At 58.9% G+C, this 57,509-nt stretch carries 54 protein-coding genes, 1 tRNA gene and 1 pseudogene (1 of these 56 running past the window's edge); 52 read left to right on the top strand and 4 right to left on the bottom strand.

From position 1 onward, the window contains the following. From ACYCZ5_RS12190 to ACYCZ5_RS12145, 10 genes are all read left to right on the top strand, one after another. Positions 1-11: the end of an ArsR/SmtB family transcription factor gene (locus ACYCZ5_RS12190; RefSeq protein WP_461545070.1), read on the top strand. It extends 292 nt beyond the left edge of the window; only the last 11 of its 303 coding nucleotides appear in the window; its start codon lies beyond the left edge, outside the window; its stop codon occupies positions 9-11. A gap of 88 nt (positions 12-99) precedes the next feature. Continuing rightward, entirely contained in the window at positions 100-1,137 is a 1,038-nt protein-coding gene (locus ACYCZ5_RS12185; protein ID WP_461545069.1) for an efflux RND transporter periplasmic adaptor subunit, read from the top strand. Continuing rightward, positions 1,134-4,340 carry an efflux RND transporter permease subunit gene (locus ACYCZ5_RS12180; protein ID WP_461545068.1) on the top strand — a complete coding sequence of 1,069 codons (3,207 nt, stop codon included), beginning with the start codon at positions 1,134-1,136 and terminating at the stop codon, positions 4,338-4,340. Before ACYCZ5_RS12185 ends, ACYCZ5_RS12180 begins: the two co-directional genes overlap by 4 nt. Positions 4,341-4,363: 23 nt before the next feature. Next, the gene (locus ACYCZ5_RS12175; RefSeq protein WP_461545067.1) at positions 4,364-4,573 is read left to right on the top strand and encodes a YgaP family membrane protein; all 210 of its coding nucleotides are present in this window, start codon (positions 4,364-4,366) and stop codon (positions 4,571-4,573) included. After that, the gene (locus ACYCZ5_RS12170; RefSeq protein ID WP_461545066.1) at positions 4,567-6,360 is read left to right on the top strand and encodes a PglL family O-oligosaccharyltransferase; all 1,794 of its coding nucleotides are present in this window, start codon (positions 4,567-4,569) and stop codon (positions 6,358-6,360) included. The genes ACYCZ5_RS12175 and ACYCZ5_RS12170 overlap by 7 nt, the downstream gene beginning before the upstream one ends. Continuing rightward, on the top strand, positions 6,323-6,757 hold the full coding sequence (locus ACYCZ5_RS12165; RefSeq protein ID WP_461545065.1) for a rhodanese-like domain-containing protein: 435 nt from the start codon (positions 6,323-6,325) through the stop codon (positions 6,755-6,757). Before ACYCZ5_RS12170 ends, ACYCZ5_RS12165 begins: the two co-directional genes overlap by 38 nt. Before the next feature lie 8 nt (positions 6,758-6,765). Further along, entirely contained in the window at positions 6,766-7,023 is a 258-nt protein-coding gene (gene grxC, locus ACYCZ5_RS12160) for a glutaredoxin 3 (protein ID WP_461545064.1), read from the top strand. Between the two features lie 17 nt (positions 7,024-7,040). Then, complete coding sequence (secB, locus tag ACYCZ5_RS12155) at positions 7,041-7,529, top strand: protein-export chaperone SecB (protein ID WP_461545063.1); 489 nt, start codon at positions 7,041-7,043, stop codon at positions 7,527-7,529. After that, positions 7,529-7,960: an SH3 domain-containing protein gene (locus ACYCZ5_RS12150; protein WP_461545062.1), complete on the top strand. Its 432-nt coding sequence runs from the start codon at positions 7,529-7,531 to the stop codon at positions 7,958-7,960. The genes secB and ACYCZ5_RS12150 overlap by 1 nt, the downstream gene beginning before the upstream one ends. 3 nt (positions 7,961-7,963) lie before the next feature. After that, positions 7,964-8,980 carry an NAD(P)H-dependent glycerol-3-phosphate dehydrogenase gene (locus ACYCZ5_RS12145; RefSeq protein WP_459721820.1) on the top strand — a complete coding sequence of 339 codons (1,017 nt, stop codon included), beginning with the start codon at positions 7,964-7,966 and terminating at the stop codon, positions 8,978-8,980. On the opposite strand, the gene trmL is transcribed toward ACYCZ5_RS12145, so the two are convergent. Continuing rightward, positions 8,977-9,438, bottom strand: coding sequence for a tRNA (cytidine(34)-2'-O)-methyltransferase (trmL, locus tag ACYCZ5_RS12140; protein WP_459721822.1), 462 nt, complete (start codon positions 9,436-9,438; stop codon positions 8,977-8,979). The genes ACYCZ5_RS12145 and trmL overlap by 4 nt on opposite strands. Before the next feature lie 105 nt (positions 9,439-9,543). Here trmL and ACYCZ5_RS12135 point away from each other — a divergent pair, with 105 nt between their 5' ends. The 18 genes from ACYCZ5_RS12135 to ACYCZ5_RS12050 all read left to right on the top strand — a co-directional run bounded on the left by ACYCZ5_RS12135 (position 9,544) and on the right by ACYCZ5_RS12050 (position 27,082). After that, positions 9,544-11,247, top strand: coding sequence for a GspE/PulE family protein (locus ACYCZ5_RS12135; RefSeq protein ID WP_461545061.1), 1,704 nt, complete (start codon positions 9,544-9,546; stop codon positions 11,245-11,247). Positions 11,248-11,249: 2 nt separating this feature from the next. Next, positions 11,250-12,491 (top strand): type II secretion system F family protein, encoded by a 1,242-nt coding sequence (locus ACYCZ5_RS12130; RefSeq protein WP_461545060.1) that lies wholly within the window; start codon positions 11,250-11,252, stop codon positions 12,489-12,491. Further along, positions 12,488-13,090, top strand: coding sequence for a prepilin-type N-terminal cleavage/methylation domain-containing protein (locus tag ACYCZ5_RS12125; protein WP_461545059.1), 603 nt, complete (start codon positions 12,488-12,490; stop codon positions 13,088-13,090). Before ACYCZ5_RS12130 ends, ACYCZ5_RS12125 begins: the two co-directional genes overlap by 4 nt. Before the next feature lie 4 nt (positions 13,091-13,094). Beyond that, the gene (locus ACYCZ5_RS12120; RefSeq protein ID WP_461545058.1) at positions 13,095-13,712 is read left to right on the top strand and encodes a hypothetical protein; all 618 of its coding nucleotides are present in this window, start codon (positions 13,095-13,097) and stop codon (positions 13,710-13,712) included. 207 nt (positions 13,713-13,919) lie between these two features. Beyond that, positions 13,920-14,345 carry a type II secretion system protein gene (locus ACYCZ5_RS12115; RefSeq protein ID WP_461545057.1) on the top strand — a complete coding sequence of 142 codons (426 nt, stop codon included), beginning with the start codon at positions 13,920-13,922 and terminating at the stop codon, positions 14,343-14,345. A 224-nt stretch (positions 14,346-14,569) separates the two neighbouring features. Then, a complete protein-coding gene (locus ACYCZ5_RS12110) occupies positions 14,570-15,040 on the top strand; it encodes a type IV pilin protein (protein ID WP_461545056.1) in 471 nt (156 codons plus the stop codon). 9 nt (positions 15,041-15,049) lie between these two features. Continuing rightward, positions 15,050-15,550, top strand: coding sequence for a hypothetical protein (locus ACYCZ5_RS12105; RefSeq protein ID WP_461545055.1), 501 nt, complete (start codon positions 15,050-15,052; stop codon positions 15,548-15,550). Continuing rightward, positions 15,543-16,262, top strand: a complete 720-nt coding sequence (locus ACYCZ5_RS12100; protein ID WP_461545054.1) for a prepilin-type N-terminal cleavage/methylation domain-containing protein — start codon at positions 15,543-15,545, stop codon at positions 16,260-16,262. The genes ACYCZ5_RS12105 and ACYCZ5_RS12100 overlap by 8 nt, the downstream gene beginning before the upstream one ends. Further along, entirely contained in the window at positions 16,259-17,137 is an 879-nt protein-coding gene (locus tag ACYCZ5_RS12095) for a PulJ/GspJ family protein (protein ID WP_459721851.1), read from the top strand. The genes ACYCZ5_RS12100 and ACYCZ5_RS12095 overlap by 4 nt, the downstream gene beginning before the upstream one ends. Next, on the top strand, positions 17,134-17,571 hold the full coding sequence (locus tag ACYCZ5_RS12090; RefSeq protein ID WP_459721854.1) for a hypothetical protein: 438 nt from the start codon (positions 17,134-17,136) through the stop codon (positions 17,569-17,571). The genes ACYCZ5_RS12095 and ACYCZ5_RS12090 overlap by 4 nt, the downstream gene beginning before the upstream one ends. A 142-nt stretch (positions 17,572-17,713) precedes the next feature. Next, positions 17,714-20,515, top strand: coding sequence for a DUF6701 domain-containing protein (locus tag ACYCZ5_RS12085; protein WP_461545053.1), 2,802 nt, complete (start codon positions 17,714-17,716; stop codon positions 20,513-20,515). 188 nt (positions 20,516-20,703) lie between these two features. Next, a complete protein-coding gene (locus ACYCZ5_RS12080; RefSeq protein WP_461545052.1) occupies positions 20,704-21,636 on the top strand; it encodes an agglutinin biogenesis protein MshI in 933 nt (310 codons plus the stop codon). Further along, entirely contained in the window at positions 21,633-22,259 is a 627-nt protein-coding gene (locus ACYCZ5_RS12075) for a PilN domain-containing protein (protein ID WP_461545051.1), read from the top strand. The genes ACYCZ5_RS12080 and ACYCZ5_RS12075 overlap by 4 nt, the downstream gene beginning before the upstream one ends. Next, the gene (locus ACYCZ5_RS12070; RefSeq protein ID WP_461545050.1) at positions 22,259-22,927 is read left to right on the top strand and encodes an agglutinin biogenesis protein; all 669 of its coding nucleotides are present in this window, start codon (positions 22,259-22,261) and stop codon (positions 22,925-22,927) included. Before ACYCZ5_RS12075 ends, ACYCZ5_RS12070 begins: the two co-directional genes overlap by 1 nt. Continuing rightward, the gene (locus tag ACYCZ5_RS12065; protein ID WP_461545049.1) at positions 22,912-23,424 is read left to right on the top strand and encodes a hypothetical protein; all 513 of its coding nucleotides are present in this window, start codon (positions 22,912-22,914) and stop codon (positions 23,422-23,424) included. Before ACYCZ5_RS12070 ends, ACYCZ5_RS12065 begins: the two co-directional genes overlap by 16 nt. Continuing rightward, entirely contained in the window at positions 23,421-25,082 is a 1,662-nt protein-coding gene (locus ACYCZ5_RS12060; RefSeq protein WP_461545048.1) for a secretin N-terminal domain-containing protein, read from the top strand. Before ACYCZ5_RS12065 ends, ACYCZ5_RS12060 begins: the two co-directional genes overlap by 4 nt. Positions 25,083-25,085: 3 nt before the next feature. Further along, positions 25,086-26,036: an ExeA family protein gene (locus ACYCZ5_RS12055; RefSeq protein WP_461545047.1), complete on the top strand. Its 951-nt coding sequence runs from the start codon at positions 25,086-25,088 to the stop codon at positions 26,034-26,036. Then, positions 26,033-27,082, top strand: a complete 1,050-nt coding sequence (locus ACYCZ5_RS12050) for a tetratricopeptide repeat protein (RefSeq protein ID WP_461545046.1) — start codon at positions 26,033-26,035, stop codon at positions 27,080-27,082. The genes ACYCZ5_RS12055 and ACYCZ5_RS12050 overlap by 4 nt, the downstream gene beginning before the upstream one ends. On the opposite strand, the gene ACYCZ5_RS12045 is transcribed toward ACYCZ5_RS12050, so the two are convergent. Both ACYCZ5_RS12045 and ACYCZ5_RS12040 read right to left on the bottom strand, forming a co-directional pair. Then, entirely contained in the window at positions 27,079-27,600 is a 522-nt protein-coding gene (locus tag ACYCZ5_RS12045; protein WP_461545106.1) for a ComF family protein, read from the bottom strand. The genes ACYCZ5_RS12050 and ACYCZ5_RS12045 overlap by 4 nt on opposite strands. Before the next feature lie 9 nt (positions 27,601-27,609). Continuing rightward, positions 27,610-27,816 (bottom strand): annotated as a pseudogene (locus ACYCZ5_RS12040) (double zinc ribbon domain-containing protein); the annotation flags it as partial. 55 nt (positions 27,817-27,871) lie between these two features. Here ACYCZ5_RS12040 and bioB point away from each other — a divergent pair. The 15 genes from bioB to ACYCZ5_RS11965 all read left to right on the top strand — a co-directional run bounded on the left by bioB (position 27,872) and on the right by ACYCZ5_RS11965 (position 43,061). Next, positions 27,872-28,873, top strand: coding sequence for a biotin synthase BioB (bioB, locus tag ACYCZ5_RS12035; protein WP_461545045.1), 1,002 nt, complete (start codon positions 27,872-27,874; stop codon positions 28,871-28,873). After that, a complete protein-coding gene (bioF, locus tag ACYCZ5_RS12030) occupies positions 28,873-30,027 on the top strand; it encodes an 8-amino-7-oxononanoate synthase (protein ID WP_461545044.1) in 1,155 nt (384 codons plus the stop codon). Before bioB ends, bioF begins: the two co-directional genes overlap by 1 nt. Further along, positions 30,011-30,775, top strand: coding sequence for a pimeloyl-ACP methyl ester esterase BioH (bioH, locus tag ACYCZ5_RS12025; RefSeq protein WP_461545043.1), 765 nt, complete (start codon positions 30,011-30,013; stop codon positions 30,773-30,775). The genes bioF and bioH overlap by 17 nt, the downstream gene beginning before the upstream one ends. Continuing rightward, positions 30,768-31,637: a malonyl-ACP O-methyltransferase BioC gene (bioC, locus tag ACYCZ5_RS12020; protein ID WP_461545042.1), complete on the top strand. Its 870-nt coding sequence runs from the start codon at positions 30,768-30,770 to the stop codon at positions 31,635-31,637. The genes bioH and bioC overlap by 8 nt, the downstream gene beginning before the upstream one ends. After that, positions 31,634-32,314, top strand: coding sequence for a dethiobiotin synthase (gene bioD, locus ACYCZ5_RS12015; protein ID WP_461545041.1), 681 nt, complete (start codon positions 31,634-31,636; stop codon positions 32,312-32,314). Before bioC ends, bioD begins: the two co-directional genes overlap by 4 nt. Continuing rightward, a complete protein-coding gene (locus ACYCZ5_RS12010) occupies positions 32,307-33,017 on the top strand; it encodes a sulfite exporter TauE/SafE family protein (RefSeq protein WP_461545040.1) in 711 nt (236 codons plus the stop codon). Before bioD ends, ACYCZ5_RS12010 begins: the two co-directional genes overlap by 8 nt. Continuing rightward, entirely contained in the window at positions 33,004-33,591 is a 588-nt protein-coding gene (locus ACYCZ5_RS12005) for an SCO family protein (protein WP_461545039.1), read from the top strand. Before ACYCZ5_RS12010 ends, ACYCZ5_RS12005 begins: the two co-directional genes overlap by 14 nt. Next, positions 33,588-35,402 carry an ATP-binding response regulator gene (locus ACYCZ5_RS12000; RefSeq protein WP_461545038.1) on the top strand — a complete coding sequence of 605 codons (1,815 nt, stop codon included), beginning with the start codon at positions 33,588-33,590 and terminating at the stop codon, positions 35,400-35,402. Before ACYCZ5_RS12005 ends, ACYCZ5_RS12000 begins: the two co-directional genes overlap by 4 nt. Before the next feature lie 127 nt (positions 35,403-35,529). After that, positions 35,530-36,237, top strand: coding sequence for a response regulator (locus ACYCZ5_RS11995; RefSeq protein ID WP_461545037.1), 708 nt, complete (start codon positions 35,530-35,532; stop codon positions 36,235-36,237). Next, positions 36,237-38,510: a DNA translocase FtsK gene (locus ACYCZ5_RS11990; RefSeq protein ID WP_461545036.1), complete on the top strand. Its 2,274-nt coding sequence runs from the start codon at positions 36,237-36,239 to the stop codon at positions 38,508-38,510. The genes ACYCZ5_RS11995 and ACYCZ5_RS11990 overlap by 1 nt, the downstream gene beginning before the upstream one ends. Before the next feature lie 2 nt (positions 38,511-38,512). Continuing rightward, entirely contained in the window at positions 38,513-39,127 is a 615-nt protein-coding gene (lolA, locus tag ACYCZ5_RS11985; protein WP_461545035.1) for an outer membrane lipoprotein chaperone LolA, read from the top strand. After that, positions 39,127-40,440: a replication-associated recombination protein A gene (locus ACYCZ5_RS11980; RefSeq protein WP_461545034.1), complete on the top strand. Its 1,314-nt coding sequence runs from the start codon at positions 39,127-39,129 to the stop codon at positions 40,438-40,440. Before lolA ends, ACYCZ5_RS11980 begins: the two co-directional genes overlap by 1 nt. 32 nt (positions 40,441-40,472) lie before the next feature. Beyond that, positions 40,473-40,838 (top strand): GxxExxY protein, encoded by a 366-nt coding sequence (locus ACYCZ5_RS11975; RefSeq protein WP_461545033.1) that lies wholly within the window; start codon positions 40,473-40,475, stop codon positions 40,836-40,838. 135 nt (positions 40,839-40,973) lie between these two features. Further along, positions 40,974-42,269 (top strand): serine--tRNA ligase, encoded by a 1,296-nt coding sequence (gene serS, locus ACYCZ5_RS11970; RefSeq protein WP_461545032.1) that lies wholly within the window; start codon positions 40,974-40,976, stop codon positions 42,267-42,269. Between the two features lie 9 nt (positions 42,270-42,278). After that, entirely contained in the window at positions 42,279-43,061 is a 783-nt protein-coding gene (locus ACYCZ5_RS11965; RefSeq protein ID WP_461545031.1) for a potassium channel family protein, read from the top strand. 9 nt (positions 43,062-43,070) lie between these two features. On the opposite strand, the gene mltF is transcribed toward ACYCZ5_RS11965, so the two are convergent. Continuing rightward, complete coding sequence (mltF, locus tag ACYCZ5_RS11960; RefSeq protein ID WP_461545030.1) at positions 43,071-44,417, bottom strand: membrane-bound lytic murein transglycosylase MltF; 1,347 nt, start codon at positions 44,415-44,417, stop codon at positions 43,071-43,073. Positions 44,418-44,556: 139 nt separating this feature from the next. Here mltF and ACYCZ5_RS11955 point away from each other — a divergent pair. The 9 genes from ACYCZ5_RS11955 to ACYCZ5_RS11915 all read left to right on the top strand — a co-directional run bounded on the left by ACYCZ5_RS11955 (position 44,557) and on the right by ACYCZ5_RS11915 (position 57,462). Beyond that, positions 44,557-44,644 (top strand) — tRNA-Ser (locus tag ACYCZ5_RS11955). Positions 44,645-44,957: 313 nt separating this feature from the next. Then, entirely contained in the window at positions 44,958-45,212 is a 255-nt protein-coding gene (locus ACYCZ5_RS11950) for a hypothetical protein (RefSeq protein WP_459722065.1), read from the top strand. Positions 45,213-45,300: 88 nt separating this feature from the next. Then, positions 45,301-48,798 carry a DNA polymerase III subunit alpha gene (gene dnaE / locus ACYCZ5_RS11945; RefSeq protein WP_461545029.1) on the top strand — a complete coding sequence of 1,166 codons (3,498 nt, stop codon included), beginning with the start codon at positions 45,301-45,303 and terminating at the stop codon, positions 48,796-48,798. Between the two features lie 83 nt (positions 48,799-48,881). Further along, positions 48,882-52,523 carry an EAL domain-containing protein gene (locus ACYCZ5_RS11940; protein ID WP_461545028.1) on the top strand — a complete coding sequence of 1,214 codons (3,642 nt, stop codon included), beginning with the start codon at positions 48,882-48,884 and terminating at the stop codon, positions 52,521-52,523. A gap of 143 nt (positions 52,524-52,666) precedes the next feature. Then, positions 52,667-53,269, top strand: a complete 603-nt coding sequence (locus ACYCZ5_RS11935; protein ID WP_461545027.1) for a hypothetical protein — start codon at positions 52,667-52,669, stop codon at positions 53,267-53,269. Positions 53,270-53,341: 72 nt separating this feature from the next. Next, positions 53,342-54,451, top strand: a complete 1,110-nt coding sequence (locus ACYCZ5_RS11930; protein WP_461545026.1) for a hypothetical protein — start codon at positions 53,342-53,344, stop codon at positions 54,449-54,451. Then, positions 54,448-55,974, top strand: coding sequence for an LPP20 family lipoprotein (locus ACYCZ5_RS11925; protein WP_461545025.1), 1,527 nt, complete (start codon positions 54,448-54,450; stop codon positions 55,972-55,974). The genes ACYCZ5_RS11930 and ACYCZ5_RS11925 overlap by 4 nt, the downstream gene beginning before the upstream one ends. 52 nt (positions 55,975-56,026) lie before the next feature. Further along, positions 56,027-56,800 (top strand): FecR domain-containing protein, encoded by a 774-nt coding sequence (locus tag ACYCZ5_RS11920; protein WP_461545024.1) that lies wholly within the window; start codon positions 56,027-56,029, stop codon positions 56,798-56,800. A gap of 62 nt (positions 56,801-56,862) precedes the next feature. Next, the gene (locus ACYCZ5_RS11915) at positions 56,863-57,462 is read left to right on the top strand and encodes an LPP20 family lipoprotein (protein ID WP_461545023.1); all 600 of its coding nucleotides are present in this window, start codon (positions 56,863-56,865) and stop codon (positions 57,460-57,462) included. Positions 57,463-57,509 lie beyond the last annotated feature (47 nt).

Raw genomic sequence — 57,509 nt, 5'->3', positions numbered from 1 at the left:
GTTCTATTTGAAACTCGCTTAACCTACTAATAAAGTAGGACTTGCCAAGCATATTAGAATTCGCTAATATGCGCACATTCTATTTTCCGAGGTGGTGACATGAAGCTTGATTCCCGTGTGTTGTTCGGTCTTTCGGCTTTGTTATTGGGTGTTTCGGTGCAGGCGGCCGAGCCGCTGGCGTTGGCACCGGTGCAGTATCGCGAGGTGGAGCAGACCTACAGCGTCGACGGCGTGGTCGAAGCGACGCGCCAGTCCACCGTGTCGGCACAGATATCCGGCCGCGTGAAAGCGATCTTCTTCGACGTGGGTGACCGCGTCAGCAAGGGGCAGATCCTGCTTAAGATCGATGAACGCGAAGCCGAGCAGGCGCTGGCGGGCAGCCGCGCGCAACTGTCGCAGGCTCAGGCCGCTTTACAGAACGCCCGTCTGAACTACGAACGTTCGCAAGAGTTGTTCAAGCAGAAGTTCATCAGCCAGGCCGCCCTGGACAAGGCCAAGTCCGACTACGAGATGGCCAAAGCCCAGGCCGAAGCCAGCGCAGCCGGTGCGCAGCAATCTGCTTTGGCGCAGAGCTATACCTCCGTCATCGCTCCCTACGCGGGCGTGGTGTCGGCACGCATGGTCGAGATGGGCGAGATGGTCACGGTCGGCAAGCCGCTGATGACCGGCTTCGATCCTTCGCAGTTGCGAGTCATCGCCAACGTGTCGCAGGACCGCCTGAAAGACATCGGCACGCGCCCCGAGGTGACGGTGGAAGTGCCTGCGCTGCAGCGCTGGGTCAAAGCCGCATCGGTCACCGTGCAACCTTCCGCCGACCTGCGCACGCACAGCACGCAGGTGCGCATCGACTTGCCATCCAATCAGTCCAATCTGTATCCCGGCATGTTCGTGCGCACCCATTTCGTGGTGGGCAAGGAGAACAAGCTGCTGATACCGGCCAGCGCAGTGGTGCGCCGTAGCGAAGTGGTGGCCGTGTACGTGGTGGACGAGCAAGGTACGCCGCGCCTGCGCCAGGTGCGTCTGGGCGAAGCGAATGCGCAGAACGAGATCGAAGTGCTGGCCGGCTTGAACATCGGCGAGCGCGTGGCGCGTGAAGCAGTCAAGGCCGGCATGGTCGCCTCGGAGATGAAGCGATGAGCATGGGCGTATCCGGACGTATCGCGCGCGTCTTTCTGCATTCGCAGATGACGCCGCTGCTGGCGCTGGTCGCCCTGCTGCTCGGCGTCTTTGCTGTCGCGGTCACGCCACGCGAGGAAGAGCCGCAGATCAACGTGACCATGGCTAATGTGCTGATCTCCTATCCCGGCGCTTCGGCGCAGGATGTGGCAAACACAGTGGCCACGCCGGCCGAGCAGGTGTTGTCGCAGATCGCGGGTGTCGACCATGTCTATTCCGTGTCTCAGCCCGGCATGGCTGTGCTCACCGTGCAGTTCAAGGTGGGCGAGCAGCATGTGCCCTCGCTGGTGAAACTGTATGACGTCATCTGGTCGCATGCCGACTGGTTGCCTGCCACGCTGGGCGTGGCACAACCTATCATCAAAGCCAAAGGTATCGACGATGTGCCGATGCTGGCACTGACCTTGTGGCGCGATCAGGGCGCCGGCAATGCAGTCGAACTGTCGCAGGTCGCGCATGCCATCGAATCCGAACTGAAGCGCGTACCGGGTACGCGCGAGGTGAGCACGCTGGGCGCAACGCCGCGCGTGGTGCGTGTGCTGCTCGATCCGGAAGCGTTGAATGCGCATCAATTATCGGTGCAGGAAGTGCGTGCCGCGTTGCAGGCATCGAATGTCTCGCACAGTGCCGGCACGCTGGTGCAGAACAATCGAGAAGTGCTGGTGCAGACCGGCACCTTCCTCAGCGATGCGCGTGAAGTGAGCCAGCTGGTGGTGGGTGTCACGGCAGGCAAGCCGGTGTTCCTGCGCGATGTGGCAGAAGTGCGTGACAGTGCCGATCAGCCCAAGAGCTATGTGTGGATGGGCACCGGCGCGGCTGCGGCCGACAAGCAGATCGCCGCACAGGGTGAATACAGCGCCGTGACATTGGCCGTCACCAAAAAGCCGGGCGAGAACGCGGTGGAGGTCGCCGACAAACTGCTGCAGCGCGTGGACGAACTGAAGGGCAGCGTGATACCCGACGACGTGCAGGTCACCGTCACCCGCAACTACGGCGAGACGGCCAACGACAAGGCGATGAAGCTAATCCAGAAGCTGTTCTTCGCCACCTTTGCCGTGGTCGCGCTGGTGTGGTTCGCATTGGGTCGCCGTGAAGCCTTCATCGTCGGCGTGGCTGTGTTGCTGACACTGGCGGTGACGCTGTTCGCATCCTGGGCATATGGCTTCACATTGAACCGCGTGTCGCTGTTCGCGTTGATCTTCTCCATCGGTATCCTGGTGGACGATGCCATCGTGGTGGTGGAGAACATCCACCGACGCCGCGAACTGTCGCAGCATCAGCCACTGTCGGAGATCATCCCGGAGGCGGTGGACGAGGTCGGTAGCCCGACCATTCTCGCCACCTTCACCGTGATCGCCGCCTTGTTGCCAATGGCGTTCGTCAGCGGTCTGATGGGGCCGTACATGAGCCCGATTCCGATCAACGCCAGCATGGGCATGCTGATCTCGCTGGCCGTCGCGTTCATCGTCACGCCGTGGCTGGCGCACAAATTCGCGGGGCCGCACCATGCGGTGGTCAAGAACGAAGAAGACACCGCCATCGCACGCTTCTTCCGTATGCGCTTGGGGCCGTTCCTGAACAAGGAACACGGCAAGTCCGCGCGCCGCAAACTGTGGCTGGGCATATTGGGCGGACTGCTGTTCGCGGTGTCGCTGACGGTGGTGAAGCTGGTGGTGCTGAAGATGCTGCCCTTCGACAACAAATCCGAGTTCCAAGTGGTGGTGGACATGCCGTCCGGCACGGCCGTGGAGCAGACCGCAGGTGTGATGCGCGAGATCGGTGCCTATCTGGCGACCGTGCCCGAAGTGACTGACTATCAGGCTTATGCCGGCACTGCTTCGCCGATCAACTTCAACGGTCTGGTGCGCCAGTACTATTTGCGCAGTGCACCTGAGCAGGGCGACATCCAGGTCAATCTGCAGGACAAGCATCAGCGTGATCGCAGCAGCCACGAGATCGCTACCGCGGTGCGCGTGCCGGTCGAGGAGATCGCCAAGCGCTGGAACGCCAAGGTGAAAGTGGTCGAAGTGCCGCCGGGGCCGCCGGTGATGTCGCCCATCGTGGCGGAGATCTACGGTCCGGATTATGAGGGTGCCCGTCAGGTGGCGAACAAGGTGCGTGAGCAATTCGTCGCCACTGCGGACATCGTCGGTATCGACGACACGGTGAGCGAAGATGCGCCCAAGATGATCCTGCGTGTGATGCAGAGCAAGGCGGCTCTGCTCGGTGTGGCGCAAAGCGACATCGTGGATGCGGTGCAGATCGCGCTGTCCGGTCAGGATGTGACGGCGCTGCACGCGCTCGATGCGAAATATGCGCCGCCGTTGCGCCTCGGCTTGGCGGCGGAGAAGCGCAGCCGTATCGATGATGTGTTGAAACTTAAAGTGCGTTCGCGTGATGGCGCATTGGTGCCGTTGTCGGAAGTGGTGCAAGTGGTGAAGACACAACGTGACTATCCGATTTATCACAAGGATCTGCTGCCCGTGGTGTATGTGACCGGCGATATGGCGGGCGATCTGGACAGCCCGCTGTATGGCATGTTCGATATCCACAGCAAGACCGGCGACATGGCGCTGGAGCAGGGCGGTACTTTGCAGCCCTACTTCTTCAAGCAGCCGTCCGACCCGTATGCGGGTTATGCGCTGAAGTGGGACGGCGAATGGCAGGTGACCTTCGAGACCTTCCGCGACATGGGCATCGCCTATGGCGTCGGGTTGATCCTGATCTATCTGCTGGTGGTGGCGCAGTTCAAGAGCTACGTGGTGCCGCTGGTGATCATGGCACCGATCCCGCTCACCATCATCGGCGTGATGCCCGGGCATGCCCTGTTCGGCGCGCAGTTCACCGCCACTTCGATGATCGGCATGATCGCGCTGGCCGGTATCATCGTGCGCAACTCCATCCTGTTGGTGGACTTCGTCAACCTGCAACTGCGCGACGGCGTAGACCCGCAGCATGCGGTGGTCAACGCGGCGGCGGCGCGTGCCAAACCCATCATCCTGACCGGACTGGCGGCGATGCTGGGTGCGCTGTTCATCTTGGACGATCCGATCTTCAACGGTCTGGCGCTGGCCTTGATCTTCGGCATCCTAGTCTCGACCGTGCTGACCCTGATCGTGATCCCAGTGTTGTATTACGCCACTTTGTACAAGAAATTCCCGTAAACTTTAAATAGGAGCTTTAAAACATGAATGCAGAACGTATCGTCCGTATCGTCGCCGGTTTCTTTGTCATGCTGTCGCTGGCGCTGGGAGCGCAGGCGAGCCCGCTGTTCGTCAGCGAGTACTTCCTGTTGTTCACCGCCTTCGTCGGTCTGAACCTGTTCCAGAGCGGCTTCACGCAGATCTGCCCGTTGAACAACATCCTCGCCAAGTTCGGCGTCAAGGGCAGTTGCTGAACCGACTCTTAAACCTTCCCGCCAAATCCGCCCACATCAGTCTGGCCTTCGTCGGCTTGATGTGGGTTTTTCCATTTCTGTACTATCACCACGCCTACCCGCTCACCACTTTCTATCAGGAATGGATGGCCGCACTGTTGGGCGTGTGTGCGCTGCCGTTGCTGCTGACCCGGCGCTATTGGCAGGCACCGCAAGTCCCCGGCATCGTATTGCTGCCGATCGGTCTGATGCTGATATTGCTGCTGCAATTCATGCTTGGGATCATCATCCATTTCGACCATGTGTTGATGTTGTCGCTATATCTGCTGTTCGCGGCATTGCTGATGATGCTGGGGCAGCATCTGCGCGAAGAGATCGGCATGCAGCGATTGGCGACGGTATTGGCAATCTGCCTGTTGATCGGCGCTGAGTTGAATACCCTGGCGGGCGTGCTGCAGCATTATCGCTGGGATACGTTTTTGAATTCGGTGGTGACCGTCAAGACCTCGAGCGCCGTGTACGGCAACATCGCTCAGCCCAACCACTTCGCCAACTACGTGGCGCTGGGCCTGCTCTCGCTGGGCTTGTTGCAGCACCGATTCGCATTGCGGATCTGGCAAACGATGCTGTTGGCTTCTCCCATGTTGTTCGTGATGGTGCTGTCCGGGTCGCGTAGCGGATGGTTGTATCTGGTCGCCGCATTGACATTGGCATGGTGGTGGCAGCGCAAGGAGCCCGCGCTGCGTTCGCTACTTCGTTATACCGTTGCCCTGTGCATCGCGTACGCGCTGATGCACGGCTTGGTGCGACTGCCCTGGTTGCAGGGAAGCGCCGACAGCATATCGGCAGCAGAGCGACTGATTAGTTTGGCGGGTACAAAGAGCATCCGGCTGCATCTGTGGCAGGAAGCGATGCTGATCTTTGCCCAGTTCCCATTGCTGGGTGCCGGCTTTGGTCAGTTCGCCTGGCAGCATCTGCAGCTGGCGTCTGAGTTGCGCAATCCGGAGATTGTCGGCTTGTACAATAACGCGCATAACATCGTCATGCAGCTGGCGGCCGAGACGGGTCTTGCTGGATTGCTGGTGCTCTTCTCCACCACAGGCACTTGGATATGGCACACGCTGCTGCGGCAAGCACGCTACACGCTCGAACAATGGTGGGCGGTCGCGGTATTGGCGGTGCTGGGCATCCACTCTCTGCTCGAATATCCGCTTTGGTATCTGCATTTCATCGGGGTGGCGGCCATCCTGCTGGGTGCGCTCGACGCCGTTGCGCACCGTCTCGAGTTGCGCGGTGTGGGGCGATTATCCGTAGCGGCCATCCTGTTGCTGGGCGCGCTGTCGTTGTTTCAGGGCTTACAGGCGTATCGTCATCTGGAAGCATCGACAAATATGCGCGGGCTGGCCGCCAGAGATGTTCACTACGCAGAACGGGCTCGAGATGAGCTGTTCGAGACTTTGAAATATCCCCTGTTCAACGGCTATGCGGAGTTGTTTATCGCTCACATGATGGCGCCGGACGAAGACCATCTGGCGGAAAAGCTGGCGCTGAACAAGCGTGCTGTGCGCTACATCCCAACCGGTATCGTGAGCTATCACCAAGTCTACTTGCTGGCCCTGTCAGATCAGCCGCAGGCCGCTTTGGATATGCTGGAGAAGGCGATCTGGAGCTATCCGGGCCAGTACGAAGCGGCAAGGACGGAGATGCAGGCGCTGGCCGCGCGGCATCCCGCGCAGTTCCAGCCTCTGTTAGAATCCGCAGCCCGGAATCATGAGGAGTACCGTCGTGCAGCAGTTCCTGCTAGATAACCTGTTCACCCTGTCAATCACACTGATCAGCGGCTATATGCTTTTCTGGAGCTATTTCGGCAACCGCATCCTTGGAATCAAGGAAGCAGACACCCTGCAAGCGATGAACCTGATCAACCGCAACGATGCGCTATTGGTCGATGTGCGCGAGCAAAGCGAGTTCGACAGCGGCCATATCATCAACAGTAAATTATTCCCTGCCGGCAAACTGAAAGAGCGTGTCGGCGAGCTGGAAAAATATCGCGAGCGTCCCATCATCCTGGTGTGTCGCAGCGGTGCACGTGCGACGCCCATCGCTTCGTGGCTGGGCAAGCAGGGTTTCGCCCAGGTTTATCTGTTGTCGGGCGGTGTGCAAGCCTGGCAGAAAGCCAAGCTGCCGCTGGAAAAGAAAAAATAGGAACTGCCATGGCCAAAGTCGTGATGTATTGCACCGCCGTTTGTCCTTATTGCATCAATGCAGAACGCCTGCTGAAGAATCGCGGCGTCACCGAGATCGAAAAGATCCGTATCGATCTGGATGATGAACAGCGCGTCATCATGGAATCGCGCAGCAAGCGACGCACCGTGCCGCAGATTTTCATCGACGATCGGCATATCGGCGGATTCGATGACATGGCCGAACTCGATCGCGAAGGCGGCCTGCTGCCCTTGCTCAACAATTAACCAACCAAGGAAAAGAAATGACTGAAAAGACAGAATCCGCGCCTCAGAACGACGCGCCCATCTTTAACATCGAGAAACTCTATGTGAAAGACCTGTCGCTGGAGATCCCCAATGCGCCCGCGATCTTCCTGCAGCGCGAGAATCCCCAGATCGATCTGCAACTGCAAACCAAGGCTGGCCAATTGGAAGAAGGCGTGTTCGAGGTGGAAGTGACCGTTACCGTGACGGCAAAGGTGTCCGAGAAAGAGCAAGTGATGTTCCTGATCGAAGCCAAGCAGGCCGGCATCTTCCAGGTGCGCAACATGCCCGCATCCGAGATGGAAGGCATACTGGCCGTGATGTGCCCGAACATCCTCTATCCCTATCTGCGCGAAGTCGTTTCCGATGTGGCAGTGCGCGGCGGCTTCGCGCCGGTGCTGCTCAATCCGATCAACTTCGAAGCGATATATCAGCAACAAAAGCAGCAGGCGCAAGCGCAGGCTGAGGGCGCAGCGGTCAAACACTGATGGCGAGGTTGCTGGCAACGCTATGGTTGTCCGCTCTGTGCTTTACGGCACAAGCTTTGGAGTTCGTCTCGGTGGCCGAACCGGCGATCCTGTACGACGCCAATTCGCTCAAGGCCAAGAAGCTCTATGTCGCCACGCGCTTCCTGCCATTGCAACAATTGGTGGTATTGGAAGCCTGGGTCAAAGCGCGCGACTCCACCGGCAAGGTGTTCTGGATCGAGAAGCGCAATCTGAGCAGCAAACGTTACGTCGTTGTCACTGCACAGACAGCCATGGTGCGAAGCAGCTGGAGCAACAGTGCGCCGGTCGCATTCATCGCGCCGCGCCAGCTGGGAATGGAATGGCAGGGAAACAGCGGTGAATGGGTCAAGGTGCGTCACCGTGACGGTTCCACCGGCTATATCAAGGCTTCGGAAGTCTGGGGTGACTAAAGCATGAATATTGCGGTATTGGGTGCCGGCGCATGGGGAACTGCGCTGGCGATCAGTCTGGCGGAGCGCCACGACGTCACGCTCTGGGCCAGAGATGCCGCACAAGTGGCGGCGATGCGCGAGACGCGGCGTAACCGCCGCTATCTGCCGGACATCGCATTACCCGACAATCTGGCGCTGGATGAAGATCTGCAAGCGGTATTGCGTGATGCGCAATTGATCGTTGTGGCAGTACCCGTGTCCGGCCTGCGTGCCACGTTACAGCAAATAGCAAAACTGCAATCGCCTGTTGGCGTGATCTGGTTGTGCAAGGGCTTCGAGACCGAGACCTCGCTGCTGCCGCATCAGATCGTCAACGAGATATTACCTGCTGCATTCCCGCGCGGTGCGCTGACCGGCCCCAGCTTCGCACAGGAAGTGGCGCGCGGCCTGCCGACTGCATTGACGCTGGCGTCGAACGACGGCGAGTTCGCGCAACGAACTGCCAAAGCCTTGCACCATTCGCGCTTGCGCATCTATTCCAGCACCGATGTAGTCGGCGTCGAGATCGGCGGGGCGATCAAGAACGTACTGGCGATCGCCGCGGGCATCTGCGATGGCATGCAGATGGGCTTGAACGCACGTGCAGCATTGCTGACTCGAGGCTTGGCCGAGATGACGCGCTTGGGTCTGCTGATGGGCGGCAAGGCGGAGACGCTGGGCGGCTTGTCCGGTGTGGGTGACCTCATCCTGACCTGTACCGGCGACCTGTCGCGCAACCGCCAGGTCGGCATGCTGTTGGCCCGTCACCAATCCCTGCCCAATATCCTCAAAGAACTCGGTCATGTGGCGGAAGGTGTGTACACCGCGCGCGAAGTGCAAACCGTTGCACGCCGATATCAGGCGGACATGCCGATCTGCCAAGCGGTGTATCGCGTGCTGTATGAGAACCTCGATGCCGATAAGGCTGTTGAGATGCTGCTGAGCCGTGAGCCTGGTGAGGAATTCTCTACCAGTGGCAAACATCCTGTATTGAACTAACTTCCCGCGAATCCGTTCTGCCGCCAGGCTTCGAACACGGTCACTGCCACCGCATTGGACAAGTTGAGGCTGCGATTGTCCGGGCGCATCGGCAGGCGCACGCGCCGCTCGGGTGGCAGGGAATCCAGAACATCCACAGGTAAACCGCGGCTCTCCGGGCCGAACAGAAAAGCGTCCCCCGCCTTGAATTCCATCTCAAAGAACGGCTGCGATCCTTTTGTCGTCAGCGCGAACAAGCGCGGATGGCCCAGTGCGCTCAAACATTGCGGCAGGCCATCGTGCACCTGCATAGCGGCATACTCGTGGTAATCCAGACCGGCGCGGCGTAACTGTTTGTCGTCCAGGTCGAAGCCGAGCGGGCGGATCAGATGCAAATGCGCACCGGTGTTGGCGCAGAGGCGGATGACGTTGCCGGTGTTGGGCGGGATCTCGGGCTGAAAAAGAATGATGTTGAACATGTGAAAAGTTGTGAAAGGTCTTGTCAGATATAGGGAAAACGGCTAACTTCCGCTCCCATCGCTGGTGCACTCGGCTACGCATCGCAGAAAACTTCAGGGGGAATTATGGCGCGTCCGGAGAAAGTTCGCCTCGGCGACTTGCTGGTACAGCAAAAACTCATCTCGCTCGACCAGTTGCAATTCGTGCTGGAACAGCAAAAACGCAGCGGCCGCAAATTGGGGCGCGTGCTGGTGGACAACGGCTTCATCAGCGAAGACCAGATCTCCGAAGCGCTGGCCAAGCAGCTCAACGTTCCTTACATCAACCTCAAGTACTACAACGCCAATCTGGAGATCGTGCGTCGCCTGCCCGAGAATCAGGCGCGCCGCTTCCGTGCTTTGGCACTGGAAGAGCGCAACGGCGCCATCCTGGTCGGCATGACCGACCCCACCGATCTGTTCGCATTCGACGAGATCGCGCGCATCCTCAAGCGTGATATCGATGTGGCGGTGGTGACGGAAGGTCAGTTGCTGGAGACCATCGACCGTGTCTACCGTCGCACCGACGAGATCAGCGGTCTGGCGAAAGAGATATCGGAAGACCTGGGCGAAGGCTACATCGACTTCGGCGCGCTGAGCGACACCGTCGGCACCGAAGAAGCCCCGGTGGTCAAATTGCTGCAGACCATGTTCGAGGATGCCTCGCAGGTCGGTGCTTCCGACGTGCACATCGAACCGCAGGAGACGCGCCTGCAGATCCGTTTCCGTATCGACGGCGCCTTGCACCTGCAAACCGAGGCCGACAGCAAGATCTCCAGCGCGATCGCCTTGCGATTGAAGTTAATGTCCGGTTTGGACATCTCCGAAAAACGCCTGCCACAGGACGGCCGATTCAACGTTCGCGTGCGCGAACAGGCCATCGATGTGCGTATCTCCACCATGCCGACGCAGTACGGCGAATCGGTGGTGATGCGTCTGCTCAACCAGAGCAACAGCTTCCTCACGCTGGACAAACTGGGCATGCCGCCCGACATGCTCAAGCGTTTCCGCGAAATCATCCAGCGCAGCAACGGCATGGTGCTGGTCACCGGCCCGACTGGTTCCGGTAAAACGACCACGCTGTATGCGGGCCTGTCCGAGATCAACACCATCGACCAGAAGATCATCACCGTGGAAGACCCGGTGGAATATCGCCTGCCCGGCATCAATCAGGTGCAGGTGAACGAAAAGATCGAACTCAGTTTCTCCAAGGTGCTGCGTGCCGCTTTGCGTCAAGACCCGGACGTGATCCTGGTCGGCGAGATGCGCGATGCGGAAACGGCACAGATCGGTATGCGCGCCGCCATGACCGGTCACCTGGTGTTCTCCACGTTGCACACGCGCGACTCCGCCGGTACCTTGTTCCGTCTGGTCGACATGGGCGTGCCGAAATACATGGTGGCTTCTTCAGTGCAGTGTGTGCTGGCGCAGCGCCTGTTGCGCCGTGTCTGCGAAAGCTGCCGCGAAGCGCACGTGCCTACCCCGCAGGAAACCGAGTGGCTGCAGGTCGAGGGCGTGGAGCGCGGAGCCTGGGGTGAATTGGTGCATGGTCGTGGCTGTTCGCACTGTAACGGCACGGGCTACCACGGGCGTATGGGCGTCTACGAGATGCTGGAGATGACGCAGGATCTGGTGGACGCTGCCGCGCACGACGACAACACACACTTCATGCAGGCTGCCCGTAACTATCTGAAAGACCGCACCCTGCTGGATGCGGCATTGCGCGAGATGAAGCTGGGACATACCAGCATCGCCGAAGTGATGCGTATCAGTAATCAGGTTGAGGATTAAGCGTGCCGGTTTTCTCCTATAAGGGCAGAAGCAACCGCGGTGGGGAACTGGTGCAAGGCACACTGGAAGGCGCGGACAGCGGTGTCATCGCCGACCAGTTGCTGAACACGGGCATCACGCCGATCGAGATCAAGGTTTCCCACAATTCCCGTACCACCAAGGCGAACGAACCCTCCTTGTGGCAGCGCCTCAATCAGGAAAGATCAGTCGATCCGCTGGAATTGATGCTGTTCTCGCGCCAGATGTATACCCTGCTCAAATCCGGCGTGCCCATCATGCGCGCACTGGCGGGCTTGCAGGAATCCTCGCAGAACCCGACTTTCGCGGCCATGTTGCAGGATCTGCGCGAAAGTCTGGACAGCGGTCGTGAGCTTTCCACGGCGATGCGTCGCCATCCCAAGATCTTCTCGCCGTTCTATCTCAGTATGGTGCAAGTCGGCGAGATGACCGGCATGCTGGACCAGACCTTCTTGCGTCTGTACGACCATCTGGAATTCGAAAAGGACATGCGCGAGCGCATCAAGGGTGCGGTGCGTTACCCGATGTTCGTGGTGATCGCCATGGCGATTGCCATCGTCATCGTGAATATCTTCGTCATTCCCGCGTTTGCCAAGGTTTTCGAAGGCTTTCATGCCGAGCTGCCGTTGATGACCAAGATACTGATGGGTTTCTCCAACTTCATGGTGAACTACTGGCCGATGCTGGTGGCAGGGTTGATTGGTGCGGTGGTGGCGTTCCGGGCATGGATCAATACTCCGGATGGCCGCTATAAATGGGATCGCTATAAATTCAAGTTGCCGATCGCGGGCAAGATCATCCTCAAGGGCACCTTGGCGCGCTTCGCGCGTAGTCTTGCGCTGTCGTTCAAGAGTGGCATCCCTATCGTGCAGGGCTTGAATACCGTGGGCATGGTGGTGGACAACGAATACATGCGCAGCAAGATCGAGCAGATGCGCGACGGCGTGGAGCGCGGCGAATCCATCCTGCGCACTGCGCATGCCACCGGCGTGTTCAACCCGACCGTGATGCAGATGATCGCCGTGGGTGAAGAAACGGGTGATTTGGACGGCCTGATGTTCGAGGTCGCGGGCATGTACGAACGCGATGTGGAATACGAGGTCAAGACGCTCTCCTCCCAGATCGAGCCCATCATGATCGTACTGTTGGGCGGACTGGTGCTGATTCTTGCGCTCGGCATCTTCCTGCCGATGTGGGACTTGGGCAAAGCGGCGCTGGGCAAATGACAAACAAACAGGATTCGGGAATCAGGAATCAGGATTCAGTGGGAGGGGCGAGTGCTATCACCGCATCCAGTATCCTGAATCCCAAATCCTCAAAAGGCTTCACCCTGATTGAGTTGATCGTTGTCATCATCATCATCGTGGTGTTGGCCGGCCTGTTCTTGGTGCGCATTCCGCTCTATCAGGAGCGCGCGGAAAAAGCTGCCATGCAACAGGTGGAAGGCGCGCTGCAAAGTGCGTTGGTGATGCGCTTCGGCGCGTTGCAGACTCGCGGCGCAGCTAGCGAAAAGGAGTTGAGCATCCTCGCCACCGACAATCCCGTCGCTTGGCTGCAGAAACTGCCGCCCAACTATAAGGGCGAGTATTACGATCCATCCCCTCGATCTGTCGCGCCCGGCAACTGGATGTTCGATCTCAAGTCGCGCGATCTGATCTATGTACTCAACCAGTCGGACAACTTCACACCGGGGCCGGACGGCAACAAGTGGATACGCTTCCATGTGAAGCTGGGCTACGAGCCTAGGCAAGGGCAGCCGGAATCCGGCAAAGAGCTGGTCACCACCCTGTTTGAGCCGACCCACCGCTATCACTGGCTGGATTAAAACCATGAACACACTCTTCCAAAACTGGCTGGTGCAATCCGCTGTCATCTTTCTCATCCTCGGCAGCGTCGCCGGCATGGCGGTAGGTGCCATGCTGCTGTTCCGGCGCGAACGCTTGCGCAACCTCAGCACCCTGCTCAACCGCTGGATCTCCACGCGCAACTTTGACCATGCGCTCGAACGCCGCATCACGCTCGACCCGTGGTTCTATCGTCACCGGCAGGCGACCGGCACGCTGATTCTGCTCGGTTCGCTGTTCATCCTGTATTTCTTCGGTGTTGAATTGGAGCGCGCAGAGACCGCAGCTGGTTTGGCCAGACGCTTCGCCTATCCGCTGCCACTGGCGGAGGCGCTGCTCGATGCCATGGTGCTCAGCGCCCTGCTGGGCGCGCTGGGCGCCATCGTGGCGGCGTTGTTCATCCTGTTCCGACCCAGCATGATGCGCGGCTTCGAGCAAGGTGCGAACCAATGGCTGTCCCTGCGCAAGACCCTGAAGCCGCTGGAGGTGCCGCGCGATGGGCTGGAGATTTACGTCGAGCGGTACGCGCGCCAAGTCGGCATCTTCCTGATGCTGGGTGGGCTTTACACGCTGGTGTTGTTGCTGGCCTGGCTGGAAAGATAAGCCCGGTTCGTACCGGGCCGGATCGTTTGCCGTTCGTCGCCCGTCACCTGCCGTCCGTAGAATAAGCTTAATTTCTGCTTGATAAGTCCGTGTTTTATCGCGTATATTGCCCTTCACTTGTAGAAAGATAGGTTGCGACCTTTAACTAAGCAAGTGATCTGGTATATAAACGGGGCTGCGGCTCCATCAATCTCTAGGAGAGACATTATGAAAAAACAACAAGGTTTTACATTGATCGAACTGATCGTGGTGATCGTGATTCTGGGTATTTTGGCTGCAACGGCGATGCCGAAGTTTGCTGACTTGTCAGTTGATGCTCGCAAGGCATCGTTGTCAGCAGCTGAAGGAGCAATGCGTTCTGCTTCTGCCTTGGCTCATGGGGCTGCGTTAGCTGCTGCTAGCACCGTAGTTAGTATTGAGGGAGCTACTTACACGATGGAAGCAAATTATTATCCAAAAGTTGCAGATATCAATACGCTAGCAGGTTTGACGTCGCCTAGTTACACACTGCCTTCTAATGGCGTAGCTCAAGTTCCTGGCGCAGCTACTTTGGCTACATGCCAAGTTACTTATGCAAATGCGGGTACTGTGGGAACTGTTCCGACAATTACGAAGCTTAATTCGACCTGCTAATTTTGAATTAAAGTGAATTAAAGGGGTCAGGCTCGGTATATTTCTGACTGACTCCTTGCCCTCAACTTACCGAGGGTTAAAACAGTACAAGCAATCAAACAAAGGGGGCCGTGGCCTCCTTTGTTTTGTGAGCGCAATCAAGTCATGTGCCTGCACGACAAGTCTTATCAAACAATCGTGGGATGCCACAGGCATCCCACTCGCGGATCGCAAATACGGTCGAGATGAAGTTACTGACAAACCAGCGCGGTTTCACCCTGACGGAATTGATCACGGTCATCGTGATCGTTGGCATATTGTCTGTCGCGGCCTTGCCGCGCTTCTTCGATCAGGGTGGTTTTGAAAGCCGCGGTTTCCGCGATCAGGCGGTTGCCACATTGCGCCATGCGCAGAAGGTGGCGATCGCGCAACACCGTTTCGTGTGTGTCGCTTTTACGGCCAATGCGATCACACTGACTTATGATCCAGTACCGTCCAGTGCGGCCCATACGACAGCAACTTGCCCGGGCAATGCGCTTACTAGCCCGACCGGGGCTACGCCATATACCGTTACTGCCCCGGGTGGGGTGATCTTGGGCGGCTTTGCGAGCCCAATGAATTTCGATGCATTGGGCAGACCAAACGCAGCGCAATCCATCACAGTGACTGGTAGCACGGCGATTACCATCGAGGCGGAGACGGGTTATGTACATTAGAGGCTGCCATTGAGGACCATCGATCTACTCAAAGCCTTGTCCGAAGCGCATGTTCGTTATGTGCTAGTGGGGGGTATGGCGGTGCAGTTGCATGGTTATTTTCGCGCCACCTTCGATGTGGATCTGGTGTTGGCGATGGATGATGAAAACCTCTTGCGCTTCATTGGAGTAGCCAAGCAGATCGGCTTGGTGCCTTCGATACCGGTGCCAATCGATTCCTTGCGTAACGCCGCACAAATCGAACAGTGGCATCGAGAGAAGGGCATGCTGGCCTTTGCGTTGAGAGAGCCACAAACAGGTGGCGGAGTGGTGGATGTATTGGTCCGCCCCGAGGTGCCGTTCGAGCAATTACACAAGAACGCAGTCGTGGGCGAGTTGTTCTCGCAACAGGTGATGATCGCCTCCATAGACGATCTGCTGACGATGAAGCGCTGTGCCAATCGAGATAAGGACAAGCTTGATATTGCGGCGCTGGAGAAGATCAAGCGCGGAGAAGACCCAAATGAGTGAAGCGGGAATCGGGAATAAGCGCGTGTTGAAGGAAGCAGTCATGCTGGCGCGCCTTAATAGGTCCGATGAGATGAGGGAGTTTTTCATCGAGATGTGGAAGCAAAATCCTGCGCTAGCAAAGCAAGGCGGCGCGCGCGTGCAGAATCTGTTGTCGGCGGTGGAGAGCAAGCAACGTGGCATCAGCCTCATCGAACTGATCATCTTCATCGTCATCATCAGCGTGGCGCTCACCGGTATTCTGCTGGTGATGAACCAGGTAACGGCGCACAGTGCCGACCCATTGGTGCGCAAGCAAGCGCTGGCAGTGGCAGAATCAATTTTGGAAGAAGTGGAGTTGATGCCGTTTACGTATTGTGATCCTAACGATGCGAGCGCGGTTACGGCAACCTCCACGGCGGGGTGTACAGTCCCAGAGGTGTTGGGTGCTGAAATTGGTGAGACGCGTTACTCGCCTACCACCCCGTTCGATAATGTGAATGACTATCACAATTTCCAGATGGCAGCGGGTTCCATCATGGATATCACGAATTCCAATACAGGTTTGGCCGGTTACGCGCTTAGCCCCATCACGGTGACGGCCATAGACTTGGGCGGAATCACCCAAGCCAGCGGTGATGCCTTGCTGATTACGGTCACAGTATCCGATCCTGCGGGTAACGACATCGTGCTGCAGGGAATTCGCACGCGTTATTCCCCTAGGAGTGTCCCATGATGAAGGCAAGCGTGCATTTGCGAGGTTTTACGCTGGTTGAGATGATTGTGGTCATCGTTATCACGGGCATCATCGCGGGTATCGTGGCGATATTCATCAAAGCACCCGTGCAGGGTTATGTGGATAGCGCGCGCCGAGCTGAATTGACGGATATTGCAGATACTGCTTTTCGTCGTATTGCGCGCGACTTGAGATTGGCGCTGCCTAACAGTGTTCGCCGTTCAGGAACGTGCGATGGAACGGCGACCTGCTTTCTCGAATTCATCCCTACTGTGGGTGGCGGACGCTATCGTTCATCTGCGGGGGCGGGGGTTTTATGCGGTGGCTCGGCAGATGGTGATGCACTTTCTTTTGCTGCCGCCGACACCTGCTTTGAGGTGTTTGGGCAGATGCCGCAACAAGTAGTGATTGGTGACCAGATTGTGGTCTATAACACTGGGCAAGCTGGTGCAAACGCCTATGCAGGAAACACGTTGGCGACGCACAACCGCCGCGTTGTGAGCGGTGTGGGTGCTCAAACCATTAGCATCACTTCTACTGCCAAATTACCCTTGGATTCTTGTGTGACTGATATCACCGGGGCAGTGGTGGGCGGATGCCGCTTTCAGGTGGTACAGTCGCCTGTGACTTATGTTTGCGATGCGGCCAATCAAAAGTTGGTGCGCTGGCAGGGCTACCCCATTGCCGCGACACAGCCTACTACGCTTCCAGCCGGCGCAACAGAAGCGCTACTGGCAAATAGTGTGAGCAATTGTGATTTTTTGTATAACGCTATTTCGCAAAGGTCGGGTTTGGTAACCATGCGCTTGGCTATCAGTGAACAGGGTGAAAGCGTCAGTCTCTACAACGCGGCGCATGTGAATAATTTGCCATGAAAAAAATTCAACGGGGCTTCAGTATAATTACCGCCATTTTTTTATTGGTGGTGCTGTCCTTTTTGGGCATAGCGATGGTTTCTTTTTCGACATCTCAACACGAGAGTTCCGCGATGGATGTCATGGGCGCGCGTGCCTTCCAAGCTGCCAAGGTGGGTATCGAGTGGGGGGCTTACCAGGTGTTGCCCAATTCTGGCGGAGCGTTTGCGACAGCATGCCGTACCGGGCCTACGTCTAGTCCGGTTGCGGCGAGTGCCGGGTCGACATTGAGCGGTTTTAATATCCAGGTTGACTGCCAGTCCACTGCACACAGCGATGTCAGTGCGTCAGGCGGTACGGTGAGAGTGTATGACCTCACAGCCACCGCTAAGCAGGGAGCGGCAGGTCAGGCGGGTTTTGTTGAGCGGCAGATGCGAGTGAGCATTTCGCAGTAAATGTTGGTGTAACGATTTGATGAAGGTGTGAAGAAGTCGTCATTCGCGCGCGGCGGGATTGACAGATTTGATTGAATTGGCCCTTCTCTAGATTTTGGATAAATTGTGCAGATACGGCACTTTCGCGCTAAGTGAGGTTGAAATGAATATTTTTACTAAAACGTTTTCCTTGAGCTTGGTCATGCTGCTTGTTTCCCCCAATGCGGTGGTTGCGGCAGTATGTACAGTCAATAATGGTCTGATTCAACCTATGAATCCAGACATTCAATTGAATGGCGTGGCGGGCGTGCCGGGCTTGGTGATTGGCGTGGGCGAGCCGACCTGCGTTGTTGCACCCGTCCCATGTAATGACAAGCTGGGCGTGGTTTATGTCAATGGTGTTGCAACTGCATTGCCCGCCAATACTGCCCAATTGAACGGGGTCAGCGTGGCGAGTACAAATCACGCCGTGGCTGTGGGTGATAACAAGTTTGGTACAACACCGCTGGTGCAGTTCAACGGCACGACATGGTCGGCCATGCCTACGACGGGTACTGCGCCAACCCAAGATGCAAACGGTGTGAAAACTTTCGGGCCGAACCAGACGTATGTGGTGGGCGATCAAGGCATTTATTTTTTCAACGGTACAACATGGACACGTCAGCTAGATACTAATTTGGTTCCCAAAGTGAATAACCAGAACGCAGATAAGTTTGAGGCGATCTGGGGTGGTGCGACGAATGTCTATGCGTTGGCTGACAATGGTGCGCTTTACACCAAGGTTGTTGGAACGCCTCCTACTGCTTGGACTCTCATTACTGCCACCTATCCTGCCGGTGCAAATAATGCTGATTTTCAGGCGATCACTGGAGATGCGGCGGGCAATATTTACGTCACCGGGCAAGCAAACAATAACAAAGGGTTTGTTTATCAATACAACCCGACAACTGGAGCATGGACTGAGCTGATTACTACAACCGGTGCCGGGAAATTTGATCTGAATGGCATTGCAATCAATCCGGTGAATGGCGCGATCACCGCAGTTGGTGATAACGGCGCTCAAATCACCTCAGGACCCAATGGGGTTGGGCCGTGGACGCAGATTCCTGAAGTTAATAAAACAAACGATATCAATGCAGTTTATATCGACCCGAATGGCACCACCTTCATGGCTGGACAAACTGCGACTGGCTGTACAACAGGGCCAGATCATATTTTGATTCAGCACACGGGGAGCGGGCTGACGTGCTCACCATCCACGATCACCTTGCGTGCCTGTGCGCAGAGTGCTGCTGTCGATCCTACATGCGCTAATCTCTACACGGGCGGGGGGGTGATGGTCACTCCTGCGCCTGCGGGTGTTGCGGTTACCATTGACGCGACGGGTATCGCCACCACCACTGTGCAGCAAACGACAGCGGGCCCAGTCACGCTGTCGGCTACGGCAAATCCCGCTGCCGTTGCGGCAACGACTTGTACAGTGAACAATGTGGCGAATTGTGTGATGAACTTCAGCGATGCTGGTTTCGTCGTCACTATCCCCAATCACACTTCTTGCACCAATGCCACGGCCACCATCGAGGCAGTACAGACGGGAGGCACGGGACGTTGTGTGCCTGCCTATCAAAATGTGACGCGACCTGTGGATCTGAGCTTTGCTTACACCTCGCCAGCCAGTGGCACGCAGTCGATTAATGTGTTGTCTGGCTCTGATCTGACCAGCATTACAACCACAGCGGCAACGCATCAATTACCTTTTGATGCAAACGGCACGGCTACATTGAGTTTGAGTTATGCCGATGCTGGAAAGCTGACCTTGACGGCAAATGGCACCGCCCCCACAGGAGTGGCAATGATCGGTAGCGGTGCATTCATCGCCGCGCCCGCCAGTTTCGTATTCAGTAATATCCCCGTTGCGCCTTTGGTCGCAGGACAGGCGTTCAATGCCAGTGTGACCGCCAAGAATGCGTGCGCTGCAACTACGCCGAACTTTAATGGCACGGTGACTTTGTCTTCCGCCAATCCGCAGCCTGCCTTGGGCAATGCGACGGCGATCAATCAAAACGCGGCTACCTTTGTCAATGGCGTATCCAGCAACTCCCTGACTTGGGATGAAGTGGGAACAATTGATCTTAATGCCGGCATGAGCACTTATTTGGGCTGGACATTGCCCAGCGCAGTAACGGGAACGCAGACCGGTGTGGGACGCTTTCAGCCGGCCTATTTTGTAACGACTGCCACGCCGGCATGCGGGACTTTCTCTTATGCGGGATCGAGCAGTCCTTTGAAAGCAGGGCAGCCATTCGGTGTGACGGTAACAGCCTATGCAGCTACCAATAATGTGACCAAGAACTATGCGGGTGCTTTCGCGAACCTCACCACAATTTCGAATGCTGGTGTCGCAACGGGATTTGCAGCCAACACGATTCCAGCCTCAGGATTCGCGGCAGGAGTGGGCAGCGCAAGTGCTGTAACCTATTCCTATGCAACGCCAGAAGTTGCTCCGCTGACGTTGACATTGCGTGCAACCGATGCCGATACCCCCGCAGTGAATTCTGCAGGGCATGAGGTCCTGATGGAGGTGCGTAGCGGAAGGGCGCGCCTGGCCAATGCCTATGGTTCGCAATTGTTGGATTTGGAACTTCCGTTCATGGCTGAGTATTACACCGGCTCGCGCTGGGATTTGAATGGCGCAGACAGTTGCACTGTTGCCACGATAGGCGCGTTGGTTTTACAGCCTGGTGGCGCGGCGGTGAGCAAGACTTTCAACTCGCCGTTTCAAGTTGGACAAGGTGGGCTGATACTCACTAAGCCAATGATAAATGGCGTAGTGACGGTATCTCCATCGGTTCCGGAATGGATGAAGTATGCATGGGAAGGGGGGCTTTCGAACCCTACAGGACAGGCCACTTTCGGGATCTACAAAGGCAGCAAGGAATTCATCTATCTGCGCGAAGCGTATTGACGGAAGTCGGTATTTCGTCAGGCGGCCATGCCTTGGGTGTGGCCGTTTTTCTTTCGAGTGACGGAAACGCGACGATTGTGGTTGAGAAATGCCGGAAGTTTGACGCTTTGAAATGAAATTTATCCTTGACGGCAATGGGTTAGTGGATTAAGTTCGCCTAAATTATGGAATTCACCCGATTATTCTCGATGTTTCAGCGCAGTAGCCGCGAGGCTGGCTGGACTGCTGTGACCCTTGGCAGCAGGGGTATCTATGTCGCACAAGCCAAATATGTCGGTCCGCGTCCGCAGATCACGCGCTGTGAATTCCTGCCGGTCAGTGAAGTGAATTCCGCTGCGCTGGAGAAGGTGCGCAGGGAATTGCAACTCGAAAATGTGCGTTTCACCACCCTGCTTTCTGCCAATGAATATCAGATGATGATGGTCGAGGCACCGAACGTGCCGGTGGATGAACTGAAGACGGCCATCCGCTGGAAGATCAAGGATTCGCTAAATTACCATGTGGACGATGCGACCATCGATGTGTTGCAGATTCCCATCGGCAAATATGGCAGCGAGCGCCCACAATCGCTGTATGCCGTGGCCGCCTCGAACGATACGATACGCAAACGCATCAATCTGTTCGACAAGGCGAAGATAGACCTGTCTGTGATCGATATCCCCGAAACGGCACAACGCAACATCGCCGCGCTCTACGAGACCGAAGGCAGAGGATTGGCACTGCTTTCGTTCGATGACGAGGGCGGTATGCTCACGATCACCAGCGATGGTGAGTTGTTTCTGGCGCGCCGTATCGAGATATCTGTTGGACAACTTTCGGACGCGGACGAGACCTTGCGCCAGCAGTATCAAGATCGTGTCGAACTGGAAGTGCAGCGCTCGCTGGACTATTTTGACCGCCAGTTCCATCACCTGTCGATCAACCGGATGCTGGTATCGGCCCCGGAGGAATTGGGCTTGGTCGCGCTGCTGGGCGGCACGCTGGGTATGCCGGTCGAGGCGCTCGATCTGGCACAGGGGATGGATATCGTTGGAGTGCCCGAGTTGGCCGATAGCGAGTTCGCCAGTTACGCCTTGCATGCGTTGGGCGCGGCGCTGCGTCTGGAGAAGAAGGCGCTATGAGCCAGCAGATCAACCTGTTCAACCCGGTCTTTCTCAAGCAGAAGAAACATTTTTCCGCTGTGACCATGCTGCAGGCCCTGCTGCTCATCGTGCTGGGATCGATGCTGTTTTACGGCTATGCGATGTATCAGGTGAAATTACTGGCAAAGCAGACTGCCGAGATGAACATACGCCATGAGGCAGAGCAAAAGCGTCTGGTCAATTACATCAACGAGTTCTCGCCGCAGCGCGCCCAGAAGCTGCTGAGCGATGAGCTGCAGATGGTGGAAGCGCAGGCAAGTATGCAGGAGGCACTGCTTACGACACTGAAGAGCGGCGCATTCGGCAATACGCAAGGCTATTCGGAATATCTGCGTGCATTCGCGCGCCAGACGGTCAAGGGCCTGTGGCTGACAGGTTTCAACATCAATGGCGACGGCGCGCAGATGAGTTTGCATGGCGCTGTGGTCAACCCTAGACAGCTACCCGAGTATATTCAGCGCTTGAACCGCGAACCGGTGATGCGCGGCAAGTCTTTTGCGGCATTGCAAATGAAACTGCCAACACCGGTGAATAACCAGCCGGTAGCGGGATATGTAGAATTCAGCCTGATATCTGTTGCAGCCGAGGAGGTTGGAAAATAATGAAGGAGCGCTGGGACCAACTCGTTGCAAAAATTGACGCAATGTCATTGCGCGAACGCGCTTTAATCTTTGCGGCAGTCGCGTTCGCACTGGTGGCCATGATCGACTCATTCTTCCTCAATCCGCTGCTTCAGCAGCAAAAACGGCTTTCGTCGCAAGTCGTGCAGCAGCAGGAAAAGATGAAAGAGATTCAGGGGCAGTTGGCGGCCTTGCTGCAGGCCAAGCAAGCCGACAAGGATGCGCCGCAGCGCGAGCGTATCCGCCAGTTGCGCGAGCAGATCGCCCAAGGCGATACGTTCCTGAAGGAGACCCAGGACAAGTTGGTGGCGCCCGAGCGCATGGCACATCTGCTTGAGCAGGTGCTGGCAAAGAACAGCCGTCTGCAATTGGTTTCCCTCGATACGTTGCAGGTGTCGAACTTCATCGAGCAGGCGGCCAAGGATCCTCAGCCCGAAACTGCTGCAGGCAAGCAGATATACAAACACGGCGTCAAGATCACGGTGCGCGGCAGTTATGCCGACCTGACACAATATCTGCAGATGCTGGAAAAGTTGCCCACCCAGATGTTCTGGGGAATGGCCAACCTGAACGTGGTGAAATATCCTCAGGCGGAATTGACTCTGACGCTGTATACACTGAGTTTGGACAAGACATGGCTACAGGTATGAAGCGACTCGCGATGACTTTGCTGTTCTGCATGCTGCCGGCCATGAGCGTATGGGCGGCTACCGGTCTGGATGATCCGACACGTCCGGCATTCGATATGGTGCCGGGCCTTGATGGACAGGCTGTGGATACCAACGCTACAACGACAGCACCGAGCGGGTTGCAATCCGTGATCCTTTCCGGGACGCGCGAGTCGGCCATCATCAACGGTGTGGAAGTGGAAGTCGGCAAGAAGTATGGCAACGCGACGCTTACAGTTGTGAACGAGACATGCGTGGTACTGATGGGGCCGGAAGGGCGCCAGGTGATGCACATGTATCCGACGGTGAATCTGTCCAAGACCGAGATGGCCTGTGTCGGCCGCAGCGGTCTCCAGACGATCCGCAAGGTGGAGCGCAAACCACCCGCAAAAAAGAAGCCCATTAAGAAAACTGCCCAGGCGAAGAAGAAGCCAGTGACCTGCGCGGATGACGACACCAAGGATGGGAGTGGAAAATGAGGCAATTATTAATCGTGCTGAGTCTGTTGGCGTTCGCCGGTTGCGCGACGAATGGCGCCAGCCAGAACGTCAAGAATCAGATAGACACTGAACTCGATGCGGCAGTCAAAGCCAGCACGCAGACGGAAGTCTATGACGCACTGCTACCGCCGATGCCTGCCCCAACTGCGCCTGTCGATTCCACCGCATCGGAAGCCAAGTTCGACCTAGCCGTGAATAACACGCCTGCGCAGCAAGTGTTCATGGCTATCGTATCCGGCACGCGCTATAGCATGCTGCTGCATCCGGATATCGAAGGCAATATCTCACTCAACCTGAAAGATGTGACTGTGTTCGATGCGCTGGAATCCATCCGCGAGATGTACGGCTACGAATACAAGATAGACGGCACGCGCATCTACATCCAGCCATTGGGCCTGCAGACGCGCATCTTCCATGTGAACTACCTGACTGGTCAGCGCGAAGGTAAATCGAGCCTGCGCGTGAGCTCCGGTTCCGTGTCGGATAACCCCAGCTCATCCACTGGTGCGACCGGCGTGGCCACCAATTCGACCAGCAACCGGGGAGCGGCACTGGACAGCAGCAAGGTCAGCATGACCAGCAGCGCAGATTTCTGGGATGAATTGAGCAAGTCGTTGGCCGCGATCGTTGGTAATGAGAAAGGTCGTAGTGTGGTGATCAGCCCGATGTCCGGTGTGATCGTGGTGCGCGCGATGGCCGAGGAGATGAAGAATGTGTCCGCCTACCTCAAGGCTTCGCAGATCTCCATCGAGCGTCAGGTGATACTGGAAGCTAAGATCGTGGAAGTGCAGTTGAACGAATCGTTCCAGTCCGGTGTCAATTGGGGAGTGCTGAAGAATGGTTCGAACAGTGGCCTCAGTGTTGGACAACTCTCCAATGGTACGAGCTTGCCGAACGCGGGCGGTTCGATCACCAACGGCATCGTGACTTCAACACCCGGTACGGATATCGCGCTGGCTGCTGCTGGATCATTGCCAGCGGGAGCTATCGCGGGCAGTATGTTCGGTTTGGCATTTCAGACCAGCAATTTCGCCGCCTTGCTGAACTTCCTCGAGTCGCAGGGTGATGTGCATGTGCTGTCCAGCCCACGCATCGCTACGCTGAACAACCAGAAGGCAGTGCTTAAAGTGGGCACGGACGAGTTCTTTGTGACCAACGTGACCAACACCACGACCACCGGCACGGCCACCACCAGCACGCCTAGCGTGACCCTGCAGCCTTTCTTCTCCGGTATTGCACTGGATGTGACGCCGCGTATAGACGAGAACGACGAGATCATTCTGCATGTGCATCCGTCTGTCAGCTTGGTCACAACCGTCAACAAGTCCATCAATGTGGGCGGTGTGGGCGGCACACTCAATCTTCCGTTGGCTTCCAGTTCGGTATCCGAGACAGACAGCATCGTGCGTGCAAAGGACGGGCAGATCGTGGCCATCGGCGGTTTGATGCGTCAGGCGACCTATGAAGACCAGTCTGGAATTCCGGGATTGCCCAAGTCGATATTCGGCCAGACCAGCCAAGTCTCGCAAAAGCGCGAGTTGGTGATCCTGATCAAACCAACGGTCGTGAACAGCGAAAAAGACTGGTCAGACGACATCACGCGCAGTCGTGACCGCATCAAGAGCATGACCCGCTAAGCGATGTATCTGCAGCATTTCGGACTGCGCGAACCGCCCTTTTCGCTGACGCCGGATACCAGCTTCTTTTTCGCCTGCACGAACTACCAGGAGGGTCTGAACACCCTTCTGGTCGCAGCCCGCAACGGCGAAGGATTCATCAAGATCACCGGTGAGGTGGGCAACGGCAAGACCCTGCTGTGCCGCAAGTTCCTTTCCTCGCTGAGCCAGGGCAGACAAGCCACTACACTGATCGGCACGCAGGATGCCGGCAGTCAATCTACCGGCACACACTTCGTCACCGCCTACCTGCCCAATCCCTATCTGGAGCCGCGCAGCCTGTTGCTGGCGCTGGCGGATGAATTCCGTATCGAACTGGATCCGAACGTCGACCAGCACATGCTGTTGAAGGAACTGACGCGCGCCTTGCTCAACTTTGCGCGCGAAGGAAAGCGCGTGCTGGTCTGTCTGGACGAGGCGCAGGCGATGCCGCTGGAAAGTCTGGAAGTGCTGCGTCTGCTGACCAACCTTGAGACCGAGAAGCGCAAGTTGCTGCAGGTGGTGTTGTTCGGGCAGCCGGAGTTGAATGAACGTCTGCGCCACCATTCCATTCGCCAATTGCGGCAACGCATCAGTTTTCAATACGACCTGAAAGGTCTGCGCCGCGACGAGTTGGAACGCTACCTGCGTCATCGTGTCGCCGTGGCGGGATATGCCGGCGAGACGCTGTTCGCCGGTAGCGCGGTGGGTAAGATGCATCGTGTGACGGGCGGTACGCCGCGGTTAGTGAACATCCTTGCGCACAAGGCCTTGATGCTGGCGTTCGCCGAGGGTCGGCAACAGGTCGGCAGTAAACATGTGGCGGAGGCAGCAGCCGACACGCCTGAGGTGAAGCGGGACTGGCTGCCTTGGGCGTTGTCGGGCTTGGTCATTGCAGTGGCTCTGAGCGTCATCGCTCTGGTGCTCTGGTCATGAGTCTGATCAATCAGGTTCTGAACCAGCTGGAGCAGCGCGGCGCGCACACCGCACCTGATCAGACGCAGATCCGAGCCGTGCCCGCTCTGCCCAAAAGGGACTGGATCAAACCAGTCGTGCTAGGAGCGGGCCTGCTGATTCTGGCGAGCGCGGGTGCGTGGCTGTGGACGCAAAAAGTGGAGAGTTCGGAACCGGAAGCGCACGGCAGTATCGCCCCTGCACTCCCAATAGTGGCGCCCGAAGCGGATGCCGCGGATCATTCCGCACCTGCAACGCGACTCAGCTACGAGCTCAGTGTGTTACCGCTGCCTGAATCGTTGCGCGAACGCGATCCGCAATCCGACGCAGGAACGCTATCGAGCCGTCCCTTGGTGGCTGACATAGCGGCCGAGCCGGAGACGATGCGCAAGCAGGAAGCTATCAGCAGTCCGCCTGTCATCACACGCAGGGAGGCACCGCTTCCAATCAAACAAGTCAGCCCGATGCAACGTGCCGATGCGGACTATCGCAAAGGCGTGCAAGCGCAGCAGCAGGGCAAGGTGCCGGAGGCGATGGCCGCTTATGAGGCCGCGCTGAAGGCGAATGAACAGCATGAGGCGGCCCGGCTAGCGATGGCTGCCTTGTTGCTGGAGAACGGGCAACAGGCCGCAGCCGAGCGCATCCTGCAAGCGGGTCTGCGCCTGAAGCCCGTGCATTTGCCCTATGCGATGGCGCTGGCGAGGATGCAGCTCGGACGCGATCAACTGGACCTGGCAGTTGATACGCTGCAAACCCATCTGACCGCGGCGGATAACAATGCCGACTATCAGTCTTTCTATGCTGCACTGCTGCAAAGACAAGACAGGCACAAAGAGGCCGTGAACCACTATCAGATTGCCCTGCAAATATCGCCCCGCAACGGCGTATGGCGTGTGGGCTATGCGATCTCGCTGCAGGCCGCGGGACGAGTGGAAGATGCCAAGCTGGCCTATAAACAGGCATTATCGACACGCACGCTCTCTCCTGAGCTGACTGCCTTTGTGCAGCAGAAACTCTCGGGTCTTTAGGTTTTCCCCCGATGCGGAACGGTGCGCGCCACCACCCATGCGCTGACCTCTCTCGCGCCTGCATCCAGCAGCAGTTGCGCCAGGGCATTGATCGAAGCGCCGCTGGTCATCACGTCATCCACGATAGCGATATGTTTGTCTCGTACGTCGAGGTCTGGCGATAAGGCGAAGGCTTTGCGCATGTTGCTGCTGCGCGCCCGCCAAGGCAATGTGGATTGTGGAGGCGTGTCGCGTACGCGGCTTGCCGCGCCGGTGAGCAAAGGCACCAGCAACACAGCGGCGATGCGAGCGGCGAGCAGTTGTGACTGGTTGAAGCCGCGCTCGCGCAAACGCGCCGGATGCAGCGGCAAGGCGAGCAGGCAGTCGGGGATGGAGCTGATGTGGGAAGCCAGTGCGTCGGCGAGGAAGTTGGCAAGGATCAATTGCTCGTCGAACTTGAGCGCCTTGATCAAACTGTCCAGCGGGAATTCATAGCGAAAGGCCGCGATGGTTCGCGCGTAGGCGGGTGGATGCTGCAAGCAGCGTCCGCACACCCCGTCGGAAGGCAAGGGTGCGGCACAGACCTTACAAGCGGGGCCTGCATGATGAGGCAGGTCGCCGACGCAAGCGGCGCAGCACGATCCGTCGTGACTTGAGGCGCCGCACAGAAAACAGGGCTGTGCGGGCAGCAGGCGAGCAATATATGGGCGGATGTTCAGCAATTTTGCAGTCAAAATTGACAACACGACCTCCATCAACGAACATGCGTGCCGCAATTTAGCGCCGAATCCCCTGAAAGCAAACACCAAAATGCAAAGCCAGCCCATCACGCTCGTTCGCCCCGCCAAAGTTAAAACGCCGACCACGCCGCAACGCTGGCGCGTGGAAGCCATCGAAGAATTGTTCAAACTGCCGTTCTCGGACCTGTTGTTCCAGGCGCAGCAGGTGCACCGCGAGCATTTCGATCCGAACGCGGTGCAGCTATCCACCCTGCTCTCGATCAAGACCGGCGGCTGTTCCGAGGACTGCGGCTACTGTCCGCAATCCGCATTCCACGATGCGGGTGTAGAGAACCGCAAGATGCTGGAAGTGCAGGAAGTGATCAAGGCAGCCAAGGCAGCACAGGACGCCGGTGCCGACCGCTTCTGTATGGGCGCGGCCTGGCGCGAGCCGAGCAAGGAAGACATGGCCGCCGTGGTGGAGATGGTCAAAGAGGTAAAGGCGCTGGGCATGGAGACCTGCGCCACGCTGGGCATGCTCAATGACGAGCAGACCGAGCAATTGCGCCAGGCCGGTCTCGACTACTACAACCACAACCTCGACACCGCGCCCGAGTTCTACGGCGACATCATCAGCACGCGCGATTATCAGGATCGCATCGACACGCTGGAACGTGTGCGCAATGCCGGCATGCATGTGTGCAGCGGCGGCATCGTGGGCATGGGCGAGAATCTGACGCAGCGCGCCGGACTGATCGCGCAACTGGCCAACATGGAGCCCTATCCCGAGAGCGTGCCGATCAACAATCTGGTCAAGGTGGAAGGCACGCCGCTGGCGCAGCAGGAAGACATCGACCCGCTGGACTTCGTGCGCACCATCGCCGTCGCGCGCATCACCATGCCCACCGCGCGCGTGCGCCTGTCGGCCGGACGCCAGCAGATGAGCGATGCCGTGCAGGCCCTGTGTTTCCTCGCGGGCGCGAATTCCATCTTCTACGGCGAACAGTTGCTGACCACCGGCAACCCGGACGTCGAGCGCGACCGCGCGCTGATGGACAAGCTGGGCATGTACCCCTTCGCCGAGAAACACTGATGATCTTTGCGGCGCTGCAACGTGATCTAGACGAGCGCGCCGCACAGGGCCTGCTGCGCCAGCGCCGCACGCTGCAGACGCCGCAGTCGCCGCACATCATCGTCGACGGGAAATCCTATCTCGCGTTCAGCAGCAACGACTACCTCGGCCTCGCCAACCATCCGCAACTGATAGCCGCCTTTCAGCAGGGCGCGGCAGCGTGGGGCGTGGGGGCAGGGGCGGCCCATCTGGTGAACGGACATTTCACGCCGCACCATCAGCTCGAACAAGAACTGGCTGCCTTTGTCGGTAAGCCTGCAGCATTGTTGTTCTCGACAGGCTACATGGCCAATCTGGGTGCGGTGCAGGCGCTGGTCGGCAAAGACGACACGGTGTATGCCGACAAGTTGAATCACGCGTCACTCAACGATGCGATGTTGTTGTCGCGCGCGAACGTGCAGCGCTACCGCCATGGCGATATGGCGCAACTGGATGGCCTGCTGGCGAAGAAAGAAAGCGGCAGGAAGCTGGTGATCACCGATGCCGTGTTCAGCATGGACGGCGATATCGCGCCGTTACCCGAGTTGCTGGCGCTGTGCGAGAAGCACGATGCATGGCTGCTGGTGGATGATGCGCATGGCTTCGGCGTGCTGGGCAAGCAGGGCAGCGGGTCGCTCTCATATTTCGGACTGGATTCGCCGCGCATCATCCTGATGGGAACGCTGGGCAAAGCGGCCGGCGTGTCGGGTGCCTTCGTCGCTGCCGAGCAGGTGGTGATCGATACGCTGGTCAATCAGGCGCGCAGTTATGTGTACACCACAGCCACGCCGCCGGCATTGTCAGTGGCCCTGCTGACCAGCCTGCAACTGATCGCGCAGGGCGATGCATCGCGCGCGCATCTGCAGCGACTAGTCGCGCTGTTGCGCGAGGGCCTGAGCGACCTGCCCTGGCAACTGATGCCATCCGACACCGCCATCCAGCCTTTGCTGATCGGCGACAACAAGCAGGCGCTCACTTTGAGTGAGGGTCTGCGTGCACGAGGCATCTGGGTCGCCGCGATCCGTCCGCCCACCGTGCCGCAGGGGACGGCGCGCCTGCGCATCACCTTGTCGGCCGCGCATACGGAAGCGGATGTGCAACGATTGATCGAGGCTTTGCATGAGCTTGCATGTTGATGTGACAGGGCAGGGCAGGCCACTGGTCATGCTGCATGGCTGGGGCATGCACGGCGGCATCTGGGGAGACGCCGTTATCCGACTGTCGGATGACTTTGAGGTACACAACGTCGATCTGCCGGGACATGGCGCAAGCGAGGCGCAAAACGATTTCACGCTGGATAGCATCATCGAGGCACTTGATGCCCAGTTTGGCGAGCCTGTCGCAGTCCTTGGCTGGTCGCTCGGCGGCATTATCGCGCAGTACTGGGCGGCGCGTTCGCCGCAGAAGATCGAGCGCCTGATCCTGATGGCGAGCACCCCCTGTTTCACTGAACGCGAGGACTGGTTGTTCGGGATGGCTGGCGAAACACTGCAACAGTTCGCGGCCGAACTGGAAAAGAACCATGCGGCCACCCTGCGTCGTTTCCTTGCTTTGCAGGTTCGCGGCAGCGAGAACGAGCGTGAGTTGCTGATGGCCTTGCGCGAGCAACTGTTCAGCCGGGGCGAGCCGGATCTGTCCGCGCTGCGCGGCGGGCTGGAGATCCTGCGCGATGCCGATCTGCGCGAGAGTCTGTCCTGCATCAAGCAACCGACGCTGGCCATAGCGGGCCAGCGCGACAAACTGACGCCGCCGCAAGCTTCGCACTACTTGGCGCAAGTGATGCCGAATGCTCGGGTGGTCGAGATCGAAGGTGCCGCCCACGCGCCGTTCCTGTCGCATATCGATACAGTGGTCCAGCATATAAAGAGATTCCTGCATGAATGAATTCGAGATAGACAAGAAGCAAGTGCGGCAGGCGTTCAGTCGTGCTGCGTCGGACTACGATGCGGCGGCGGTGATGCAACGCGAAGTATGCATACGCATGCTGGAGAAGCTGGATTACATCAAGCTGCAACCGGCACGCCTGCTGGATGTGGGCAGCGGCACCGGCTGGGGCACGCGTCAACTGGGCGAACGCTATCCCAAGGCAGACATCACCGCGCTCGATATCGCGCTCGGCATGCTGCAGCATGCGCGGGGCACATCGGGCTGGTGGCGCAAGCTGTTCCATGGGCGTCGCGAGCGCTTCCTGTGCGCCGATGTCGAGGCACTGCCGCTCGCATCGGGCAGCGTCGATATGGTGTGGTCCAACCTCGCGCTGCAATGGTGCAACGACCTGCCCGCCACCTTCGTCGAACTGCACCGGATACTGAACACCGACGGATTGCTGCTGTTCTCCTGCTTCGGCGTGGATACACTCAAGGAATTGCGCATCGCATTTCGCGACGTGGACGGCTACAATCACCTCAATCGGTTTGTGGATATGCACGATGTCGGCGACATGCTGGTGGCGGCCGGTTTCGCCGACCCGGTGATGGAGATGGAGACGCTCACTTTGACCTATGAGGATGCACGCGCGGTGATGCAAGATTTGAAGAGTATCGGTGCACACAATGCGACGGCCGGCCGTGCGCCGGGCATGATGGGCAAGACCGCCTGGCAGCGCGTGCTGGCGAACTACGAGACGCTGCGCCGCAACGGCAAATTGCCGGCCACCTTCGAGATCGTCTACGGCCATGCCTGGAAGCCCGCGCCCAAGGCTGCGCCGGATGGTCGGGCGATCATCAAGACTGATTTCAAGCTATGAGTTATTTCATCACCGGCACCGATACCGGCGTCGGCAAGACGCTGGTCAGTTGCGCGTTGTTGCGCGGCTTTGCCGCGCAGGGCAAGTTGGTGAGCGGCTTCAAGCCGGTCGCGGCGGGATGTGACGAGGATGAGCACAACGAAGATGCACTCGCGTTGCGCGCGGCCAGCACGTTGCAGCTCGGTTACGGGCAGGTGAATCCCTATTGTTTCCCGCGCGCCATCGCGCCGCATCTTGCCGCCAGGCATGTCGGCGTGCGTATCGAGATGCGCCGCATACTGACATCGTATGATGAGCTGGCAGGACAGGCGGATGAGGTCATCGTGGAAGGTGCGGGCGGATTCCTGGTGCCGCTGAACGAAGACCTCACTTTCGCCGATCTGGCACGCGAGCTGGATATCCCGGTGATCCTGGTGGTGGGCATGCGCTTGGGTTGCATCAATCATGCATTGCTGACCATGGCGGCGATCGAGGAACGGCAACTGGAATGTGCAGGCTGGGTGGCCAACGTGCTGGACGACACGATGCCAGCTCTGCAAGAGAACATCGAAACGCTGCGCGCACGTATCGCCGCGCCTTTGCTCGGTATCGTACCGCGTATGGACGTTGCGGATGCGAACCTTGCGGTACAGCATCTGGATATGAGTCTATTGGAGCGCGGGCAGAGCAATGAGTGAGTTCAGTATCTTCGCAGTGTTCATGGTCGGGCTGCTCGGTGGCGTGCATTGTCTGGGCATGTGCGGCAGCATCGTAGGCGTCTTCACTTCGCAGGTGCCGCAACAGCGCGCGCGCTGGCCGTTCCATCTGGCCTACAGCAGCGGACGCATCCTTAGCTATGCCGCTGCCGGTGCGCTGGTCGGTGCGGTGGGGCAGGCCGGCCTGCTGATGCGCGATGCTGTGCCGGTGCAGCATCTGTTGTTCGCGTTGTCCAGTCTGATGCTGGTGCTGCTCGGGTTGTATCTGGCCGGTGTGTGGGGCGCGGTACGATATCTTGAGCAACTGGGTGGCGGTTTGTGGAAGCGCTTGCAGCCTTACACCACCAGACTGTTGCCGGTGAATACCGTGCCGCGGGCGCTGGGGCTGGGCATGCTGTGGGGCTGGTTGCCGTGCGGACTGGTATACAGTGTGCTCCTTACCGCACTGGCCAGCGGCGATGCGATGCAGGGCGGGCTGACCATGCTGGCCTTCGGTCTGGGCACCTTGCCCAATCTGCTAGCCATCGGTATGTTCTGGGAAAGTGTGCGCGGCTGGGTACAATCGCCACGCGTGCGATTGGTGGCCGGGATGCTGGTGGCGGGGTTCGGGGTGTACGGTTTGATCAAGGTCTCGTACACATTCTATGTGCATGGTTGGACTGGAGCGTGTCATGTTGCTGCGTAACGTCTTGTTGCTGTCATCACTGCTTATGCTCGCCGCGTGCGGCGAACCCAAACTGCCTTCACCGTTCAAGGCGAACGAAGTCACCGGCAAATATGCGCAGGCCGATTTCCGATTGCACGACCCGTCCGGCAAGATCGTGACACTGGCCGATTTTCGCGGCAAGGCGGTCGCGCTGTTCTTCGGTTACATCCATTGTCCCGATGTATGTCCCACCACCCTGGCCGACATGGCGCAGGTGATGCGCATGCTGGGCAAGGACTCGGAAAAGGTGCAGGTGCTGTTCGTGACGCTCGACCCCGAGCGCGACAAACCCGAATTGCTGGCGCAATACGCGCCCGCCTTCTACCCTTCTTTCCTGGGTCTGTACGGGGATGCGCAGGAGACCGCACAAGCGGCCAAGGCCTTCGACATCATCTACCAGAAGCAGGCCACCAAGAGCGGTAGCTATACGCTTGACCACTCAGCCGGCACTTACCTCATCTCACCCTCCGGCAAACCGGTGTTGCTGTCGCCCTTCGCGCAGCGGCCGGAATTTCTTGCACAAGACATCCGTTTGCTGATGGCGATGAAATGAGCGTGCTGACGGATCTTCTGAAGTTCGAGATCAACGAAGACAACCTGCCGGTACGGCGCGAGCAGGTGCGCGCCCGCATCGCCAGCTATCCGACCATGGTCGTGCCGGCCATGTTCATCGTGCCGCTGCTGATGTGGGTGATGTGGGACGTGGTATCCCATCAGGTGCTGCTGTGGTGGATGGTGCTGGCCTTTTCGTCGCAACTGTTCGAACTGTGGCAGTGGTGGCGTTACCGCGCGGCGGCCAATGATATCCACCAATGCCGCCGCTGGGACCGGCGTTTTCGTTTCAACACTTCGCTCGGCGCTTCCGTCTGGGGGCTGGCCTGGCTGTTGATGTACGTGCCGGGTGATCTGGCCTACCAGATCCTGATCATCTGCGTGGCAATGGGCTTCGCATCGGGCGGTGTGACCATCAACCCGGTACATCGTCCCTCCCTGTTCCTGTATCTGATCTTTCTGCTGGTTCCGCTCATCGTCCGTCTGGCGCTGGATAACGACAAGCAGCACTGGTTCCTGGCACTGATGCTCGTGGTGTTCATCGTTTTCATGCTGAATGCGGCGATGCGCTTGATGTTCACCTTCGAGCTTTCGTTGCGGCAGCGTTTCGAAAAAGAAGTGCTGTTGCGCGAGCTGCGCCAGCGCGAGGAGGACATCGCCGAAGCACTGGAGCGGGCGGAGTCGGCCAGCCGGGCGAAATCGAAGTTCCTCGCCACGGCCAGCCACGATCTGCGCCAACCATTGCAAGCTTTGCGATTGTTCACCGAGGCCTTGCAGGAAACCGCGAAGGACAAGGAATCGCTGAAGTTGTCAGGGCAGATCGGGAAGTCGGTCGATGCGCTGGTGGATATGTTCGACGACCTGCTGGATGTGTCGAGACTTGATGCGGGCATCGTCGAGCCGCGCTGGCAACATTTCAGCCTGGGCCCGCTGCTGGACAGACTCTATGGCGATTTCGCGCCCATCGCCCAAGCCAAAGGGCTGAGCTACGACATGCCCAACATCGGCGAGCATTGCTCGCCGCAGCAATGCTCATCCGTGGTCTACAGCGACCCCTTCCTGCTGGAACGCATGCTGCGCAACCTGATCACCAACGCCATTCGTTATACGGACAGTGGCGGCGTGGTGGTGTGCTGTATCTGTACGGATGGCAAGGTGGAGATCGAGGTGGCGGATACCGGCATAGGCATCAAACCGGAATCTCTGCCGCATATCTTCGAAGAATATTACCAGGTGGGCAATCCGCATCGCGACCGCCGCAAAGGCCTGGGCCTTGGGCTCACCATCGTGCGCCGCATCGATCAGTTGCTGGGTTGTGAACTCGAAGTCAGTTCGGAATCGGGTATCGGTTCGACCTTCTCTTTCACCATCCCCAAGGGTGATGCCGCGCAACTGGCGCAACCTTTTATCGCCTCGCATTCCGAATATGACCTGAATGGCAGGGTGGTCGCCCTGGTCGAAGATGATCCGGATATCCGAGAGTCGACGGTTGAATTGATGCAGCAGTGGGGTTGCAAGGTGTTCACCTCGGAATCGGCGGAAGAAGTGATACGCGCACTGGATGTGGCCGAACAACGACCGGACGTGCTGGTATGTGATTACCGCCTGCCACAGGGCATGACGGCCATCCACGTCATCCAGCGCATGCGCGAGTTGTGGGGTGCCGATCTGCCGGCCGTGGTGCTGACCGGCGATACCGCCAGCGAGACGCTGCACGAGATACATGGCAGCGGCGCCATGCTGTTGCATAAACCCATCGCACCGATCCGCTTGCGCGCGATGGTGTATTTCGTATTGACCGGCAAGCATTAGCGGCTGAATGGCCGTGGCTTGGGTGATATGATTGCGGCCGAGAATTGAAGACCGCCTTTCACGATTGTTCTTTCTCCCGCTTGCGGGAGAGAGTTAGAGAGAGGGGGCTGCAAAAGGGGACATGAGAATGAAGATCAAGGTACTGCTGGTGGATGATCACGCGCTGTTCCGTGACGGCATGCGCTATGTGTTACAGCAACTGGCCGACGAAGTAGAGATACTTGATACCGGTAATTTCACCGAGGCCCTGCAACTGGTCATGGCCCACCCCGATCTCGATCTGGCGTTGCTGGATCTGCACATGCCGGACAGCAACGGCGTCTCTTCGCTGCAACTTTTCCATCAGCGCTTCCCCGCAGTGCCCCTGGTCGTGGTGTCCGGCTCGGATCAGCGCGACGATATCGAAAGCGTGATGAATCTGGGCGCGATGGGTTTCATCTCCAAGATGTCGCCCAGCAAATCCATGCTGTCCGCCTTGCGTATGGTGCTGGATGGCGGTGTGTACGTTCCGCCGCAATTGTTGCAACAAGCCGTATCCAAACTGGAGCCGGGGATGGCGCTCAGTGACAAGCGCAGCCAGCGCGCCAGTAAATACGGCCTCACCCCGCGCCAGTTGCAGGTGTTGCAACTGATCGGTGCCGGCAAGAGCAACAAGGACATCTCGCGCGAACTCGACCTGGCAGAAGGCACGGTCAAGATCCATGTCGCCGCCATCTACCAGACCCTGCACGTCAACTCCCGTGTCGAAGCGGTGGAAACGGCCCGCCGTTTCGGTTTCATCTCCGAAAATGGTGAATCCGAAGTCGAAGATTCCAAATCTGCCGGAGCCGTCTGATGGCCGTGGCAGATAACGCACGAGCGCCGCTACCCGAGCGGATGCTGCATCTGTTGCGTGAATCGCGCTGGCTGTTGCTGGTGGCATTGGCCGCCTACCTGATCCTGATTCTCGCCGGTTACGACCACAACGACACCGCTTGGTCGCACGAGGCGACCCATGCCGTCACGCAGAATCCGGGCGGTGCGTTCGGGGCGTGGCTGTCCGACGTGCTGCTCTATGTGTTCGGCTTCTCTGCCTGGTGGCTGGTCACACTCATGCTGCAACGCGTCTGGGCGAGCTATCGCCGCATGCGCGCCGACAGTCTGTTCGACGTGCGCACCCTGTGGCTGTCTTTGACCGGCTTTTTCATCCTGCTACTGTCCAGCAGCGCGCTCGAGGCCTTGCGTCTCTACACCTGGCAGGTCGAATTGCCGCAGGCACCGGGCGGCATGCTGGGCGCTGCACTGGGTGGCTGGTTGGCACAAGTGTTGGGCTACGTCGGCGCGACCCTTTTCCTGCTCACGATGATGGCGGTCAGCTTCAGTCTTTACACCGGCCTCTCCTGGCTGCGTTTCATCGACCGCCTCGGCGAATGGATAGAAGACGGCTACCTGTGGGCGCGCAACGCGTGGCAGACCTGGCAGGACAAACGCATCGGCGCACAGGCTACTCAACACCGTGAAGTGAAGGTGGAAGAAGAGAAGAAGCGCGTCGAAGACCATCAGCCCATCCACATCGAGATGCAGGTGGTCGAGGTGCCGAAGTCGCAGCGCGTGGAGAAAGAGAAACAGGTCTCCCTGTTCGCCGACATGTCCGACTCGCCGCTGCCGCCGCTGCACATCCTCGATCAGGCGACCAAGCAGGTGGAAGTGGTCTCCGCCGAGACGCTGGAATTCACCTCGCGTCTGATCGAACGCAAGCTCAACGACTTCGGTGTCACCGTGAAGGTGGTCGGCGCCTATCCCGGTCCGGTCATCACGCGTTACGAGATTGAGCCCGACGTGGGTGTGAAGGGCAGCCAGATCGTCAATCTGGTGCGCGACCTGGCGCGTGCGCTGTCGGTGGTCAGCATCCGCGTGGTGGAGACCATACCCGGCAAGGCGTACATGGCGCTGGAACTGCCCAATCCGAAACGGCAGATGGTGCACCTGTCCGAGATCCTCGGCTCACAGGTGTATGCCGACATGCATTCGCCGCTCACCATGGCGATGGGCAAGGACATCTCCGGCAAACCCGTGGTCGCCGATCTGGGCAAGATGCCGCACGTTCTGGTGGCGGGTACCACCGGCTCCGGCAAGTCGGTGGCGATCAACGCCATGATCCTGTCGCTGTTGTACAAGTCCACGCCGCAGGAAGTGCGCCTCATCCTGATCGATCCCAAGATGCTGGAACTGTCGGTGTACGAAGGCATCCCGCACCTGCTGGCGCCGGTGGTCACCGACATGCGCCAGGCCGCTTCCGCGCTCAACTGGGGCGTGCAGGAGATGGACAAGCGCTACAAGCTGATGTCCGCGCTTGGTGTGCGCAACATCGCCGGTTACAACCAGAAAGTGCGCGACGCGATCAAGGAAGGTAAACCGCTGAGCAACCCGTTCAGCATCACGCCCGAGTCGCCGGAGCCGCTGGAAGAGTTGCCCTACATCGTCATCTTCATCGACGAGTTGGCCGACCTGATGATGGTGGTCGGCAAGAAGGTGGAAGAACTCATCGCACGACTGGCGCAGAAGGCGCGCGCCGCCGGCATCCATCTGGTGCTGGCCACGCAGCGCCCGTCGGTGGACGTCATCACCGGCTTGATCAAAGCCAACGTGCCCACGCGCGTGGCGTTCCAGGTATCGAGCAAGATCGATTCGCGCACCATCCTCGACCAGCAAGGCGCGGAAGCGCTGCTGGGGCAGGGTGACATGCTCTACCTGCCGCCGGGCAGTGGTTATCCGCAGCGCGTACACGGTGCCTTCGTGTCCGATCAGGAAGTGCACCGCGTCACCGAGCATCTGAAGGCGCAGGGCGAACCGAACTATATCGAAGGCATCCTCACCTCGATGGACGAACCGGCCGAGGGCGAATACGACGGCGGGGGCGGCAACGCCGAAGCCGACGCGCTGTATGACCAGGCGGTGGAGATCGTGCTCAAGACGCGCCGTCCCTCCATCTCGCTGGTGCAACGTCATCTGCGCATCGGCTACAACCGCGCCGCGCGCCTGATCGAGGCGATGGAACAGGCCGGGCTGGTGTCGCCGATGCAGAGCAACGGCAACCGCGAAGTGCTGGCACCCGCACGACAGGAATGAGCATGTTGAAAAGAGTGAGCCTTCTGCTGCTGTGCCTGACAGCGTTCGAAGCGCATGCCGGTGCCGTCGACCAGCTCAAGGCATTCATCTCCGGCACGCGTTCCGCGCAGGCCGAATTCACCCAGACCGTGCTCGACAGCAAAGGCCACAAGATGCAAACCGCATCCGGCACCATGCAGTTCGTGCGTCCCGGCAAGTTTCGCTGGGAGTATCGCAAACCCTACCAGCAACTCATCGTCGGCGACGGCGCGAAGTTCTGGTTGTACGACGCCGATCTGGAACAAGTAACCGTTCGGAAACTGGATGCCGCGCTGGGCAGCAGCCCGGCGGCATTGCTGTCCGGCAACAACGAGATCGAGCGCGACTTTCTGCTGGAAGAAGCGGGCGAACAGTATGGTTTGACCTGGTTGACCGCCAAGCCGCGCAACCAGGAATCCACCTTCTCCGCCATCCGCATGGGCTTCAATGCGCGCTCCGAACTGGCCGCGATGGAACTGAACGACGCCTTCGGCAACACCACCATCTTGCGTTTCGCGCATCTGCAACGCAATCCGCAGCTGGCACCGTCGCTGTTCCGTTTCGTGCCGCCCCAAGGCGCTGACGTTCTGGGCGAATAATGTCTGACCTGTTCGCGCCCAACGCTCCGGCCGCGCCGCTCGCCGAGCGCCTGCGCCCCAAGCACATCGCCGAAGTCATCGGCCAGTCGCATCTGCTGGGCGAGGGCAAGCCGCTGCGCCTCGCCTTCCAGTCCGGCAAGCTGCATTCCATGATCCTGTGGGGCCCGCCGGGGGTGGGCAAGACCACGCTGGCGCGGCTGATGGCCTCGGCATTCGATGCCGAGTTCTTGCCGTTGTCGGCAGTACTGTCCGGCGTGAAGGACATCCGCGATGCCATCGCGCAGGCCGAGCAGACCCTGCAACGCAACGGTCGCCACACCATCCTGTTCGTGGACGAGGTGCACCGCTTCAACAAGTCGCAGCAGGATGCCTTCCTGCCTTTCGTCGAGCAGGGGCTGGTCACCTTCATCGGCGCGACCACCGAGAATCCCTCGTTCGAATTGAACAATGCGCTGCTTTCGCGCGCGCAGGTGTATGTGCTGCAATCCTTGTCAGAAGCCGAGATGGGGGAGTTGTTTGAACGCGCACAGCACACGGCATTGCAAGGCATCACCTTCGATGCGGCTGCACGCGAACGCATCATCGGCTACGCAGATGGTGATGCGCGCCGCTTGCTCAACGTGCTGGAACAGTTGCAGACCGCAGCCGAAGCAGCCGGTTTGCAAAACATCGATGTCGCCTTTCTAGACGCCACACTGGCGCAGAAGATGCGCCGCTTCGACAAAGGCGGCGAAGCCTTCTACGACCAGATCTCCGCGCTGCACAAATCGGTGCGCGGCTCCAATCCCGATGCCGCGCTGTACTGGCTGGTGCGCATGCTGGATGGCGGCGCCGACCCGCGCTATCTCGCGCGGCGCATCGTGCGCATGGCCTGGGAAGACATCGGCCTCGCCGATCCGCGCGCCATCCAGTTGTGCAACGATGCCGCCACCACCTACGAACGCCTCGGCTCGCCGGAAGGCGAACTGGCGCTGGCGCAGGCCGTGCTGTATCTGGCCGTCGCCGCCAAATCGAACGCGGGATACGTCGCGTATAATGCCGCCCGCGCTTTCGTCAAACAGGACAGTTCGCGCGAAGTGCCGCTGCACCTGCGCAACGCGCCGACCAAACTGATGAAGCAGCTCGACTACGGCAAGGACTACCGCTACGCGCACGACGAGGCGGGCGGCTATGCGGCGGGTGAGGATTACTTCCCGGATGGCATGCCGCAAGTGAGTTTTTACGAACCGGTGGATCGCGGGCTGGAAGCAAAGATATCGGAAAAGCTGGCGCATCTGCGAGAGTTGGATGCCAAAGCGAAAAGCAAGAATTAGCCACAGAGAACACAGAGGGCACAGAGATAGTCGTGGCAGATCAACTGACAGAGAAGATAATTGCAGCGGCTATTGAGGTTCACAAAACTCTGGGTTCCGGGCTGCTGGAGTCTATCTACGAAGAGGCGCTGTGTATCGAGCTAGGGCTGAGAGAGCTGCCTTTTCAACGGCAATTGGCAGTCGATGTGATGTACAAAGGCCAGGCAATTCAAGGACAGCGTCTTGATCTGCTGGTTGCAAATGAAGTTGTTGTGGAAATTAAATCCCTGCGAACGCTGCCGGAAGTGGCAACAGCCCAAGTGCTCTCATATCTTAAAGCGACAGGTTTGAAGCGAGGGTTGTTACTGAATTTTGGAGAAAAGCAGTTGGTCAGTGGGGTAAAGCGAATTTCACTTTGAAAAGTGAAGTTAAAGAAAAACAAAATTAGCCACAGAGAACACAGAGGTCACAGAGAAAGACAAATTCAGAGCGGCGGTGCTCTCTGTGTTCTCTGTGTTCTCTGTGGCTAAATTGATTTTGAATTTGAGGTTCTCATGTTAGACATACAAACATTACGTAACGACCTGGCCGGTGTGGCAGCGCGATTGAAGTCACGCGGTTTCGAACTGGACACCGCCAAGTTCGAGCAACTGGAAGCCGAGCGCAAGACCATCCAGACGCGCACGCAAGAGTTGCAGGCCAAACGCAATGCATCCTCCAAGCTAATTGGCCAGGCCAAAGCCAAGGGCGAAGACACGACAGCTATCATGGCCGAGGTGGGCGCGCTGGGCGATGAGCTGAAGCAACTGGAAGTCAAGCTGCCGCAAGTGCTGGCGGACATGGATGCCTTCCTCGCTGTCATCCCCAACGTGCCGCACGCCAGCGTGCCTGTCGGCAAGTCCGAGGCGGATAACGTCGAGATGCACAAGTTCGGCGAGCCGAAGAGATTCGACTTCGAAGTGCAGGATCATGTCAGCATCGGCGAAGGCTTGGGCGGGCTGGATTTCGAGACCGCCACCAAGATCGCCGGTGCGCGTTTTTCCTTGCTGAAAGGACCGCTGGCGCGCATGCATCGCGCGTTGGCGCAGTTCATGCTGGATACGCATACCGACAAGCACGGCTACACCGAGACCTATGTGCCGTATCTGGTGAACGCCGAATCGATGCGCGGTACCGGGCAGTTGCCGAAGTTCGAGGAAGACTTATTCCGTGTACCGCGCGTGGTGGGCGATGACGGGATTGAAAAGAATTTCTACCTGATCCCCACCGCCGAAGTTCCCGTCACAAACATGGTGCGCGACGAGATCGTGCCGATGGAAAAACTGCCGATGAAATTCGTAGCGCACACGCCGTGCTTCCGTTCGGAGGCCGGTTCCTACGGGCGCGACACGCGCGGCATGATCCGCCAGCATCAGTTCGAGAAAGTGGAACTGGTGCAGATGGTGCATCCGGAACAATCCTATGCCGCGCTGGAAGCGCTGCTCGGCCATGCCGAGATCATTCTGCAGAAGCTCGGACTGCCGTATCGCGTGGTCAGGCTTTGCACCGGCGACATGGGTTTCTCCGCCGCCACCACTTATGACATCGAAGTGTGGTTGCCCGCGCAGAACACCTACCGCGAGATCTCGTCCTGCTCCAACTTCGAAGCCTTCCAGGCGCGCCGCATGCAGGCACGCTTCCGCAACGCGGCCGGCAAACCGGAGTTGCTGCACACGTTGAACGGCTCCGGTCTGGCGGTCGGCCGTACGCTGGTCGCGGTGCTGGAGAACTACCAGAATGCCGACGGCAGTGTGACCATCCCCGACGTGCTGCGCCCCTACATGGGCGGCATGGAGAAACTTTCCAAATAGGGCGCGCGCATGAGCGTCGTCCATCTGCTGGGGATCGCCGGTGTCGAAGAGCACGAGACTGCGGTCGCGCGGCACTGGGTGCGCCGGCTGGAATGGCCGATGGTCGGCGTGGCACTGTGGATCGTGCTGCAGTGGTATCTGGAAGAGACCGGCACGCTTTCCCATGCCGTGGCCCGCATCGCCGACTGGCTGGTTTGGCTGGCCTTCTTGCTGGAGACTGTGGTCCTCACCGCGCAAGTGCGCGACAAGCGCCGCTACCTGTTCGGTAACTGGCTGAACCTGCTCATCATCACCGCCGGCTTCCCTTATTTCTGGCAGTTCGCCCCGTTGATTGGTCTGCTGCGTAGCGTGCGACTGCTGCTGGTGGTGGCGTTGCTGCTGCGCATGTCCCGCTCGGCGCGCAAACTGCTGTCGCAGCACAAGCTGGGCACCACCCTCATTGTCGCTTTCGCCGCCATGGTGCTGTCCGGCATCATCATGTCGCGCGTCGATCCCTCCATCGGCGACGTGTGGGACGGCATGTGGTGGGCCTGGGTCACCATGGCCACCGTCGGCTACGGCGATGTGGTGCCGCACACCGGCGCGGGCCGTTTGTTCGCCTCGCTGGTGGTGCTGTTCGGCGTGGTGCTCATCTCCCTGCTCACCGCCAATCTGGCCGCTTTCTTCATCGGCAGCGACGTGGAGAAGATCGAAACTGAAGAAAAAGAATCCGAACGTTTGCTGAAAGATATCGCGGCCCGCCTCGCGCGCGTCGAGAAGATGCTGGAAGATAGTCAGAACAAGCGCGACTAGAACGCTTTGCTATTTTGAGCCAAATCCGAAGGGGAAATGCGAAGTCTTCGGCAGCTTCCCTTCCGCATCCAGTCGCTTCAGCATGTCGTGGTACAGCCGCACCGTCTCGACATGCACCACCGCTTCGCCGCCGCGTGCCTGCCCGTATTTGGTGTTCTCGTAGAACTCGGGCCGCGACAACAGGGGCATCACGCGTTTCACGTCGGCCCATACGTCGGGGCTGAGTCCGCGCTGCCCTGTCAGGATGCGCGCGTCCTCCAGATGTCCCATGCCCTGGTTATAGGCGGCCAGCGCCATCCACAGGCGGTTCTGCTCGGTGATGCGTAGCGGTAATTGCTCCTTCAGCATTTGCAGGTAGCGGGCGCCAGCCAAGATGCTCTCGCGTGGATCCAGGCGGTTCTTCAGTCCCATGCGGTCGGCGGTCACCTCGGTGATCATCATGAAACCGCGCACGTTGGTGTACGAGGTGGCGTTCGGATCCCAGCGCGATTCGCGATAGCCGAGTGCGGCGATCAGGCGCCAGTCGATGCCGGTCAGGTCGGCGGCATCCTGAAACCATTGACGGTAATGCGGCAGCACACTGCGCGTGTCCTCGATGAATGCGGCGACATCGATGCTCCCCAGTCTGTCGTTGTGTCCATAGTGGCGATCGATGGCATGGTGTAGCGCGCGGTTCTTGCGGCTCTCGGCGAGGAAGAGGTTGATCTCTTCCAGCAGTGCCTCGTCGCCTTCTGCGCTGATGGCCCAGCTCATGTCCGAGTCCAGATTCAGGCTCAGGCCGCTGCCGATCTCGGGATGGTAGTTGCGCATGGTGGTGATCTGTTCTTCATTGGCCACCGTGCAGTCGATCTGCTCCTCCGCCAATTCCTTCAGCAATGCGACGGGAGAACTTCTTTTGCGCGATTCCCATTCCAGCTCCTCCAGCTCCTCGCGAACCTTGCGCAAGGCGGCTTCCTGCGCCGACTCGCGTGCGACCACGATCTCGCGCAAAGTGAGTTCTTCCAGTTTGCGCGGAGACTTGCCATTGCAGACCACGCGCTCGTCCAGCTTATGGTATCCGTCGCTGAAGCGCAGGGAAGGGTTGGAGTGCGAGCGAAAACCGGCGGCAAGATGGGCTTCGCCCGCCAGCAAAGTGGCGACAGCCTGGTCGGATGTCTGTTTGACCAGCCTCACGCGCACGTTGAGATGCTTGGCGAACAGGGTGACCAGATCGGATTCGAACGCTGAATCGGTGACCATGGAGGAGTCGGGCACCACTGCGACCAGCTCTCCAGACCGCCAATCAGGCAGCGGCGGCGTTTCGGTCGCCTTGATCACCAGCCATGCGAACAGGCCGACCAGGACGACCACCCGCATTGGATAGAGGCTGCGCATTATCGATCGTGATGCGATTCAGGATGGAGTGAGCAACATTCTGCCCGAAAAAGGAGGTTGCTGGTAAAATGCGCGCCCTTCGGACCGCAGAAGATTTTGATGCGCGTTCGAACAGAGTCTCGGAGAGGTGGCAGAGTGGTCGAATGTACCTGACTCGAAATCAGGCATACCGCAAGGTATCGAGGGTTCGAATCCCTCCCTCTCCGCCAAATACAAATCGCCCCGCGTGGGCGATTTTTATTTGGAGCAGTGCGAAGCGTGGACGAGACCGCACGGGTTCGACAAACGAGCACTGCTCGCGCAGGACGCCTTCAGGCGGTCCCGAACGTAGTGAGGGATGAGAGTTTCGCGGAGGCAACGCGAAAGCCGAACAATCCCTCCCTCTCCGCCAATTGCAAAGCCGCCCCTAGATGGCGGTTTTTGTTGCAGTCGTATGAACTCATTATTTCTATTGACCATGTTCGGGCTTGCCGTTACGGTGACCGCACAACTTGGAACAAAAACAGTGGTAACGGAGGAAGTATGAGTGTCCAGTCAGGCAACGGCGGTGTCGAGCGCCGCAAATACCCGCACATCCGCGACATATTCGACGATGCCTATCGCATCGCATCCCCGTTGCTGGCTACACATGGTGAAGGGGGCGGCACACCCTCGCGCAGCATGCTGCACCAGACCCTGCATAACGCCTTTCCCGATCTGCACAAACAGGACCTTCCCATCCTTATCGCATCCCTGACTCGGGTGTTTCGCGAGCAGGACAAGTCTTCTCGCCAATAACAACGGGCTGTCAACGGCGACAGGATTTCTTACCGGGGCGGGGCGGGGGCGGTGTTAAAATCCGTGCCTGAATTGACTGTCGCCGATCATGCCTCAACCCGCTTTCGTCCATCTTCGTCTCCATAGCGAATATTCCATCGCTGACGGCATCGTGCGCATCGACGAAGCGGTGGCGGCGGCGCAGGCGGATGCACAAGCCGCGCTGGCGCTGACCGACCTTTCCAACGTGTTCGGGCTGGTGAAGTTCTACAAGAAGACACGCGGGGCGGGTATCAAGCCCGTGGCCGGTTGCGATGTGTTCGTCACCAATGATGCCGCGCGCGACCAGCCGCACCGCCTGCTGTTGCTGTGCCAATCCAATGCCGGTTATCTGCGCCTGTGCGACCTGCTGACCCGTGCCTATCTGGGCAACCAGTACCGGGGGCGTCCGGAGATCCGCCGTGAGTGGCTGAGCGAAGGCACCGAGGGTTTGATCGCGCTGTCCGGCTTCCACATGGGTGAGGTGGGGCTGGCGATGCAGAACGGCAACCCGAACGCCGCCAAACAGGCGGCACGCGACTACGCATCGCTGTTTCCCGACCGTCTCTATCTGGAAGTGCAGCGCTGCGGCTTCCCGCGCGAGGAAGAATTCATACGCGACACGGTGCAACTGGCCAATGCGCTGGACTTGCCGGTGGTGGCCACGCATCCGGTGCAGTTCCTTGCTATCGACGATTACAAGGCGCACGAGGCGCGCGTGTGCATCGCCGAAGGCTATGTGCTGAACGACAAACGCCGTGTGAAGCAATTCACTGCGCAGCAACATTTCAAGACACAGGCCGAGATGGCCGAACTGTTCGCCGATCTGCCGCAGGCTTTGCAGAACAGCGTGGAGATCGCCAAGCGCTGCAACCTCACGCTCAAACTCGGCACCAACTACCTGCCCGACTTCCCCACGCCCAACGGCGAATCGCTGGACCAGTTCCTGCGCGACGAATCCTTGCGCGGCCTGGAGCAGCGCATGCTGCATCTGTATCCGGACGAGACGTTGCGCGCCGAGAAGATGCCGGAATATCTTGCACGTCTGGAATTTGAGACCGAGACCATCATCAAGATGGGTTTCCCCGGTTACTTCCTGATCGTGTCCGACTTCATACGCTGGGCGAAATCCTATCGTCACGAGCGCTTCCCCAACGGCGTACCGGTGGGGCCGGGCCGCGGTTCTGGTGCCGGTTCGCTGGTGGCATATTCATTGGGCATCACCGATCTTGACCCGTTGCGTTACGACTTGCTGTTCGAGCGCTTCCTGAACCCAGAGCGCGTTTCCATGCCCGACTTCGACGTGGACTTCTGTCAGGACGGGCGCGAACTGGTGATCCAGTACGTGCGCCATCACTACGGTGAGGCCTGCGTGTCGCAGATCGCCACCTTCGGCACCATGGCCTCCAAGGGTGTGATCCGCGACGTCGGCCGCGTGCTCGATTTCCCCTACATGCTATGTGACCGTCTGTCCAAGCTGGTGCCGCTGGACGGCGTGAAGCCTGTCTCGCTGTCCAAGGCGCGCGAGATGGAGCCGGAGTTCAACGCCATCATCGACAGTGAAGAAGGCGTGGACGAACTGATGGAGTTGGGCGAGCGACTGGAAGACTTGACGCGTAACGTCGGTATGCACGCCGGTGGTGTGTTGATCGCGCCGGGCAAGCTCACCGATTTCTGTCCGCTGTATTGCGCCGAGGGCAGCGAGAGCACGGTCAGCCAGTTCGACAAGGACGACGTGGAAGCCGTCGGCTTGGTGAAGTTCGACTTCTTGGGTCTGCGCACGCTGACCATCATCGATTGGGCGGTGCGCTACATCAAGGCATCGGGCATCGAAGGGACGCAAGACTTCAATATCGACAGCATCCCGCTCGACGACAAGCCCACCTACGACAACATCTTCCGCAATGCCAACACCACGGCCGTGTTCCAGTTCGAGTCGCGCGGCATGAAGGACACGCTGGTCAAGGCGAGGCCGGACTGCATCGACGATCTGATCGCGCTGAACGCCTTGTATCGCCCCGGCCCGATGGACTTCATCCCCGACTACATCAACCGCAAGCACGGCCGCGAGCAAGTCATCATCCCGCACCCGCTGCTGGACAAGGTGGTGCGCAGCACCTACGGCATCATGGTGTATCAGGAGCAGGTGATGCAGGCCGCGCAGGCGGTGGCCGGTTACACGCTGGGCGGCGCCGACATGCTGCGCCGCGCGATGGGAAAGAAGAAGGCCGAGGAGATGGCCGAGCAGCGCGCCATCTTCGTGGCGGGCGCGGAAAAGAACAACATCGACGAGAAGAAGGCGAACGAGATCTTCGACACCATGGAGAAGTTCGCGGGCTACGGCTTCAACAAGTCGCACGCCGCCGCCTACTCCGTGGTCGCTTACCAGACCGCTTACCTGAAGTGCCACTATCCGGCCGCGTTCATGGCGGCCACACTGTCCTCGGAAATGGACAACACCGACAAGGTGAGCTTCTTCTATCAGGACACCGCGCTGCAAGGCGTGCAGATTCTGCCGCCGGACATCAACAGTTCGCTGTACCGCTTCACGCCCACCGACGAGAAAACCATGGCCTACGGTCTGGGGGCGGTGAAGGGCACCGGCGAGGCGGCGGTGGAGAACATCGTGGCGGCGCGCAAGGAAGGCGGGCCGTTCACCGACCTGTTCGATTTCTGCCGCCGCGTGGACAAACGCGTGGTCAACCGCCGCGCCATCGAGGCGCTGATCCGCGCCGGTGCGTTCGACAGCATCAATGACCATCGCTACCAGTTGCTGGCCTCGCTCGATTCGGCGCTGGGCAGCGCCGAGCAGCATGCGCGTGCAGCCAATCAGGTCAGCCTGTTCGGTGACGATCCGGCGGAAGACATGACATTGCCGCTGGCGGATGTGGCGCGCTGGAAACTGCGCGAGCAATTGCAGCAGGAGAAGATCGCGCTCGGCTTCTATCTGTCGGGCCATCCGTATCAGGAGTTCGAGCGGGAGCTGTCCAACTTCGTCAGCATGCGGCTGGACAAGGTCACACCGGAGATATTGCCACCGACCAACGGCAAATCGCGCCGGCAAGAGAAGGAGCTGGTGCTGTCCGGCATCGTCAGTGGCATCCGTATCCTGCAAACGCGGCGCGGCCGCATGGCGGTGCTGACACTGGACGACGGCAGCGCGCAGATCGAGATGACGGTGTTCAACGACTTGTTCGAGCCCAACCGCAACTGGTTGCGCGACGACCAGCTGGTGGTGGCGCGCGGTCGCGCCAGCATGGACGATTACTCAGGCGGCATGCGTATCAGCGCCGATGCGCTGTTCGATTTCGCTTCGGCACGCGCGGTGTTCGCCAAACGGCTGGATATCGATTGCAGCATGGACGACAAGGTATGCACCAAGCGTCTGGCCGAGATGCTCAAGCCCTATTGCGGGGGCGAATGCACTGTGCAGATCAACTACCGCAACCTGATCGGTGCGGCACCGTTGCGTCTGGGCGAGGAGTGGAAGGTCACCCTGCCCGAGGAATTGCTGGCCACGCTGTCCGAGGAGATTGGACACGACAAGGTGCGCGTGGTCTATGCCTAGTCTGGAGATGGCACGGCTATAGCATTGATCACAGTGTGGTATTTTGAGGGTCGGGGGGCCGCAAATACGTGTAAAGGCTGGTAATGCGAGGAGAGAATCAAAATAATCTGCGGTTGATCGATATCGCCACGCGCGATGTCACGACCTGTCTTGCACGATCAAGTCTGGCCGAAGCCGCCGGACTGATGGCGCAACGGCGCTATTCGTCCATCGTCGTCACCGACGACACCCGGCATCCGCTGGGCATCATCACCGAGCGCAATATCCTGCGCGCCATGCATGAAGGTGTCGCGGCAGCATCCCCGTTGCAAAACGTCATGTCGGCACCGGTCGTGGTCATGCCCGGCGATACCCGCGTGCTGGAGGGATACCATACCTGCCAGCGCGAAGGCATACGCCATCTGGTGCTGGTCGACGAGGCTGGGGTGGTCTGCGGCGTGGTCAGCGAGACCGATTTCCGTATGCATCTCGATCTCACGGTATTGGCCGGCCGCCGCCGCGTAGCCTCCATCGCACAACGCACCGGCATCTCCATGCCGCCCGAGACGCCGCTCAAACGGGCGCTCGACCTGATGCATGCCCAGCACAAAAGCTGCGTGGTCGTGGTCACGGCGGACAAGCCGCTCGGCATCGTGACAGAGCGCGATGTGGTGCGACTCTTTTCATCGCGAACGGACTGGATGGATGCCACGTTGGGCGATGTGATGATCTCGCCGGTGTTGAGCGTGCCGCTCAGCGCCACCACCAGTGAAGCGGCCGAACAGATGCTGCTGCACAAGGTGCGCCATCTGGTGGTGGTCGATGCCGACGGCAACATGACCGGGCTGGTGAGCGAACACGACCTGACGCAACTGATGGCGACCGGTTTGCACGAACAGCGTGCCGGCATCGAAGAGTCCTTCCTGCACGCCTTGCTCGACAACATTCCCGATCTGATCTGGCTGAAGGATGTCGAGGGGCATTATCTGGCCTGCAACCATCGTTTCGAGCGTTTCTTCGGCGCGCGGGAGCGCGACATCGTCGGCAAGACCGACCATGACTTCGTGGACAAAGCACTGGCGGACTTTTTTCGCGAACACGACCTGATGGCGATGGCGGCGGATAAGCCCACGGTCAACGAGGAGTGGATCACCTTTGCCGATGACGGTCACCGGGAACTGGTGGAGACCATCAAGACACCTATGCACGACAGAGCTGGCAAGCTGATCGGCGTGCTGGGTGTCGGGCGCGACATCACCGAGCGCGAGCGTATCAAACACATACTGGCCGAGAGCGAACGCGAGTTCCGCTCGCTGGCGGAGAACCTGCCGGACAACATCATCCGTTACGACCGCGATTGTCGGGTGACTTACATGAACCCGGCGATGGCACGCACCATTGCCCCGCAGTTGTTGCCGGTGGTGGGCAAGATACCTGTCGAGGCGGCGCCCGATTCACGCGAGACGCGCGAACTGCAAAGCCTGGTCGAGCAGGTCATGGACAAGGGCGAGCGGGTGGAGGTCGAGTACCCGATCGAACATCCGGACGGCGGCTTGCACTGGCACCATGTCATCTTCGTTCCCGAATGGGACAAGCAGGGCAAGGTCATCGGTGCGATGGGCATAGGCCGCGACATCAATGAGCGCAAACAGGTGGAGCAAGCGCTCAAGGACAGCATCGAGAAATACAGCGACCTTGTCCAGAAGATCCCCGTCGGCGTGTACAAATACCGCATGCTCGCGCAGGGCGGCGGGGTGTTCGATTACGTCAGCCAGCGCTGGTGCGAACTGCTGGATGTGGAAGAGGCTGATGTGAAACGCGAACCGCAGATCGCTTTCTCGCGCATCCTGCCGGACGAGCTGGAGGAATTCGTCTGGCTGCGCAATGCGGCCCGCGAACAGATGCATCCGCTAGAATGGGAGGGACGCATCAAATGCCGCGACGGCGAGATACGCTGGTTGCACATCGCGTCGCAGCCGACCCGGATGGAGAACGGCGACATCCTGTGGGACGGCATCCAGTACGACATCACCGACCGCCGCCGCGCTGACGAATCGCTGCGCATCAACGCCAGTGTGTTCGACAACAGCCAGGAAGCCATCGTCGTCACCGATGCGAACAACCTCATCATCGACGTCAACACGGCGTTCACCACCATCACTGGCTACACGCGTGCCGAGGTGCTGGGCAAGAATCCGAACACGATGAGTTCCGGCCGGCAGGACAAGGCGTTCTACCAAGCCATGTGGCAGTCATTGCAAGAGAAGGGCGCCTGGCGCGGCGAGATATGGAACCGGCGCAAGAGCGGCGAGGTATTTGCCGAGATGCTTTCCATATCGGTCATCGCCGACCATCTCGGTCAGGTGCAGCGTTATGTCGGCATCTTCTCAGATATCACCTATTTCAAGGATCACGAAGCCGAACTCAGCCATGTCGCCAACTACGACGCGCTGACCGGCGTGCCCAATCGCCGCCTGCTGGCGGATCGTCTGCGTCAGGCGATTGCGGTCACGCAGCGCAGCGACACTTTGCTGGCAGTCTGTTACATCGACCTGGACGGTTTCAAAGATGTGAACGATCGCTATGGTCACGAGATGGGCGACAAGTTGCTGATCGACATCACGCGCCGCCTGCAGGAGGTCTTGCGCGCGGGCGATACCTTGTCGCGTCTGGGTGGCGACGAGTTCGTGATGTTGTTCAACGAGATGCGCGACGAAAGCGAATGCTATCTGGTACTGGAACGTGTGCTGAACGTCATCTCACAGCCGGTCGTGCTCAAGGGTGCCCAGGTCGTGGTATCGGCCAGCATCGGCGTGACCCTCTATCCCGAGGACGATGCTGACAGCGACACCTTGCTGCGGCACGCTGATCAGGCCATGTACATCGCCAAACAGAGCGGGAAGAACCGCTTCCATCTGTACGACGCCATGCACGACAAGCGCGTGCGTTCGCTGCACGAGGGGCGCCGTCGTATCTCGCAAGGCCTGGAAGACGGCGAGTTCGAGTTGTATTACCAGCCCAAGCAGGCGCTAGCGAGCGGTGAGATCTTCGGTGTCGAAGCGCTGATCCGCTGGAACCATCCAGAACGCGGCCTGCTCTCGCCCGCCGAGTTCCTGCCCATCATCGAGAACTCGGAACAGGATGTGCAGCTGGGCGCATGGGTGATCAAGAACGCCTTGGCGCAACTGTTCGCCTGGGAGCGCGCGGGTTTGCAACTGCAAGTGAGCATCAACATCTCCGCGCAACATCTGCAGGTCGCAGACTTCGTCGCCAATCTGCAAGGCGAGCTGGCGCAGTATCCGCCACTGCGCGACGGCGCACTGCAGATCGAAGTGCTGGAGACCGCCGCGCTGGAAGATATCGCACAGTCGTCCGAAGTCATCGATGCCTGCCGAAAGATGGGGGTCACCTTCGCGCTGGACGATTTCGGCACCGGCTACTCATCCCTTGTCTACCTGAGCCGTCTCTCCGCGGACACGCTGAAGATCGACCAATCATTCGTGCAGGGCATGAGCCTGAACAAAGGTGACCATGCCATCGTGCAGGGCGTCATCGCACTGGCGAACACCTTCGGTCGGCATACCGTGGCGGAAGGCGTGGAAGACGGTGCGCTGAAGGAGGAACTGCAAGCGATGGGCTGCGGCTCCGTGCAGGGCTACAGCATCGCTCAGCCCATGCCGGCCGGAGAGATCGCGGGGTGGATAAATCAGTTCGGGAATTCAGTCAAACCGCAGCACTATCAGTAGCTGGTAAAGCGCTATACCCCACATGGGGGATGTGCCGCATTCGGATTGACAATAGACTGCCTCGAGCGCAGTGTTGCGCCTGCATCGGCTAGGGAGTTATAGCCATGTATTGCAGTTAAATAATCTTAGAAAAGGGGCATGAAATGAAAAAGAGTATGGCGGCGGTGGCAATGTTGTCGATGTTCGTGGCGGGTTCTGCAATGGCTGAAGAGTCGATGTTCGCAAAGCTCCTCAATGGGGGTAAATCGGCTGGAGGCTACGCGGGTGAGCGTACGCTGATGGGTATGATCGACATCGGGGATACGACCACAACAGGCACGGTCTTCTTGAGTGAAGGCCGCTATATCGATGCCAAGACCGTCATTTCGTTCATTTTGATGGACACGCTCTCGGTCACTGACAGCGGTGGCCGTAACGAAGTTGTAAGCAACTTCATGACCATAGGTATGGGCGCCAAATACTATCTGGGTGAGCCGGCCAAGTCAGCTACCGTGCCGTTCGTGCTGGGTAACGCCGGTATTCTGTTCATGTCCTCATCGATTACAAGACCAGATCCGTTTACCAATATTCCTGTCACTACCGATAGTTCCAACACGGGATTCTCCATACAGGGTGGTGGCGGTTTTGCACACTTCGTCACTGAAGAAGTATCGCTGGACGGAACAGCGCAGGTCTATTCGTACAGCATCTCCGGTGCTAGCACGTCCGGTGTACGCCTGAATGTGGGCCTCACTGCTCGTTTCTGATCTTGCAATGTCTGAACAGGCCGCGTCAGCGGCCTGTTTTTTCTGCGATCCAATAAAAGTGCAGATCATCTGATGAAGAAGATCCTTCTTGGCATCATCCTGTCCATGGCTTTGGTGCTGTCCGATGCGGGAGCCAGAGAAGATCAGGTCGCGGTCGTCGTGTACGGCCAGAATGCTGCCGGCAAACAATACCTGCGCGTGGCGCAGACACGTTTTGAACAACTGCTCGCCGATAACGGCGTAGTGGTGCTAGACCAGAAGAAGGCTGAGCAACTTAAAAGATCCTGGGCGCGGCTGGGCGATCCCGGCGCGTTGATCACGGCAGAGGACTTTGTCGAGAACGCAGGCAAATACGACATCGTGGGCATCTACCGCGTCTATCTGGGTGTGGGCAAGACCACGGGATTGGCTTCAACTTTCACCGCGACCGCTGTCGCAGACATCCGCTTCATCGGCGAGGACGCAACGATCAAATCATTTGCATCCGCACCGATGGGCACCAAGGGTATGCCACCTTCGGACGGGCTGACGGAGTCCGCTGCGGTGAACAATGCCATTCAGCGCGCCATCGACCAGACAGCCGAGAAGTTCGGCATCCAGGTGATGGATATCACCAATCCCAGGCTGGTCAAGTTCTCGCTCAAGCCGGTAGCGATGTTGCCGGACGGGACAGAGTTGCTTGCAGCTCCCCCGCTGCTGGCAAAAGACAGCGAAATGGTCGCCTATGCAAAATTGCAATCGGATGATTGGACCTTTGAAGAGCCGACCTGTGTCAGGGCATCCCCCGATGGCCGCATGGCCGCAGTCGGCACCTATCTGATGCGCACGGCATTCAATTTCGGGCGGCCGACCCGTTCCTATGCGTCCTACCTGCATGTGGTCGACGGCGATGCAAAGCGCGAAGTCGAGCGATTCGAAGTCTCCAACAAGGATCCCCGCTATCAGCGCGGCGGTTCGAAGATCACCGATTGCATGTTCATGCAGACCTGGCGCTATGTGGCGGCCGTATCGCAGAGTCATCTGGTGTTTGCGGACACGGAACGCGGCGTCGAATTGGCGCGGATATTGTTCGACGAACCGTTCGAAGCGCCCGTGCTGAATCATCTGCATACCAAAGCAGCGGACTATCTCGCAGTGAGCGAGGGTGAGCGCAGACTGTTCTATCAGGTGGTGAGAGAGTGAAGACTGCACGCGCTGCTGGAGCGAATGGATCGCTGATGAAGTTCGGCGCAGTGTTATGGATCGCTGCGGCGGCCTTTTCTTTTTCCGCGTCCGCATTCGCGGGTGCATGCACGGGCGGCGGCCCGCGACCCGCATGGATCGACAGCCCCGAGACGGTGACCGACCAGCATTTCTTCGCCGCCGGGGTGTCGGATAGCGCGCGCGTCCCATTGTCGGAACGTATCGCCACCGCCAAGCAGAACGCCTTGAAGAGTCTGTCCGAGATGATCCAGGTCTCGGTCAAGAACGCGTTCGTTCTTGAACAGACGAGTCGCAAGAGCTGGGGCAGTGAATTCACCGACTCCAATCTGAGTTCGGTGACGCAGACATCCACCGAGGCATCGTTGCGCAATGTCGAGATCATAGACACTTGGGAAGATCCGAAATCCTGCGATATGTGGTTGCGCGCGCGTGTTTCCAAAGCCGATGTGGAGAAGGGCAAACAGGAAGGGCTGTCGAAGATGCTGTTCGCCGCGATGAAAGCGAATGCCGAAACAGCGCAGAACGATACGCTATCGCTTGATAGACGGTTGGCCGCCACCGAGGCCGCGCAGGATGCCTTGTCGCGTATCGCTTTCGAGTTCGTCAAGGATCCCGGTTCGGCGGATTACTACCAGAAATTGCTGGGCGGATTGAAAGCATCGTTGCAGCGCGACAAGGACAAGTTGCAGCAGGCGCAGTCCGATCTGCGCGAGGCTGACCTGTTGGTCGCGGAGGCCGGCATGCAGACCAGCGAGAACGAGCGGGCGAAGCGACTGACCAGGGCGACCATTCTGTACAAGACGCTGCTGGCCAACCACAACGCCGGTATCCCCGATATGTTCGGTCCCGGCGATCTGTTGTTCAAACTGGGGGAAGTGGAGCTGCAAAGACGCAGTCCGTGCGGCGCCAGGAACTACTTCCAGCAGGCGCAGGATTCCGAGCAGTTGATCGATCGCCGTGAGATCGCGCGCAAGAAGGCCGAGACACTCGCCTGCTCGGCGGATGATATGGAAAAGACGTTGTGGCGGCAGTATTTCGAAGGACGCCCGGTGACGCTGTTGTGCTATTTCAAAGCTGGCAAGCAAGCGGGAAACTGGCTCAAGGCATGCGATGGGCTCAATAATGTGATCCGCCCATTGGGTGCGGAAGTCGAAGTCAGGAGCAAGCCGCTGACGGCGGCTCAATTGAATGCGATGACACAAGGCGAAGTGCCGGATATGCTGCGACAGGACGGACTGCTGCTGGCAGTGGTCGCTTCAGGCCAGATGGCCTCGCGCATCGATCGCGACCCACAAAGTCGCGGTCGCGATTATCAATTCGATGGTGCCATGGCCAGTTTGCTGGTGGAGAATGGCGAGGTCGTGTTCTCGGACCGCTTCAAAGGGACGACAGGCTGGAATCCCATCTCCTCCGATATGGTGATGGATGTACTCGGTATCAACGTGGTCAAACGCTGGCAGAACAAGTTCTCGAAGTTCCTGAATCAGGATATGAAGCAATGATGCCTGTCGTGGCCGGATCGATCCGATACCGGGGCGGGGCCGAAGGAGTGTGATGATGGGTGTTCGAACGATCATGAGCATGGCTTTGCTTTACGGCCTGCTTGGACTGACGGCGGCGGATGTCTGTCTGGCCGATGAAACGATCGAAGTGGTCAGGTCGGAAGGGGTGCTTCAGGTCGGCGAGCCGGACAAGCAGGCGACGGATGCCAAGGTCAAACGATTGACCGGCAACCGCTATGTGTTCAGCACGGGTGCCAACGGTAGGGCGGTGGTCAGAGTCGGCAACGCCGGATTCGTGGTCGTCGAACGCAACAGCTCGCTGGAGGTGGATCGCTCCAGCGGTGCGGTGAACCTCTTCAGACAGGTCAGCGGTATGATCTATTACGCGATGAACAAGGTGCAGCGATCCACGCACAAGGTAAAGATCAAGACGACGACCGCCGTGATCGGCGTGCGCGGTACGCGCTTTGTGGTGGTCGATGAGGAGACGCGCAAGGAGATCGGTATGCGCAAGGGCGAGATCAGCGTGACCAGCCCCAACGATGAATACGAGATCCACCGCCGGCAAGTGGACGACGAATTCGACGCATACAAGAAAGAGGCGCGCGATGCGATCGCGCGCGAGAAGAAGGCGTATGAAGACTATCGTGCGGAAACGGCCCGGGAGTTCATCGAGTACAAGCGCGAATTCACTTTGGCTGCCGACAGGATGGTGTCTTTCGATGGGAACAAAGTCACGGAAGGTGCGCTGAACGAAAAGACCAAGCAGGATATGGAAAGCCTCGAATCTTTCGGGGCGGAGTGGATAGGGACAGTGCACGACTGAGTCGGGTCGCGTGCTGAAGTTCAATGGGGTGTTCGGGTATATCAATCAGAGGAGGGTGCATCATGCGTAATCGTATCGTTGGTTCGTTAGTGGTTCTGGGGATGTTGGCAGTCAGTGGTTGCGGCAGCGCGCCGGTAAAGGAAGAGAAGGTCGAGGCGGCACCCGAGTGCGTGTTCCCGAACTCCCAGAAAGCGGCGCCGGACTGGGTGTGCGACATGCCGGTTGAAGGCGTGACGGTATCGGCGGTAGGCGTGGCGGCGAAGTCGGCGGCCGGCGTGGGATTCATGAAGCAGATGGCGATTGCCGATGCGCGCGTGCAACTGGCGCAGATGGTGCGTATCCGCGTGACCAATATGATCAAGCAGTATGCGGAGACGACCGGTGCAGCCAATCAGCAGACCGTGGACCAGGTGAATACTTCGGTCACCAAACAGATCACGGAAGAGACACTGGTCGGCACGCGTTTGTATCGCACCATCACCGGGCCGGACGGTTCCATGTATGCACTGGTCGGACTGGATGAGGTCAGCGCTCAGAAGATCACCGAGACCGCGCTCAAGACCAGCATGAACAACGATCGGGCAGCCTGGCAGCAGTTCCGTGCCCAAAAGGGACAGGACGAGTTGGCGGCAGACATCGCCCAACAAAAGCCGGCCCAGTAACGGCGAAAGCGCAGCGATTGCGCGAGACCACGGTCGGGGGGGGGGGG

The sequence above is a fragment of the Sideroxydans sp. genome (assembly GCF_054604835.1).
The sequence above is the reverse complement of the archived record's forward strand: the minus strand, read 5'-3'. Positions and strand labels throughout refer to the sequence as shown.

Bases quoted from the DNA above. Each gene is read 5' to 3' on its own strand.
- ACYCZ5_RS11990 (WP_461545036.1), top strand. From the start codon at position 36,237: ATGGCCGTGGCAGATAACGCACGAGCGCCGCTACCCGAGCGGATGCTG.
- ACYCZ5_RS12095 (WP_459721851.1), top strand. From the start codon at position 16,259: ATGATGAAGGCAAGCGTGCATTTGCGAGGTTTTACGCTGGTTGAGATG.
- ACYCZ5_RS12100 (WP_461545054.1), top strand. From the start codon at position 15,543: ATGAGTGAAGCGGGAATCGGGAATAAGCGCGTGTTGAAGGAAGCAGTC.
- ACYCZ5_RS12150 (WP_461545062.1), top strand. From the start codon at position 7,529: ATGGCGAGGTTGCTGGCAACGCTATGGTTGTCCGCTCTGTGCTTTACG.
- mltF (WP_461545030.1), bottom strand. From the start codon at position 44,417: ATGCGGGTGGTCGTCCTGGTCGGCCTGTTCGCATGGCTGGTGATCAAG.
- ACYCZ5_RS11915 (WP_461545023.1), top strand. From the start codon at position 56,863: ATGCGTAATCGTATCGTTGGTTCGTTAGTGGTTCTGGGGATGTTGGCA.
- ACYCZ5_RS12065 (WP_461545049.1), top strand. From the start codon at position 22,912: ATGGCTACAGGTATGAAGCGACTCGCGATGACTTTGCTGTTCTGCATG.
- bioB (WP_461545045.1), top strand. From the start codon at position 27,872: ATGCAAAGCCAGCCCATCACGCTCGTTCGCCCCGCCAAAGTTAAAACG.
- serS (WP_461545032.1), top strand. From the start codon at position 40,974: ATGTTAGACATACAAACATTACGTAACGACCTGGCCGGTGTGGCAGCG.
- ACYCZ5_RS12145 (WP_459721820.1), top strand. From the start codon at position 7,964: ATGAATATTGCGGTATTGGGTGCCGGCGCATGGGGAACTGCGCTGGCG.
- ACYCZ5_RS12185 (WP_461545069.1), top strand. From the start codon at position 100: ATGAAGCTTGATTCCCGTGTGTTGTTCGGTCTTTCGGCTTTGTTATTG.
- ACYCZ5_RS12080 (WP_461545052.1), top strand. From the start codon at position 20,704: ATGTTTCAGCGCAGTAGCCGCGAGGCTGGCTGGACTGCTGTGACCCTT.
- ACYCZ5_RS12085 (WP_461545053.1), top strand. From the start codon at position 17,714: ATGAATATTTTTACTAAAACGTTTTCCTTGAGCTTGGTCATGCTGCTT.
- bioF (WP_461545044.1), top strand. From the start codon at position 28,873: ATGATCTTTGCGGCGCTGCAACGTGATCTAGACGAGCGCGCCGCACAG.
- ACYCZ5_RS12125 (WP_461545059.1), top strand. From the start codon at position 12,488: ATGACAAACAAACAGGATTCGGGAATCAGGAATCAGGATTCAGTGGGA.
- bioH (WP_461545043.1), top strand. From the start codon at position 30,011: ATGAGCTTGCATGTTGATGTGACAGGGCAGGGCAGGCCACTGGTCATG.
- secB (WP_461545063.1), top strand. From the start codon at position 7,041: ATGACTGAAAAGACAGAATCCGCGCCTCAGAACGACGCGCCCATCTTT.
- ACYCZ5_RS11940 (WP_461545028.1), top strand. From the start codon at position 48,882: ATGCGAGGAGAGAATCAAAATAATCTGCGGTTGATCGATATCGCCACG.
- ACYCZ5_RS12110 (WP_461545056.1), top strand. From the start codon at position 14,570: ATGAAGTTACTGACAAACCAGCGCGGTTTCACCCTGACGGAATTGATC.
- bioD (WP_461545041.1), top strand. From the start codon at position 31,634: ATGAGTTATTTCATCACCGGCACCGATACCGGCGTCGGCAAGACGCTG.
- ACYCZ5_RS12070 (WP_461545050.1), top strand. From the start codon at position 22,259: ATGAAGGAGCGCTGGGACCAACTCGTTGCAAAAATTGACGCAATGTCA.
- trmL (WP_459721822.1), bottom strand. From the start codon at position 9,438: ATGTTCAACATCATTCTTTTTCAGCCCGAGATCCCGCCCAACACCGGC.
- grxC (WP_461545064.1), top strand. From the start codon at position 6,766: ATGGCCAAAGTCGTGATGTATTGCACCGCCGTTTGTCCTTATTGCATC.
- ACYCZ5_RS11920 (WP_461545024.1), top strand. From the start codon at position 56,027: ATGATGGGTGTTCGAACGATCATGAGCATGGCTTTGCTTTACGGCCTG.
- ACYCZ5_RS12010 (WP_461545040.1), top strand. From the start codon at position 32,307: ATGAGTGAGTTCAGTATCTTCGCAGTGTTCATGGTCGGGCTGCTCGGT.
- ACYCZ5_RS12005 (WP_461545039.1), top strand. From the start codon at position 33,004: ATGTTGCTGCGTAACGTCTTGTTGCTGTCATCACTGCTTATGCTCGCC.
- ACYCZ5_RS12180 (WP_461545068.1), top strand. From the start codon at position 1,134: ATGAGCATGGGCGTATCCGGACGTATCGCGCGCGTCTTTCTGCATTCG.
- bioC (WP_461545042.1), top strand. From the start codon at position 30,768: ATGAATGAATTCGAGATAGACAAGAAGCAAGTGCGGCAGGCGTTCAGT.
- ACYCZ5_RS12000 (WP_461545038.1), top strand. From the start codon at position 33,588: ATGAGCGTGCTGACGGATCTTCTGAAGTTCGAGATCAACGAAGACAAC.
- ACYCZ5_RS12135 (WP_461545061.1), top strand. From the start codon at position 9,544: ATGGCGCGTCCGGAGAAAGTTCGCCTCGGCGACTTGCTGGTACAGCAA.
- ACYCZ5_RS11930 (WP_461545026.1), top strand. From the start codon at position 53,342: ATGAAGAAGATCCTTCTTGGCATCATCCTGTCCATGGCTTTGGTGCTG.
- lolA (WP_461545035.1), top strand. From the start codon at position 38,513: ATGTTGAAAAGAGTGAGCCTTCTGCTGCTGTGCCTGACAGCGTTCGAA.
- ACYCZ5_RS12050 (WP_461545046.1), top strand. From the start codon at position 26,033: ATGAGTCTGATCAATCAGGTTCTGAACCAGCTGGAGCAGCGCGGCGCG.
- ACYCZ5_RS11935 (WP_461545027.1), top strand. From the start codon at position 52,667: ATGAAAAAGAGTATGGCGGCGGTGGCAATGTTGTCGATGTTCGTGGCG.
- ACYCZ5_RS12090 (WP_459721854.1), top strand. From the start codon at position 17,134: ATGAAAAAAATTCAACGGGGCTTCAGTATAATTACCGCCATTTTTTTA.
- ACYCZ5_RS12060 (WP_461545048.1), top strand. From the start codon at position 23,421: ATGAGGCAATTATTAATCGTGCTGAGTCTGTTGGCGTTCGCCGGTTGC.
- ACYCZ5_RS11995 (WP_461545037.1), top strand. From the start codon at position 35,530: ATGAAGATCAAGGTACTGCTGGTGGATGATCACGCGCTGTTCCGTGAC.
- ACYCZ5_RS12120 (WP_461545058.1), top strand. From the start codon at position 13,095: ATGAACACACTCTTCCAAAACTGGCTGGTGCAATCCGCTGTCATCTTT.
- ACYCZ5_RS12115 (WP_461545057.1), top strand. From the start codon at position 13,920: ATGAAAAAACAACAAGGTTTTACATTGATCGAACTGATCGTGGTGATC.
- ACYCZ5_RS11965 (WP_461545031.1), top strand. From the start codon at position 42,279: ATGAGCGTCGTCCATCTGCTGGGGATCGCCGGTGTCGAAGAGCACGAG.
- ACYCZ5_RS12075 (WP_461545051.1), top strand. From the start codon at position 21,633: ATGAGCCAGCAGATCAACCTGTTCAACCCGGTCTTTCTCAAGCAGAAG.
- ACYCZ5_RS12055 (WP_461545047.1), top strand. From the start codon at position 25,086: ATGTATCTGCAGCATTTCGGACTGCGCGAACCGCCCTTTTCGCTGACG.
- dnaE (WP_461545029.1), top strand. From the start codon at position 45,301: ATGCCTCAACCCGCTTTCGTCCATCTTCGTCTCCATAGCGAATATTCC.
- ACYCZ5_RS12175 (WP_461545067.1), top strand. From the start codon at position 4,364: ATGAATGCAGAACGTATCGTCCGTATCGTCGCCGGTTTCTTTGTCATG.
- ACYCZ5_RS11980 (WP_461545034.1), top strand. From the start codon at position 39,127: ATGTCTGACCTGTTCGCGCCCAACGCTCCGGCCGCGCCGCTCGCCGAG.
- ACYCZ5_RS11950 (WP_459722065.1), top strand. From the start codon at position 44,958: ATGAGTGTCCAGTCAGGCAACGGCGGTGTCGAGCGCCGCAAATACCCG.
- ACYCZ5_RS12165 (WP_461545065.1), top strand. From the start codon at position 6,323: ATGAGGAGTACCGTCGTGCAGCAGTTCCTGCTAGATAACCTGTTCACC.